Annotated in this window: 50 protein-coding genes (1 of these 50 running past the window's edge); 25 read left to right on the top strand and 25 right to left on the bottom strand. The window is 54.7% G+C overall.

The features are described 5' to 3' along the window. From E1H13_RS13515 to E1H13_RS13480, 8 genes are all read left to right on the top strand, one after another. Window positions 1-457, top strand: partial view of a hypothetical protein gene (locus tag E1H13_RS13515; RefSeq protein ID WP_169613941.1) — the end only. It extends 1,166 nt beyond the left edge of the window; only the last 457 of its 1,623 coding nucleotides appear in the window; the start codon falls outside the window, past its left edge; it ends in the stop codon at window positions 455-457. 155 nt (window positions 458-612) lie between these two features. Further along, on the top strand, window positions 613-1,293 hold the full coding sequence (locus E1H13_RS13510) for a TrkA family potassium uptake protein (RefSeq protein WP_169613940.1): 681 nt from the start codon (window positions 613-615) through the stop codon (window positions 1,291-1,293). A gap of 235 nt (window positions 1,294-1,528) precedes the next feature. Then, window positions 1,529-4,894 carry a ribonucleoside-triphosphate reductase, adenosylcobalamin-dependent gene (gene nrdJ / locus E1H13_RS13505; protein WP_169613939.1) on the top strand — a complete coding sequence of 1,122 codons (3,366 nt, stop codon included), beginning with the start codon at window positions 1,529-1,531 and terminating at the stop codon, window positions 4,892-4,894. A gap of 481 nt (window positions 4,895-5,375) precedes the next feature. After that, entirely contained in the window at window positions 5,376-6,149 is a 774-nt protein-coding gene (gene rfbF / locus E1H13_RS13500) for a glucose-1-phosphate cytidylyltransferase (RefSeq protein ID WP_169613938.1), read from the top strand. A 79-nt stretch (window positions 6,150-6,228) separates the two neighbouring features. Further along, entirely contained in the window at window positions 6,229-6,789 is a 561-nt protein-coding gene (locus E1H13_RS13495; protein ID WP_169613937.1) for a dTDP-4-dehydrorhamnose 3,5-epimerase family protein, read from the top strand. Further along, a complete protein-coding gene (locus tag E1H13_RS13490; protein ID WP_169613936.1) occupies window positions 6,786-8,096 on the top strand; it encodes an NAD(P)-dependent oxidoreductase in 1,311 nt (436 codons plus the stop codon). The genes E1H13_RS13495 and E1H13_RS13490 overlap by 4 nt, the downstream gene beginning before the upstream one ends. Window positions 8,097-8,378: 282 nt before the next feature. Further along, window positions 8,379-9,518: an NAD-dependent epimerase/dehydratase family protein gene (locus tag E1H13_RS13485; protein ID WP_169613935.1), complete on the top strand. Its 1,140-nt coding sequence runs from the start codon at window positions 8,379-8,381 to the stop codon at window positions 9,516-9,518. Then, on the top strand, window positions 9,519-10,856 hold the full coding sequence (locus E1H13_RS13480) for a UDP-glucose/GDP-mannose dehydrogenase family protein (protein ID WP_169613934.1): 1,338 nt from the start codon (window positions 9,519-9,521) through the stop codon (window positions 10,854-10,856). A gap of 44 nt (window positions 10,857-10,900) precedes the next feature. Here the strand turns inward: E1H13_RS13480 and E1H13_RS13475 are convergent, their stop codons facing one another. Together E1H13_RS13475 and E1H13_RS13470 are read right to left on the bottom strand one after the other, a co-directional pair. After that, window positions 10,901-11,680, bottom strand: coding sequence for a photosystem II S4 domain protein (locus E1H13_RS13475; RefSeq protein ID WP_169613933.1), 780 nt, complete (start codon window positions 11,678-11,680; stop codon window positions 10,901-10,903). 143 nt (window positions 11,681-11,823) lie between these two features. Next, window positions 11,824-12,405, bottom strand: a complete 582-nt coding sequence (locus E1H13_RS13470) for a helix-turn-helix transcriptional regulator (RefSeq protein ID WP_169613932.1) — start codon at window positions 12,403-12,405, stop codon at window positions 11,824-11,826. A gap of 285 nt (window positions 12,406-12,690) precedes the next feature. Here E1H13_RS13470 and E1H13_RS13465 point away from each other — a divergent pair, with 285 nt between their 5' ends. The 4 genes from E1H13_RS13465 to E1H13_RS13450 all read left to right on the top strand — a co-directional run bounded on the left by E1H13_RS13465 (window position 12,691) and on the right by E1H13_RS13450 (window position 17,689). Further along, entirely contained in the window at window positions 12,691-13,596 is a 906-nt protein-coding gene (locus E1H13_RS13465) for a tetratricopeptide repeat protein (protein WP_169613931.1), read from the top strand. Window positions 13,597-13,605: 9 nt separating this feature from the next. Continuing rightward, window positions 13,606-14,121, top strand: coding sequence for a RidA family protein (locus E1H13_RS13460; protein ID WP_169613930.1), 516 nt, complete (start codon window positions 13,606-13,608; stop codon window positions 14,119-14,121). A gap of 80 nt (window positions 14,122-14,201) precedes the next feature. Continuing rightward, window positions 14,202-15,995 carry a DNA repair protein RecN gene (gene recN / locus E1H13_RS13455; RefSeq protein WP_169613929.1) on the top strand — a complete coding sequence of 598 codons (1,794 nt, stop codon included), beginning with the start codon at window positions 14,202-14,204 and terminating at the stop codon, window positions 15,993-15,995. 104 nt (window positions 15,996-16,099) lie between these two features. Next, window positions 16,100-17,689, top strand: coding sequence for a sodium:proton antiporter (locus tag E1H13_RS13450; RefSeq protein WP_169613928.1), 1,590 nt, complete (start codon window positions 16,100-16,102; stop codon window positions 17,687-17,689). Window positions 17,690-17,805: 116 nt separating this feature from the next. On the opposite strand, the gene E1H13_RS13445 is transcribed toward E1H13_RS13450, so the two are convergent. From E1H13_RS13445 to E1H13_RS13430, 4 genes are all read right to left on the bottom strand, one after another. Beyond that, the gene (locus E1H13_RS13445) at window positions 17,806-18,669 is read right to left on the bottom strand and encodes a hypothetical protein (RefSeq protein ID WP_169613927.1); all 864 of its coding nucleotides are present in this window, start codon (window positions 18,667-18,669) and stop codon (window positions 17,806-17,808) included. A gap of 118 nt (window positions 18,670-18,787) precedes the next feature. Further along, on the bottom strand, window positions 18,788-21,310 hold the full coding sequence (locus E1H13_RS13440) for a sigma 54-interacting transcriptional regulator (RefSeq protein ID WP_169613926.1): 2,523 nt from the start codon (window positions 21,308-21,310) through the stop codon (window positions 18,788-18,790). Between the two features lie 133 nt (window positions 21,311-21,443). Continuing rightward, window positions 21,444-22,787: a TldD/PmbA family protein gene (locus E1H13_RS13435; RefSeq protein ID WP_169613925.1), complete on the bottom strand. Its 1,344-nt coding sequence runs from the start codon at window positions 22,785-22,787 to the stop codon at window positions 21,444-21,446. A 168-nt stretch (window positions 22,788-22,955) separates the two neighbouring features. Next, window positions 22,956-24,440, bottom strand: coding sequence for a TldD/PmbA family protein (locus tag E1H13_RS13430; RefSeq protein WP_169613924.1), 1,485 nt, complete (start codon window positions 24,438-24,440; stop codon window positions 22,956-22,958). 230 nt (window positions 24,441-24,670) lie between these two features. Here E1H13_RS13430 and E1H13_RS13425 point away from each other — a divergent pair, with 230 nt between their 5' ends. The 4 genes from E1H13_RS13425 to E1H13_RS13410 all read left to right on the top strand — a co-directional run bounded on the left by E1H13_RS13425 (window position 24,671) and on the right by E1H13_RS13410 (window position 29,589). After that, window positions 24,671-25,552 carry an alpha/beta hydrolase gene (locus E1H13_RS13425; protein ID WP_240966618.1) on the top strand — a complete coding sequence of 294 codons (882 nt, stop codon included), beginning with the start codon at window positions 24,671-24,673 and terminating at the stop codon, window positions 25,550-25,552. 336 nt (window positions 25,553-25,888) lie between these two features. Further along, window positions 25,889-26,509, top strand: coding sequence for an exopolysaccharide biosynthesis protein (locus tag E1H13_RS13420; RefSeq protein ID WP_169613923.1), 621 nt, complete (start codon window positions 25,889-25,891; stop codon window positions 26,507-26,509). Between the two features lie 422 nt (window positions 26,510-26,931). Next, the gene (locus tag E1H13_RS13415) at window positions 26,932-27,918 is read left to right on the top strand and encodes an L-lactate dehydrogenase (protein ID WP_169613922.1); all 987 of its coding nucleotides are present in this window, start codon (window positions 26,932-26,934) and stop codon (window positions 27,916-27,918) included. Window positions 27,919-27,930: 12 nt separating this feature from the next. After that, on the top strand, window positions 27,931-29,589 hold the full coding sequence (locus tag E1H13_RS13410) for an L-lactate permease (RefSeq protein WP_169613921.1): 1,659 nt from the start codon (window positions 27,931-27,933) through the stop codon (window positions 29,587-29,589). A 7-nt stretch (window positions 29,590-29,596) separates the two neighbouring features. Here the strand turns inward: E1H13_RS13410 and E1H13_RS27280 are convergent, their stop codons facing one another. From E1H13_RS27280 to E1H13_RS13390, 4 genes are all read right to left on the bottom strand, one after another. Next, window positions 29,597-29,875 carry a helix-turn-helix domain-containing protein gene (locus tag E1H13_RS27280; RefSeq protein ID WP_240966622.1) on the bottom strand — a complete coding sequence of 93 codons (279 nt, stop codon included), beginning with the start codon at window positions 29,873-29,875 and terminating at the stop codon, window positions 29,597-29,599. 208 nt (window positions 29,876-30,083) lie between these two features. Next, window positions 30,084-30,551, bottom strand: coding sequence for a hypothetical protein (locus tag E1H13_RS27275; protein ID WP_240966617.1), 468 nt, complete (start codon window positions 30,549-30,551; stop codon window positions 30,084-30,086). A 40-nt stretch (window positions 30,552-30,591) separates the two neighbouring features. Beyond that, entirely contained in the window at window positions 30,592-31,338 is a 747-nt protein-coding gene (locus tag E1H13_RS13395; RefSeq protein WP_169613949.1) for an alpha/beta hydrolase, read from the bottom strand. Between the two features lie 109 nt (window positions 31,339-31,447). After that, the gene (locus tag E1H13_RS13390; RefSeq protein ID WP_169613919.1) at window positions 31,448-32,473 is read right to left on the bottom strand and encodes a chlorophyll a/b binding light-harvesting protein; all 1,026 of its coding nucleotides are present in this window, start codon (window positions 32,471-32,473) and stop codon (window positions 31,448-31,450) included. 799 nt (window positions 32,474-33,272) lie between these two features. Between E1H13_RS13390 and E1H13_RS13385 the strand changes: the two genes are divergently transcribed. Together E1H13_RS13385 and E1H13_RS13380 are read left to right on the top strand one after the other, a co-directional pair. After that, window positions 33,273-33,743, top strand: a complete 471-nt coding sequence (locus E1H13_RS13385) for a Dps family protein (protein ID WP_169613948.1) — start codon at window positions 33,273-33,275, stop codon at window positions 33,741-33,743. A gap of 16 nt (window positions 33,744-33,759) precedes the next feature. Continuing rightward, window positions 33,760-34,383, top strand: a complete 624-nt coding sequence (locus E1H13_RS13380; RefSeq protein ID WP_169613918.1) for a DUF1003 domain-containing protein — start codon at window positions 33,760-33,762, stop codon at window positions 34,381-34,383. A 318-nt stretch (window positions 34,384-34,701) separates the two neighbouring features. Here the strand turns inward: E1H13_RS13380 and E1H13_RS13375 are convergent, their stop codons facing one another. From E1H13_RS13375 to E1H13_RS13360, 4 genes are all read right to left on the bottom strand, one after another. Beyond that, window positions 34,702-35,541 (bottom strand): nitrate ABC transporter ATP-binding protein, encoded by an 840-nt coding sequence (locus E1H13_RS13375; protein WP_169613917.1) that lies wholly within the window; start codon window positions 35,539-35,541, stop codon window positions 34,702-34,704. 238 nt (window positions 35,542-35,779) lie between these two features. Further along, the gene (locus E1H13_RS13370) at window positions 35,780-37,780 is read right to left on the bottom strand and encodes a nitrate ABC transporter ATP-binding protein (RefSeq protein WP_169613916.1); all 2,001 of its coding nucleotides are present in this window, start codon (window positions 37,778-37,780) and stop codon (window positions 35,780-35,782) included. 193 nt (window positions 37,781-37,973) lie between these two features. Further along, window positions 37,974-38,819 carry a nitrate ABC transporter permease gene (ntrB, locus tag E1H13_RS13365; protein ID WP_169613915.1) on the bottom strand — a complete coding sequence of 282 codons (846 nt, stop codon included), beginning with the start codon at window positions 38,817-38,819 and terminating at the stop codon, window positions 37,974-37,976. A gap of 79 nt (window positions 38,820-38,898) precedes the next feature. Then, window positions 38,899-40,212, bottom strand: a complete 1,314-nt coding sequence (locus E1H13_RS13360) for a CmpA/NrtA family ABC transporter substrate-binding protein (protein ID WP_347404158.1) — start codon at window positions 40,210-40,212, stop codon at window positions 38,899-38,901. Window positions 40,213-40,955: 743 nt separating this feature from the next. Between E1H13_RS13360 and E1H13_RS13355 the strand changes: the two genes are divergently transcribed. Then, window positions 40,956-41,879 (top strand): pentapeptide repeat-containing protein, encoded by a 924-nt coding sequence (locus E1H13_RS13355; protein ID WP_169613913.1) that lies wholly within the window; start codon window positions 40,956-40,958, stop codon window positions 41,877-41,879. Window positions 41,880-41,886: 7 nt separating this feature from the next. Here the strand turns inward: E1H13_RS13355 and E1H13_RS13350 are convergent, their stop codons facing one another. From E1H13_RS13350 to E1H13_RS13315, 8 genes are all read right to left on the bottom strand, one after another. Continuing rightward, the gene (locus tag E1H13_RS13350) at window positions 41,887-42,786 is read right to left on the bottom strand and encodes a ChaN family lipoprotein (RefSeq protein ID WP_169613912.1); all 900 of its coding nucleotides are present in this window, start codon (window positions 42,784-42,786) and stop codon (window positions 41,887-41,889) included. Between the two features lie 2 nt (window positions 42,787-42,788). Continuing rightward, window positions 42,789-43,019 carry a hypothetical protein gene (locus tag E1H13_RS13345; protein WP_169613911.1) on the bottom strand — a complete coding sequence of 77 codons (231 nt, stop codon included), beginning with the start codon at window positions 43,017-43,019 and terminating at the stop codon, window positions 42,789-42,791. 153 nt (window positions 43,020-43,172) lie between these two features. Further along, window positions 43,173-43,646 carry a thioredoxin domain-containing protein gene (locus E1H13_RS13340; RefSeq protein WP_206070463.1) on the bottom strand — a complete coding sequence of 158 codons (474 nt, stop codon included), beginning with the start codon at window positions 43,644-43,646 and terminating at the stop codon, window positions 43,173-43,175. A 33-nt stretch (window positions 43,647-43,679) separates the two neighbouring features. Next, window positions 43,680-44,444 carry a hypothetical protein gene (locus tag E1H13_RS13335; protein WP_240966615.1) on the bottom strand — a complete coding sequence of 255 codons (765 nt, stop codon included), beginning with the start codon at window positions 44,442-44,444 and terminating at the stop codon, window positions 43,680-43,682. A 177-nt stretch (window positions 44,445-44,621) separates the two neighbouring features. Beyond that, complete coding sequence (locus E1H13_RS13330; RefSeq protein ID WP_169613910.1) at window positions 44,622-45,278, bottom strand: DUF3365 domain-containing protein; 657 nt, start codon at window positions 45,276-45,278, stop codon at window positions 44,622-44,624. A 55-nt stretch (window positions 45,279-45,333) separates the two neighbouring features. Beyond that, entirely contained in the window at window positions 45,334-46,134 is an 801-nt protein-coding gene (locus E1H13_RS13325; protein WP_169613909.1) for a hypothetical protein, read from the bottom strand. Next, window positions 46,131-46,778, bottom strand: a complete 648-nt coding sequence (locus E1H13_RS13320; protein WP_169613908.1) for a cytochrome c3 family protein — start codon at window positions 46,776-46,778, stop codon at window positions 46,131-46,133. The genes E1H13_RS13325 and E1H13_RS13320 overlap by 4 nt, the downstream gene beginning before the upstream one ends. A 3-nt stretch (window positions 46,779-46,781) precedes the next feature. After that, window positions 46,782-47,261: a globin family protein gene (locus E1H13_RS13315; protein WP_169613907.1), complete on the bottom strand. Its 480-nt coding sequence runs from the start codon at window positions 47,259-47,261 to the stop codon at window positions 46,782-46,784. A 587-nt stretch (window positions 47,262-47,848) separates the two neighbouring features. Here E1H13_RS13315 and E1H13_RS13310 point away from each other — a divergent pair. From E1H13_RS13310 to E1H13_RS13300, 3 genes are all read left to right on the top strand, one after another. Beyond that, window positions 47,849-49,630, top strand: coding sequence for a cytochrome c biogenesis protein ResB (locus E1H13_RS13310; RefSeq protein WP_169613906.1), 1,782 nt, complete (start codon window positions 47,849-47,851; stop codon window positions 49,628-49,630). Between the two features lie 95 nt (window positions 49,631-49,725). Beyond that, the gene (ccsA, locus tag E1H13_RS13305) at window positions 49,726-51,411 is read left to right on the top strand and encodes a cytochrome c biogenesis protein CcsA (RefSeq protein WP_169613905.1); all 1,686 of its coding nucleotides are present in this window, start codon (window positions 49,726-49,728) and stop codon (window positions 51,409-51,411) included. 182 nt (window positions 51,412-51,593) lie between these two features. Further along, window positions 51,594-52,046: a Rieske (2Fe-2S) protein gene (locus E1H13_RS13300; RefSeq protein WP_169613904.1), complete on the top strand. Its 453-nt coding sequence runs from the start codon at window positions 51,594-51,596 to the stop codon at window positions 52,044-52,046. Between the two features lie 152 nt (window positions 52,047-52,198). Here E1H13_RS13300 and E1H13_RS27975 read toward each other — a convergent pair whose 3' ends face one another. Continuing rightward, window positions 52,199-53,452, bottom strand: a complete 1,254-nt coding sequence (locus tag E1H13_RS27975) for a dCTP deaminase (protein WP_169613903.1) — start codon at window positions 53,450-53,452, stop codon at window positions 52,199-52,201. A 155-nt stretch (window positions 53,453-53,607) separates the two neighbouring features. Then, window positions 53,608-54,165, bottom strand: a complete 558-nt coding sequence (locus E1H13_RS13290) for a P-loop NTPase family protein (RefSeq protein ID WP_169613902.1) — start codon at window positions 54,163-54,165, stop codon at window positions 53,608-53,610. 205 nt (window positions 54,166-54,370) lie between these two features. Here E1H13_RS13290 and rph point away from each other — a divergent pair, with 205 nt between their 5' ends. Beyond that, window positions 54,371-55,120 (top strand): ribonuclease PH, encoded by a 750-nt coding sequence (gene rph / locus E1H13_RS13285; protein WP_169613901.1) that lies wholly within the window; start codon window positions 54,371-54,373, stop codon window positions 55,118-55,120. Here the strand turns inward: rph and E1H13_RS13280 are convergent. Continuing rightward, window positions 55,101-55,529 (bottom strand): heavy metal-responsive transcriptional regulator, encoded by a 429-nt coding sequence (locus tag E1H13_RS13280; RefSeq protein WP_240966614.1) that lies wholly within the window; start codon window positions 55,527-55,529, stop codon window positions 55,101-55,103. The genes rph and E1H13_RS13280 overlap by 20 nt on opposite strands. Window positions 55,530-55,711: 182 nt before the next feature. On the opposite strand from E1H13_RS13280, the gene E1H13_RS13275 reads away from it, so the two are divergent. Both E1H13_RS13275 and E1H13_RS13270 read left to right on the top strand, forming a co-directional pair. After that, the gene (locus tag E1H13_RS13275) at window positions 55,712-57,157 is read left to right on the top strand and encodes a multicopper oxidase family protein (RefSeq protein ID WP_169613900.1); all 1,446 of its coding nucleotides are present in this window, start codon (window positions 55,712-55,714) and stop codon (window positions 57,155-57,157) included. A 203-nt stretch (window positions 57,158-57,360) separates the two neighbouring features. Next, window positions 57,361-57,603, top strand: a complete 243-nt coding sequence (locus tag E1H13_RS13270; RefSeq protein WP_169613899.1) for a phycobilisome rod-core linker polypeptide — start codon at window positions 57,361-57,363, stop codon at window positions 57,601-57,603. Window positions 57,604-57,671: the final 68 nt, after the last annotated feature.

Genomic DNA, 57,671 nt, shown 5'->3' with positions numbered 1-57,671 from the left:
TCCCGATGCCCTGGTGTGGGAAGACTTTCCAGCTGGGGAGGCCCTTTTCTACTACGCTCGGGGTCTAGGGGCGGCTCGCTCTGGTGATCTAGCCCAGGCCGAGGTGGAAGGGGAGCAGCTGCAAGCCCTGGCTGATACCCTACAGGCGGCGGGGGATGACTACTGGGCCTACATGACCGAAGCCCTAAGCCAGGCGGTGGAGGCCTGGACCCTGTACGAACGGGGTGACACCGACCAGGCTCTGGCTCTAATGAGCGCTGCTGCTGACCTGGAAGACTCGATGGACAAACACCCCACCACTCCTGGGGAAGTGCTGCCCGTACGTGAGCTGTACGGAGAACTGCTGCTGCAAGAAAATCGACTGGCCGAAGCTGAAGCCGCCTTTGAGGCCTCCCTGGAGCGAACACCCAATCGTCGTAATGCGCTGCAACAGTTAGACCAAGTTGCGATCAATTAGCACTTAGTTTGGGGATCTCTCTAAAGCGGGATAAGCCGATTTCCGAAAAATGAAGATCCCCAAGGTAAGTCAGCGAATGTACTTGGTTGTTCTGCCTTTCTGCTAGCTTGAGTGTCTAGGGTTTTGATGCCTAGCGTTCCCAAGCAGAGGTAACCATGTACGTGTTAATTGGTGGAGCTGGCATGATGGGGCTGGATCTGGCCAAGGCCCTATTGGCCATGGGCCATACCATCGCTATCGTGGATACTAACCCCCTAGCCTGTCAGTATGCGCGCGAGAAAATCGGGGTGATGGCCTTTGAGGGCAGCGCCGTGAATACGACGGTACTGCTGGAGGCGGGCATTCGCAAAGCCCAGGCTGTGATTGCCACCTTACGGGAAGATGCCTTGAATTTAGCGATGGTCACCCTATCAAAACACTATGGCGTGCCCCAGATTGTGGTGCGCATGAGCGATCGCGACTTTACCGAGCCCTACACCTTAGCTGGAGCCACCCACACCATCAGCACCACTGAACTGGCGATCAATCGGGTGATCAATGCGATCGAATATCCCCAGGTGGATGCCATGATGCACTTTGAGCAGGGGCAAATCGAGGTATTGAAGCTGTCCCTGCCCCAACAGTGCTACATTGTCGGACGGAGCCTGGCGGAGGTGGCCCAAGATCCCCGATTCCCTGACGGCACCTTGATTATTGGCTATCAAGCCCACCCCCACGAAGACCTGACTATTCCCAACGGCAGCACAGTATTAGAAAGTGGGTCAACCATTTTGGCTGTAACTAAACCCCAGCTGGTACACCAGCTAATCGACTTCATGGGATTGTATAAGTCATAAGCCCAAAGGGTCGTCCTATGCTAGCCAGCCAGGGTCGAGAACTGCATGAGGGCTTCCAGATCTAGCGCTAGATCTAGCACAATTTTATTTTTCAACGCTACATCTAAGAATAATCCGCTATGATGATCGACCATTGGGCTATGCTACAAGCCTGGGATCTGGCATCAGGTTCTGCCCCTGGGCTGCGGCAAGACACCGACCGGTAAATCCTGTATTTTTCTCAAAGGCTGATTCCATGGTTCAAGAACTTCCCCGTACTCGGCAGCAGGGGCCTTTCCCCGAAACAGCGCCAGCGGCATTCCCAGTGTTTTATCGCACCTACAGCCGCCGGGGTGAGGTGGTCGACGGGGAGCGGGAGACTTGGGATCAGGTGTGCGATCGCACCCTGGCTGGGCTTAAGGAACTCGGTAACCTGACCGATGACGAGGTCGCCCTGCTCAACCGGATGCAGCGCCAGGTGAAAGCTCTACCATCGGGGCGCTGGCTGTGGGTGGGGGGCACCGGCTGGAGCAAACAGCCCGAGAATTTTTCCGGTGCCTACAACTGCACCAGCACCAATGTCGTCGACTGGCGCGCCTTTGGCCTGATGATGGACCTGGCGATGATGGGCTGTGGCACCGGGGCTGTCCTAGAACCCAAGTACATCAACCAAATTCCAGTCATCCGTAACCGCCTGGTGGTGACCATGGCCGGGGACATTGGCGAAACCCCAGCCGGTGAGCGACAAGAGATCACTGAAGTCACCATCGATGGCAATCAGGTGGTTATCCGGGTGGGAGATAGTCGCCAGGGCTGGGTGCAGTCTTACCAAACCCTGCTGGAACTCTCCAGCGATGAACGGTTTACCGACGATGTGCAGGTGACTATCGACCTGCGGGATGTGCGCCCCGCCGGGGAAAAGCTGAAAGGGTTCGGTGGCGTTGCTAACCCGGTGCGGCTGTCGCTGCTCTACGATCGCTGCGCCACTATCCTCAACAAAGCCCTGGGCCGTCAGCTCACCTCCGTCGAGTGCTGCCTGCTGATCGACGAAGCCGCCGCCTGTGTGGTAGCCGGAAATATCCGCCGCTGTCTGCCCGAAGATGCCCTGGTCCATACCGAGGCAGGCTTAGTCCCTATTGCGAAAGTGAGGGTCGGGGACCGAGTGTTAACCAGCAAAGGACTCTATCCCGTCACGAATTTCTTTGTGCAAGGAGAACAGCAGCTTTGCCGCATTTGTACCCAAGACGGCGAATTTGAATGTACGGCAGATCACAAGGTTGCTGTGCTGACAGATGTCTTCGGCCAATATCGAATGGTTAAGGCGAAGGATCTCCAGTCTGGCGATCGCCTGGTGTTTGTGCCCCAAGCCATACCTGGCACCCCCACCGAGCTACCCGAATTTAGTGGGGAAATAAAAGGTAAGACCAAGCCAATTCAAGCTCCGGCGTTGACTACCCAAGTGGCCTATTTTCTAGGCTATCTCCTGGGTGATGGCTCTGTAGCCTCCGACGGTTGGCGAGTACGGTTTAGGGTACATGAAGATAGTCCAGCGGTTTTAGAACGTTTGATTGAGGTTGGCCAAGAATTTGGCCTCGATACCCACACACTAAGAACACCTGAGCAGTGCAAGACCAAAGCATACGAGCTGCAATTTAATTCCTCGGCCCTGAATCAATATTTGCAACAGTTTAAGCGAGCATCACAGCCTTTGACTGTTCCAGACTGCATTCTGATGGGGACGGTTGAAATTCGTAAGGCATTCTTAGCTGGACTAGCTGATGCTGATGGATGTCATTCACAAGGTGTCTTAGTTGCCTCGGTGCACAAGCGATTTCTTCAACAGGTACAGGCTCTTTATGCTTCCCTTGGCATCACAGTGCGGATGTGTGGCAGCGTTAGAAAACGCAATAACAAGTGGGAAGGCGAACTGGTTACCGTTGGCCAGGCAGCTTTTGAGTCGGTAGTTTCTGCCTTTGAAACTTACTCTATTCAATTTTCCAGTCACCGAGGGAAAGTTCGTAAAAAATTTCATGATCATGGTTTTCCAAAAGAAATGGTCAGGCCAGTGGTAAGTTCAGCCCTTTACCACTGGGGTGAAGTGCATAAGCAAATGAACCAGAAAACTCTCAGAAAATATATTCCTGAGGTCACTGACTTGGTTCCAATAATGGTCAAAGGGGTTGATCTTAATGTTCGTACTGCGCCTACTTACGACATTGAAGTAGCTACAGTCCATGAATTCATGTGCGAGGGAATTCTTGTCTCGAATAGTGCCGGAATGCGCCAATTCGACAGCAACGATGAGTTAGCGGCCGGTGCCAAAGACAACCTTTGGCAGCAGGATGCCGAGGGCAATTGGCGCATTGACCCCGAGCGGGACGTGCTGCGGATGGCCAACCATACCCGGGTGTTCCACGAAAAGCCCAGCCGTCAGGACTGCATTGATTCTGTACGCAAGCAGTTCTACTCTGGTGAGGGCGCAATCCAGTGGGCGGGTGAGGCTAAACGTCGGGCTGGAGGTGACGATCGCTACGGTCTAAATCCATGCGGTGAGATAATTGGATCCAATTTTCACTGTAATTTGGCGGAGGTTCATCTCAATCAGCTCGATCCAGACAACCTAGACGAGCAAGCGGCGGCCTTTACTGCCGGAGCCCTATCGGTGGCGGTGTTGCTCAACCACCAGTTCATCGAGCCTCGCTACCAGCGATCGCGCCTGGAGGATCCCATCGTCGGGGTTTCCTTTACGGGCCTGTTCGACTTCTTTGTCAATGCCTTTGGCGTCGATTGGCTGTGCTGGTGGGAAGAAGGTCGCCCCGACACCATGGCTGGGCTGGAGTTCAAGCAAAAAGAGCGGGAATACCTGACCCGCTGGAAAGAGATTGTCCATCAAACCGTATGGGACTACTGCGATCGCCATGGTCTCCAGCGGCCCAACCGCTGCACCACCGTGCAGCCCGCTGGGACCAAGTCATTGCTAACGGGGGCTAGCCCCGGCTGGCACCCCCCCAAGGCCCAGCGGTTTATCCGACGGATTACCTTCCGCAAAAATGACCCCGTAGCCATGGCCTGCATTGACTATGGCTATTCGGTGGTGCCCTCCCAGTCCGACAAAGACGAGAGCGGCAACCTGCTGAACGATCCCTTTGATCCTCGCTGCACCGAGTGGCTGGTGGAAATTCCGGTGGAAGTCCCCTGGGCCAACCTGCCAGGGGCCGATGAAATCGCCATCGAAAAATTCTCGGCAGCGGCCCAGTTCGACTTCTATATGCAAGTGCAGCAGCACTACACCACCCACAACACCTCGGCCACCATCGAGTTTCGCGAGCCCGAGCTTGAGGCCCTGGGCGATCGCATCTTCCAGGCAATCCACCACGACGAAGGCTACATTTCTGCCGCCCTCCTCGCCCGGTTTGACGATTTGCAAACCTTCCCCCGCTTACCCTTCGAGCCCATTGATAAGGCCGCATACGAAGCCCAGCGTCGTCAGGTGGAAGCCCGGCGTGGCACCGACAACTTCCATGCCGCCCTCTCTCGCTATGACGCTGGAGACTTGATCGAAGCAGGTCCTGCCGGTTGTGACTCTGATAAATGCATGATGCCCGAGCAAAAGCCCGAATAAGGTAACAACTCCTTTAAGGCCCCTCTCTGTTCCTCCTCCAGATATCCTCTGGAGGAGGAGCATTTATTCATAGGGATACAACACCCAAGTGCATCGTAGGGGCCATGCCCCCCGTATTTTTAAGCTATTTATGGTAGTAAATCTTACAATGACTATCCTACAGAGAATGCATTCCGCCTCCAACAGCGATAGCCACAATTTTTACAAAACTTTCATGAAGCCAGTACCAGCATTTACTTGCTGTTTATAGCGATACGGCTTTTCTAGGCTAGCCTTACTACTATTAGTTGCGCAATTTGCGCAATGCTACTGTGATGCTGCTTCAGGCTCCTCCACCTGGCGTAAACTCTTGCTAGAAGTTTTAGGGGAATGCCTGATTTCAAGTAATTACTTGAAGGTGTTACTTTTAAGGTCTTAGAAGATGCTGTAAAGCATTTTGGTGACTACGAAATACTCAAAATCTACCTGAATTGAGGTTTATATGAAAGCCGTTATTTTTGCGGGTGGTCTTGGCACTCGACTTAGTGAAGAAACTAGTATCAAGCCCAAGCCTATGGTGGAGGTGGGAAATCGGCCAATTTTATGGCACATTATGAAAATTTACTCCTCCCACGGAATTAATGACTTTGTTATTTGTTGCGGTTATAAGGGATATGTAATTAAGGAGTATTTCGCCAATTACTTCTTACATATGTCAGATGTCACCTTCGACCTACGCTACAACCAGATGAATGTTCACCTGGGTAATGCCGAGCCCTGGAAAATCACCCTGATTGACACCGGGGAAACCACCATGACGGGTGGTCGCCTGAAGCGGGTGCGTGAGCACATCGGTAATGAAACCTTTTGCCTCACTTACGGCGATGGGGTCAGCGACGTTAATGTAACTGAACTGATCGAGTTTCATAAACAGCAAGGCACCCTAGCTACCCTGACTGCCGTGCAACCCCCTGGCCGATTTGGGGCGATCGCTCTGCATGAAGGTCAGACCAAGATCGAATCCTTCCAAGAAAAGCCAGAGGGAGATGGAGCCTGGATTAACGGTGGCTACTTTGTGGTGGAACCGGACGTGATTGACTTCATCCCTGGGGACGACACCGTTTGGGAGCAAGAGCCCTTAACCAAGTTAGCCCAAATGGATCAGCTCTCAGCCTTCAGGCATGCTGGGTTCTGGCAACCCATGGATACCTTGCGGGATAGAAACAAGCTGGAAGACTTGTGGGCTTCGGGTAAAGCACCCTGGAAAGTTTGGTGAAAAAACCATAAACCTATAGCCTTTATCTCATTTTTGAGCTGATTTTAATGTTCCATAGGTCAGTGCCTGGAGAACCTGCATGATTTTTGAGGAAATTTGCCTAAGTGGAGCATTCGTGGTCTCCCTCGACAAACGAGGTGATGATCGCGGCTTCTTTGCCCGGGCCTTTTGCACTAAAGAATTTGAACAGCATGGCTTAAAGCCGGTTGGCGTTCAATGCAACCTCGCTACTAACTATCTCAAAGGAACCCTGCGGGGGCTCCATTATCAGGTGCCCCCTGCCTCTGAAGCCAAGTTTTTTCGCTGTATCCGAGGGGCTAATTACCACGTGATTGTGGATATGCGGCCAGACTCCCCTACCTACCTCAGGCATTTTGGCATTGAGCTATCCGCTGATAACCGGCTGGGCCTCTATGTCCCGGAAATGTTTGCCCATGGCTATCAAGCCCTGGTTGATGGGTCAGAAGCCTTTTACATGGTCAGCGAGTACTACACCCCCGGCTGCGAGCAGGGGTTACGGTATGACGATCCTGTCTTGGGCATTCAATGGCCATTGCCTGTGACTGTAATTTCTGAGAAAGATACCGCCTGGCCGCTATTGCCTGGCTTGCCCACTACCCAAACCGAGGTTTCCCTATGATCATTGTTGATACAGCTTTGAAGGCGCGCCATGAGGCGGGCAATCCTGTGCGGGTTGGTCTATTTGGCGCTGGCTTTATGGGCCGTGGTGTCGTCAATCAAATCTTCAACTACACCCCAGGCATGGTCCTGGTGGCGATCGCCAACCGTACCGTCGAAGCTGCCGCCGACGCCTATACAAAAGTAGGCGTAGACACCGTCAAAACCGTGTCTACCCTGGGCGACCTGGAAGATGCGATTACCCAGGGGCAATATGCGGTCACGGATGATCCGATGTTGCTGTGCCAGTCAGAAAACATCGACGTCTTGATTGAGGCTACCGGCCATGTGGAGTACGGAGCACGGGTCACCCTGGCGGCGATCGAGCACAAAAAGCCCATGGTGCTGATGAATGCCGAACTCGATGGCACCGTCGGCCCGATTCTCAAAGTCTATGCCGATAAAGCTGGGGTTGTGCTAACTGGCTGCGATGGTGATCAACCCGGTGTCCAGCTAAATCTCTATCGCTTCGTCAAGAGTATTGGCTTGAATCCGGTACTTTGCGGCAATATCAAAGGGCTACAAGACCGCTACCGCAACCCCACCACCCAAGAGAGCTTTGCCAAGCAGTGGGGCCAAACCGCCCACATGGTCACCAGTTTTGCCGATGGCACTAAAATTTCCTTTGAACAGGCGATCGTGGCTAACGCTACTGGCATGAAAGTAGCCCAGCGGGGGATGTTGGGCTATCACTACAAGGGCCATGTTGATGACATGCTCGATCGCTACGATGTGGAACAACTAAAGGCACTAGGCGGCATCGTTGACTATGTGGTTGGTCCTAAACCCAGCCCAGGGGTATTTGTTTACGCCACCTGCAACGAGCCCACCCAAGCCCACTACCTCAACTACGGCAAGCTTGGGGAAGGTCCGCTGTATAGCTTCTACGTGCCCTACCACCTGACTGTATTTGAGGTGCCCCTGTCCGCCGCCCGGGTGGCCTTATTTAACGATGTGATTATCGCCCCCCTGGGCGGTCCAGTGGTAGACGTGGTGACCACCGCCAAAATCGATCTCCAGGCCGGCCAAACCCTGGATGGGCTAGGCGGGTACCACACCTATGGCCAATGCGACAACGCCGACATTGTCAGCCAGCAAAACCTCTTACCCATGGGCTTAGCAGAAGGGTGCCGACTGAAGCGTCCGGTCGCCAAAGACCAAGTGCTCACCTACGACGATGTAGAGGTGCCAACTGATAGCATCGCCCATCGGCTGCGGGTTGAACAAAACGCCTACTTTGCCAGCCCTAAAGTAGCCGCAACGGTTTAATCCTAGTCCATCTAAGCAGTCCACCTAAACAGTAGCCATGGTATAGACCCTAAGCTCACGTGACTGCATGAGTTTATCTTGTCCAGTTCATGGACAAGCCATGAACTAAAATCCGCTAGTCCTGGAAATCGCCATCCTATCTACATTGTTATTGCCGGAATAATGACCGGAGCATCTGCCCATGTTCATGACGCTAAATGGGTGGGTAAGAGCACCGAACAACGGTACTCGTTAGCCCAGAGTTTAGTCCCTCAAATCTCTAATTGGTATAAGGAAAACGTAATGGTTCAAGCACCTAGTTTAACGTCACTAAAAACGGCTGATGATGTCGTCCAAGCTGATTTAACCTATATTTGTGATCACCTCTTTGAGGAATTTGCCACCCTATCTGGCAAAAATCTGTTGATTACCGGTGGCGCCGGTTTCCTGGGTTACTACCTTGTCCAGTCAGTCCTCCACTGGAATCAGGTTAACCCCACCGCTAAGCCGATTCACCTGACGATTTATGATAACTATATTCGGGGTGTGCCCGATTGGCTGACCAGTCTGTCTGATAATCCCAATCTTGTGCTAGTTAAGCACGATATCACTAACCCTATACCCGACGATATCGCTGATTTTCAATTTATTATTCATGCTGCATCCATTGCCTCACCTACGTTTTATCGGAAATATCCGATTGAAACGATGGACGCCAATGTCAATGGACTGCGGTTTTTGTTGGAATATTGCCTGCAGCAAAAAGCTAAGGGTAAGCCGATAGAAGGGTTTCTGTTTTACTCTACCAGCGAGATTTACGGCGACCCCACCCCGGAAAACATTCCCACCCCAGAAACCTATCGAGGCAATGTCTCCTGCACCGGCCCGCGGGCTTGTTACGATGAGTCGAAACGCTATGGCGAAACCCTCTGTGTTAACTTTGCCCTTCAGCATGATCTGCCGATCAAGACCGCTCGACCATTCAACAACTATGGTCCAGGCTTAAAGATTACTGATCGCCGGGTGCTACCCGACTTTGCCCGCGATATCTTCAGCGATCGCGACATTGTCATGCTGTCCGATGGGTCTCCCACCCGCACCTTTTGTTATATTGCTGATGCCATCGTCGGTTACTACAAAATCCTGGTCAAAGGTCACACTGGGGAAGCCTACAACATTGGGGTAGAAACGCCTGAAATTTCCATGGCTAATTTGGCCGAGCGAGTTGTCGATATCGCCCGTGACTTGTTTGACTACAGCGGTAAAGTCGTGCGTCAAACCAGCAGCGATCAAGACTATTTGATCGACAACCCCAACCGCCGCTGCCCGATCATCGACAAGGCGCGTCAACACCTGGGCTATAACCCCAGCATTACAGTTGATGAAGGGCTAAAACGATCCATGGTCTGGTATTCCGGCAACCGCCAAGCGGAGGACGCATAAATGAAGGTATCTGTAGTAGGAACAGGCTACGTCGGGTTGGTGTCGGGTACCTGCCTGGCCGAGAAAGGCCATGATGTGGTCTGTGTTGACATTGACCAGGCGAAGGTCGATCAGATTAACCAGGGTATACCGCCGATTTATGAGGCGGGACTGGAAGACATGCTTAAAGCCAATGTGGGCCGCCGCCTGCAGGCCACCACTGACTTGCGCACCGCTGTCCTGGACTCTGAGATGTCTTTGATTGCGGTGGGTACCCCCTTTCGCGGCGATGAAATCGACCTGACCTTTATTAAGACCGTCGCCCGCCAGATTGGCGAAGTGTTGAGGGACAAAGATGGTTACCACGTGGTGGTGGTTAAGAGTACCGTCGTTCCCGGCACCACCGATGACGTGGTGTTGTCGATTCTAGAGGAGGCGTCTGGCAAAAAGGCCGGGGCTGACTTTGGGGTGGGCATGAACCCCGAATTTCTCAAAGAAGGAGAAGCCATCCCTGACTTTATGTATCCGGACCGGATTGTGCTGGGGGGCATTGACGATCGCAGCCTCGGGGCGCTGCGGGAACTATATCAGGTGTTTGACGGGGTGGACCAGTTGGAAACCAACTGCAAAACCGCTGAGATGATCAAGTACACCGCTAACTCCCTGCTGGCGACCATGATTTCCTTTGCCAATGAAATTGGCAACCTCTGTGCCGCTATCGGCGATGTCGATGTCACAGAGGTGACCCGAGGGGTTCATCTGGACAAGCGCCTGACACCGATTCTAGCCAACGGCGATCGCATCTTCCCCAGCTTCACCACCTACATCGAGGCCGGCTGCGGCTTCGGTGGCAGTTGTTTCCCCAAAGATGTGAAGGCACTGAATGCATATGGGGAGAAGAAAGGATTGCCGATGCAACTGCTCAATGCTGTGATCGACGTGAACGCGGTGCAGTATAAGCAGGTGATGGCACGGCTGCACAAGCACTATCCCAACCTGGATGCAGTGCGGGTGGCGGTGCTGGGCCTAGCCTTCAAACCCGGTACCGATGACATGCGCGAGTCGCCAGCGATTCCCATTGTCCAGGAACTACTGGCCGGATCGGCCAAGGTCAAGGCCTTTGACCCGGTGGCCATGCACGAAGCCCAAAAGATCTTTGAAAACCAGCCTATTCAGTACTGCGATACCCTGGCTGAAACCGTCCAGGATGTGGATGTGATTCTATTGCTCACCCGCTGGAATGACTTCAAAGTGCTGCCGGGGCTGCTGCAAGGAGCCGCTAACCCGCCGCTGGTAGTAGATGGTCGTCGTATGCTAGACAAGGCTACGATCGCCCGCTACGAAGGGATTGGCCTGTAGGTTTTGGGCAGGGTAGCCTGGTAGCTCTGGTCTGACAGGCGATCCTATAGGTACCGGGTGAGGTTAACCCGGTACCGTTCTTTTTTAGTGATGGCTACGTCGCCAATTTCCAACCGTCCCTTGCCGCGAATAGCCACCAGATCGCCAGCGGCTAGGGTGTGGCTGGGCTGGGTGACGGCCTGCCAATTGACCCGCACGTCACCGGCACCGATCAGATCGGCCATTTTGCTGCGGGACATGCCAAACCCAGCAGAGGCCACTGCATCCAGCCTTAAGGAGGCTTCCACAGTGGTCATTTCTTTCTTTTTGGGGGGGCGCACCCTGAGCTGGTCCCAGTCCAGAGGTTGGGTCTTAACCGGCACCGATCGCACCTGGGTCAGGGCCTGGGTAAAGAACTCCACCAGCTCTGGCACCACAATCGCCTGGGCTCCCCGTTCCCCCAGCACAATGATGTCACCCACCTTTTCGCGGACAATGCCGGTGCCCAGAATCGCCCCCAGAAAATCGCGATGGGTGGCAGGGTCAAACATAAAGTTGCCCGCCAGGTTGATCAGGGCCAGGGAAATCTGACTCTGGTCCAGGGGGAGATCGGTGCGGGCGATCGCCAACCGCTGCCGTTCTGCCTGGGGATAGCCTCCCCACGACAGGACATGAACATCCGTCAGGCGCTGAAAGATGGTCTCGGCTTCCACCCGTTCCGGTGGGGACAGAAAATCGGTGACCACCGTCTCCCAGGTGCGAATAGCTTGTTCGGCCTGGTCAAGCACCCGGGCTAGGCAGTCGCGATTGTCCACCGATTTCAGCAACTCTTCCTTAGGCAACATAGGCAGGGTTTCAAGAATAACAGTAGGGGCAAGGAGTAGCCTGTTAAGCACTAGCTTAAGCGATCGCGGCCTGCCCCAAGGGCAGGATTTGGGTATCGGAGACCGGGGTTTGGGTCCCTGGCAGCCGATACCCACTCCGCTGCCTAGTTAGCCATCAACTCGATTACCTCGCGGCGCTTAGCGTTAATGTTCTTGATATGGCGCTTGACCGTATTCACAGTGATGTAAAGGGCCTTGGCAATTTCGTCGTAGCTGCGGCTGGCGCGCCGCAGTAACCAAACATCCTTTTCCCGAGGGGTAAGGTTATACTGCACCGCTTCTAGCAGGGCCGACGTATAGAGCGAACGGGTTTGGTTTTCCAAGGAAATCAGCAAGTAGGTCTCTGAGGCAGAGGGTAAATCTAACCACTGCACCCGAGCCCGAATTTGATCGCCCCCCTGGGCAGTAAACTGCTGAGTTAGCACCAGGGAATGATCGGGAAACAAATCGCGACTCTCCAGCAGGTGTTTGCCCATCGCCCACAGACAGGGGGGCACCCCATGGCTATTAGGGCTAAGGTTAAGGCAGAGGGCACGGCCCTCCTGATTGCTGTGAATGCAGGATCCGTCTTCTGCAAGAATTAAGATCCCATCGGCGAATCCCTCTAATACAGCTTTGAGAAAAACATTATCAGAATGGGACAAGGTAGATTGCAGGGGCATTGAAAACATAACGGATGAACTCATAGTGACCATAGGACTACCTGGTTTTAAGCAGGAACGAGTTAGTGAGACGTCATCCGGGAACAACCACAGGTTTTGTGATAGGGAATACCTCAACTGCGAAGATGGGATCTCCGCACCTGAGGGACAGTTCTTTAATTGGCTAGCAACTAGATGGTCCGTTGACCACTGCCCTGGCCTAACACTAACAATCTCTTCATGTACATGAGGCCATGGTCTGGATAAACTTGAAAAAATTGTGTTCTTTTTTTATGGTTAAGGCCCTTTCATAGCGCTAAGCTGTGCCCTATGACAAACGCTCCTTTGATTAACACCAGCATTTCTTTGGCCCTGGGGCTGATCACCGGCCTGTCAGTGGCCTGTGTCCATGTCCCCGTTGCCCTGTCCGTTGATACCCCACCCGCTGAGGCCCAACCCGAGGCCGCAGAAGCAGCCCTAAATCAGGGGCTAGGGTTGATACAGCAGGGGCAAGTAGACGCGGCGATCGCCCAGTTTCAGCAGGCCGCCACTTTGGCTCCCAATTTGGCCGCCGCCCACTACAACCTGGGGTTGGCCCTACGCCAGAAAGGAGAACTACAGGAAGCCGCCTCGGCCTTTTGGCAGGCGATTCGAGCTGATCCCGACTTTGCCATGGCCTACGCCAACCTGGGAGGGGCCTTGATCGAAGGGAATAATCTCGATCAGGCCGAAGCGTACTTAAAGCGAGCTCTACAGATCCAACCCGATCTGGGTAACGCTTACTACAACCTAGGCCTGGTTTACCAGGGGCAAGAACGATTTGCCGACGCCCTAGCGGCGCTAGAGCGAGCCGGAGAGTATAGCCCTAGCGCCCCTGAATCCCATTTTCAACGGGGCATTATTTATCTGCAGCAAGGGCAAAACACAGAGGCGGAAGCGGCCTTAACCCAGGCACTAGAGATTCAGCCCCGCTACGCCGAGGCCCACTACAACTTGGGCATTGCCCGGTTTAACCAAGGCCAAACAGAATTAGCGCTGGATTCTTTTCGGATGGCAACCCAGCTCAATGGTAGTTACGCTGATGCTTACTATAGTGCTGGGCTAGCGTTTATTCAGCTAGAGCGATACGAGGAGGCCCGCCCTGTACTAGAGTACGCTAGAAGCCTCTACGCCACCATGGGTAACCGTGCCTGGGCCTCTAAGGCGCAAACCCACCTAAGAAACTTACCAGAGTAATCCATCATCATGGTTCGTCAGCGTGCATTTTCGGGCACCCCTTGGGAAGACAAAGTCGGCTACTGTCGAGCCTTGCGGGTTGGCCAGCAGGTGTTTGTCTCTGGTACAGTTCCCAGCGATGGCCAGGGGGGCACCTTTGCCCCAGGGGATGCCTACGCCCAGGCCCAGCGGTGCTTTGAGATTATTCAAGAGGCCCTAGAGGAGCTTGGCGCTGATTTAGACGATGTGGTCAGGACCCGAATTTATCTCACTGACTTAGGCTACTGGGATGATGTCGCCCAGGTGCATCAAGAACTGTTTGCCGATCATCCGCCAGTCAATACCACTGTCGAGATCCCCCGGTTGATGAATCCTGACATGCTAGTGGAAATTGAAGTAGAAGCCCTCTGTGAGAATGACAGCGTCTCGCCCCCCCAACCCCAAAGGTCAATCTTAGGGCGGCCCATCCAACCCACAACCTACCCACCCATGGGTACTTACCCACCCACCACCGCCCGAGATTTAGACGAGGGGTGTTTGGATTAGAGTGTTGTACCTAGTACTTCTTCTGCAGCGTATCTACAGCGGTTCCCATTAAAATACGTGGGTACTAAAACACTGCTCCTATGCTAACGGCCCTGCACATTGAGAACTTTGCTTTGATCGACCAGATCGATCTGCGGTTAGAGGCGGGGCTGAATGTGCTGACCGGAGAAACCGGAGCAGGCAAGTCGATTATCCTTGATGCCCTGGATGCGGTGCTGGGGGGTAAAGCTAGCCAGCGGTTGGTGCGATCGGGCAGCACCAAGGCACTGGTCGAGGCCGTGTTTGAGCTACCGCCAGACCTGTACCCCTGGTTGGCGACCCAGAACTTGCCCACCGTAGAAGGCCCTCTCACCCTGCGGCGGGAGTTGACCTTGAGTAAAACCTCTGTGCGCAGTCGTTCGTTTCTGAATGGCAACCCAGTTACAAAACTTCAACTGGAAGGCCTGCGACAGCGACTGGTGGAAATTACCGCCCAGGGGCAGACCGTTCAGTTGGGCTCTCCGGATTTGCAGCGGGAGTGGTTGGATGGCTTTGGGGGTGAGTCAGTATTGCAGCAGCGACAGCAGGTGGCTGTGGCCTATGGGGCAGCGACCCAGGCCAAACAAAAGCTGACGGCTCGGCGCCAGGCCGACCAAGAACGGCGCGACCAGCTTGACCTGCTACAGCTGCATCAGCGGGAGCTAGACCAGGCCAGCCTGGATGATCCCCAGGAGCTGGATCATCTGTTGCAAGAGCAGCAACGCCTGAACCACAGTGTGGAACTCCAGCAAAACAGCTACCAGGCGTATCAGATTTTGTACGAAACGGAGACTGGGGCGGGGGCCTGTGCTGACCTGTTGGGCCAGGCCGAGGGCATTTTGGTCGATATGGAACGTTATGACCAGGAGATTACCCCGATTTTGGCCTTGGTCAGTGAAGCCCTGACCCAGGTGGAAGAGGCGGGCCGAGCGATTAATGCCTATGGCGCTAGTGTTGAGGCCGACCCTGAGCGGTTAGAGCAGGTGGAAGAGCGGATTCGTACCCTGAAGGGTTTGGTGCGCAAGTATGGCCGCCCTCTGCCGGAGCTGATGGCCTACCGAGATCAGGTGCAGCAGTCCCTAGCGGAACTATCGGGGGAGGGGGAGTCGATCGCTGACCTAGAGGCCCAGTTGGCCCGCTGTCAGGCGGCCCTGGATGCCGCCTGTGCCACCCTGTCGCAGCTGCGGCGGGACGTGGCCCAGGACCTGGAAATTCGCTTGATTCACGAGCTCAAACCCCTGGCGATGGACCGGGTGCAATTTAAGGTGGATTTACGCCCGGTGGGGCCGACGGCCACTGGGGCCGATGCCATCCAGTTTATGTTTAGCCCCAACCCGGGTGAACCCCTACAGCCCCTAGCGGAGACCGCCTCCGGTGGAGAAATGAGCCGGTTCTTGCTGGCCCTGAAGGCCTGCTTTTCCCAGGTGGACCCGGTGGGTACCTTGGTGTTCGACGAAATTGATGTGGGGGTATCGGGGCGGGTGGCCCAGGCGATCGCCGAAAAGCTTTACCACCTGGGTCGTCAACATCAGGTGCTGTGCGTCACCCACCAACCGATGGTGGCGGCCATGGCTGATGCCCACTTCCGGGTGGGTAAGCAGGTGGTAGATAGTGGAGCGGTAGAGCCGTCGCGATCGCAACGAAGACAACAAGCCCAGGCTAGAAGTAAGCCGGCGGCTCCTGCTGATGCCGATCCCTCCGAGGCGATTCGCACCGTGGTCCGGGTGGCTCCCCTCTCCCTAGTAGAGCGGCGAGAAGAGTTGGCCCAGTTGGCGGGGGGAGAAACCCACCAGGAATCGTTATCGTTTGCAGAGGCGCTTTTATCCCAGGCGAACACGATTCGCAAAACCTTTTGAGGTGCCTTGGTTGGGCAAAATTGTTATCGCTTAAAGTTTGCACTCCAGCTGAGGATCGGTCATGATTCTCAACGGTGTTCTTATCAATCAGGATTAGCACCTTTATGGAACTACTGACCGTTGTTGAACCCGTCCTTGAAGATCCAAATATTGAGGCGAACCTGCGCCAGTTTTGCCTGGTGCTGTCGGTGTCGCTGGGGGTAGCCACCCTGTCCCGGGTGTTTAGTGTGCTACGCAATATTCCCTATACCCTGCTGCTGTTGCTAGTGGGGTTGGGCCTGGCGGTGCTGGATGTGCGATTGATTAACCTCTCTCCCCAGTTGATTCTGTTCATCTTTTTGCCGCCGCTGCTGTTTGAAGCCGCCTGGAACCTGCCCTGGAAGCGGCTGAAACAGTATGCCGTGCCGATTGTGCTCTACGCAATTGTCGGGGTGGTTATCTGTGTGGGCAGTCTGGTATTTGGTCTGCAAGCTTTTGCGGGAGCCTCCTTGGCCACGGCTCTGTTGGTGGGGGCTAGCCTATCAGCCACTGACCCCGTGTCGGTGGTGGCCCTATTTCGTGAGCTGGGGGTGGACAAAAAACTCACCACCATCATGGAAGGGGAAAGCCTGTTTAACGACGGGGTGGCTGTAGTGGCGTTTAACCTGCTGTTGGGTATTGCCCTGGGGCTTGAACAGTTTGACCTATCTGTGACCGTGGCTCGGTTTTTGGTGTTTGTGGGGGTGGGTATTAGCATTGGTGGGCTGATTGGCTTTGGCCTGTCGTTTTTGACCCAGCGATTTGACATTCCCCTAGTCGAGCAGTCGCTCACTCTGGTGTCGGCCTATGGTACCTACTTGGTGGCTGAAGAATTGGGGGGATCTGGGGTAATTGCTGTGGTCACCACTGGCCTGATTTTAGGTAACTTTGGCTCTCGTATTGGTATGAGCCCCCGCACCCGGCTGGTGGTATCGGAATTTTGGGAGTTTGTCTCGTTTTTTATCAACTCCATCGTGTTTTTGCTGATTGGCGACCAGGTGCAATTTCAGGGGTTATTGGATGAGTTAGACAAAATTTTGATCGCCATTGTGATTATGTTGGTTGCCCGGGCGGTGAGTGTCTTTGGCCTGGGGGCCTTTAGCAATGCGGTCACGGGTCCCAATATGGAGCTACCGCTAAAAGGACAGATTATTCTCTGGTGGGGTGGCCTGCGGGGATCGGTCTCCGTCGCCCTGGCCCTAAGTGTGCCAACAGTCTTGGCCGATCGTCAGGAAATTATTTCCATCGTGTTTGGGGTGATGCTGTTTACCTTGCTGGTCCAGGGGTTAACCACCAAGCCCCTGCTAGAGTATTTGGGTCTGCTGGGGGATCAGCCCTTGCGGCTAGAATACAGCCAGATGATCGCCCACCGAGTGGCCCTGAATCGAGTCATGCAGCGGCTGGAGGACATTAAGGCCAATCAAGAATTTGACCCTGAGTTTATCAGTTACCAAATGGCGCTAGTGGATGGCCAACTGAATGAGGTTAACGACAGGGTGACCAAACTGGAGCAGCAGCATACCGTCATCCGCGAATATGCCTCGGAGCAGCTGCGGGAAGAATTGCTGGCCATCGAAGTGGATACCTACGCCGAGTTTATTCGGGCCGGGCAGCTAAAGAATGAGCTAGCCCCCCTGCTGGTTAAGGTGTTGCCGGAGGGTGAGGCTCGGGGGTAGGGGTGAAGAAATTTTGGATTTTGGATTTTGGATTCGTAGCGTGGGTTAGGCGGTCGGGGTTAGGGCGATCGCTAGGTCACTTAACTGCCGCCGTAACCCACGGCTGAGGGATGAATCTACGACGTCGAATCCATTAGCCAGTTCTGGGGGATCACTTGTTCTTGCAGGGCCTCATTTTCTAGCTTTAGGACGATCGCTTGCTGCCTCAGGCGATCGCGCTCGGCGGCGATTTCTTGACAGCGATATTTGAGACTGGTCTGCTGGCGAAACTGGTAGCTTAGCTCGTCGGTGAGTTCGTCGATTTTTTGTTTTTGGGCTTCCACGATGGCCCGCAGGGCAATGGGGTCATCGGCGATCGCCGTTAGGGCCGGTTCTGGTTGATGCCCATCAGGGGTGGGGCTGTGGAAACTAGTCTCTAGAGGGGGCCCCTGGTTGACTTGAGCGTGCAGGCGAGCAAAGGTCACCTGATATTTGGTCAGGGTACTGTCTAGCTGTTGGATGTGCTGCTGGGCGGCCTGTAACTGGCTGCTGAGGCTGACCGTCAGCGCCCGGACAATCATCACCTCTGAATTCAAGTCCTGCTCTTGATCAGGAGTGAAACTGATGGAAAGGGTTTGGTAGTGATTTTTCAACCGCACCAGGTAGTCTTGTACTTCCGCCTGGCTTTGGTAAATTCTGACCCGCAGCCGTTCTAGCTCTAACTGTTGATCGGTGACCAGGGCTCTGACCTCAACCAGGAGTTGGCTGACCATCTGTTGCTGCCACTGGTCCTTGCCCTGCAATTGTCGCTGTAGGTTAATAATGATCTTTTGCTGCACGTTGGCATATTCTTCCGTCTGGGCCAAGTGAGCTTGCAGCATTTGGTGATTAGCCACCTGCTGCTGCATCTCTTCCAGCGTCTCCATAGCCTGGTCCAGGGCATGCTGTAGTAAACAGACCCGTTGAACAAGCTTAAAGTCCAGCGAACTATCCTGGAGCATGGGACAACCAGTGAAGATTAATTCAGGCGGTGGTGGTAATCTAACAGACTCAGACGCCAAGACAATGTTGGCTGAGGTCCCAAATGTAGGTGCTTGGTGAAAACTTTACATACTGGTTCTAAAGCCCGACCACAATCCACCATAGGCTGGCCCCCAGCAACACGGTACAACTGTGATTAGCCAGCCGATAGACCAGGGGTTGGCGGGCAATTTTCTGGGTCAGCCAAATTGATAACCCGATGCCCATAAGCAGGGTCACCCCCTGTAGAAAGGCTACCACTGCGGGGTGGGCCACCCAAACCGGCAGATTTGCCCCTGATGCCCCAAAGGTGGCCAAAGAGACTGGCAAAACCCGTCCTCCCTCCAATAGACCTAGGCGGAGATAGTGGGCTAGGTTGGCCGCCCACACCAGAGGTAGATAGCCATAGGCCAGTTTGACAAAGGAGTGGGGTTGGGACCGCGATCGCCCTTGCTGCCAGAGCCAGCCCACTGCTTCCACCGTTAGGGGCAGCAGGGCCGGTAGGGCCAAGATACCGAAGGACACCAGGCTGTGGTGGAGGGCCGTATCTAGAGGGAGCTGCAGGTGCAGGCGCTGCTGCAGCTCGGGCAAGCGACGCAGGTACACGGCTCCCAACAGCAGAAACATTAAGGCGATTTCATAGGAGCGGGGCTGGTGGGTGGTCCACAGTTCAATACCGGGGGGGCGTAGGTTAAACTCTACCGAACGATGGGGGCAGGCTTTGAGGCAGGTCATACAGAGCACACAGTCGCGGTTATCTTCCAACTGGGCCGGATGGGAGTAGAGGGGACAGCCATTGGTTTCCTGGCCTTCTCCTTTTTGGGGACCGCCCTTATAGCATTGATAGGTGGTACATTCGGCGGAGCAGGTACCCTGCTGGGCTCGCAACTCGGTGATCGAGAGCTTGGCAAACATGCCATTCATGCCGCCGATGGGGCACAGGTAACGACACCAAAATCGCCGCTCAAACAGGGCCGAGAAAATCATCGCCCCGGCGGTAATCAGGAGTAGCAGACAGGCGGATAGGTAGGCGGTATTTTCTAAATCCCACACCTCTTCCCACACCAGAATCAGCACAAATAGACCAAATAAGAACCAGCCTCCCCAGCGTTCTGCCGCTCGTCGGGGCCAGGGTTTAAGCTGTCCGGGAAACCATCGCTGGCGTAGTTTTTGAGTCACCTCCCCGTAGATCATAAACGGGCAAACAGCACACCACAGCCGCCCCACAAAGGGGAATCCCACCAAGATCAGGGGCCACCACCAGGCCCAAAACACCGTCAAGGCCACATTCTGGTGGCGGGTCTGGGGCCCCACCCACAGCACGCCCACCACCAGCGCAAACAGAGTCAGGGTGATTCCATAATTGAGCCGATCGGGCCACCAGGGGCTACGCAGAAACCGCCGCAGACCAGGGTAGCGATTCAGCAGGTTCAACCGAAACTGCTTTTTCTTACTTTGGGATGGCCAGATAATTTCCTCGGTGATCAGGCCGCCGCCAGCCATTTGGGCGGTAGCGCGCTCCACCAGGTTTTCCAGTTCTCGCAGGTTGTTGGGAAAGTCATAGGATTGTAACCGGCGAATCGCCTCTGGGGTCACCTGGATGCGGTCGATGCCCCGACGCCGACAAATCAGCGACAGGTAGTAATTGACCCAGTCTTCTAAATCAGCCTTGCGGACCCGCAAGGGGGGTACCTTGATGGTGTCGCTGACTAGATTATCAAGGGCTGGTACGGCCTGTTCTGAAATTAAAATAATCCGGGCCTGGGCCTTTACGGGTGGGACGGTGGTGCCATTGCGTCCTACCGGCTGGTACTCCCGGTCTCTTAGCAATCGAACGATTGGGTCTATCAGGTCTTCATCCAGTTCGCCAGGGTTGTTTAGCACCAGGGTTCCCTGCCCCAGGGCTTCGATCAGACCGGGTTTGCCTCCGGCTCGACCAAATAGGTCAGCTCCGCTAGCCTGGAGCTTGGAACAGTCGAGTTTGATGATCGGTTGGCGGCGCTGCTCCGAGCCGTAATGGATCAAGGCGGCCAGGTTATCTTTTTCCAGCCCTGGTTCTCCAAAAATCCGAACCGGACGACGATGGTGGCCCGCTTCCCGCAGCTGCGATCGCAGTCGATCCCCATAGCGACTGCGGCCAATCACCCCCCGCTTGGCCCGGGTGACCAGGTAAGGGCGCAGCACAGTCTGACGCTCTTGTTCATAGTTGACCTGAAACGACAGCCGTTTGACGGTTTCCACCAGCTGGCGGGTAAAGGTCTGCAAAATATCTGGATGGGTGTCTAAGATCTGCTGGACGCGATCGCGGCCAATGAACCAGACTGTACTATCGCAGAGGGCATGGATAGTTTGTTCCACCGGCTGACTCAGCAGCAGGGCTTCTAAGTTAATCACCGTACCCGGCAAGAAACTCACTCCCCCCATACCGGTTTCCACAGTTTCCAGCTTGCCCTCCCAGAGGATATACAACCCGGCTGGCTCCTGCCCGGCTTCTACTATCATCTCCTGGGGCGCAATGGAGCAGGTCTCCATGCTGTCAGCGATCGCGCTCAAGCTCTCAGGGCTCAAGACACTCAGGGGGGTGCGCTCCTGTAAAAACGTGACGCGTTCCGATACAGTCATGGCAGTTCCCTATTGCAAGCCGATGTAGCCCTATGATGACTGTAAATGACCTGTGGGTGCCGTTGGCATTACTCAGCTTAATCATTGCCGCTGCTGTTGCCTTCAGCCGGGCCAAATAATCCGGCCCATCATTCTAGCCATCCCCTGTGATTGACAGGTTCTCGACCCAAATACGAGGGCAGAGGCCACCGGGGGTAATCTCTACCTCCGGTTCCACATGGGCGATCGCCTTGAGTAGATCCCGAAAATCACCAGCCACCGTCGCCGACTCAATGCTGACCCGCTCACCTTGGTTCACCAGCCAACCATCAAAGGGGAGGGAGAACGATCCTTGCAGGGCATTCACCCCGGCATGCAGCGCCTGGAGTTCATCAATAAAGATCACCTGATCGGCGGTGTCAAGGCTAAAGTCAGCGTTAGCCGCCTCCCCTGGCAGCACATGGTAAAAGCTGGGACCAACGGAAACCTTAGCCCCAATGCTGGCGTGACCCGTGGGGGACGCTCCCATCCGCTTGGCAGTACCGGCACTGTGTAGAAACTGAGTCAGTATCCCCTGTTCAATCAAGGCTACCCGCCGGGTAGGAGTCCCTTCTCCGTCAAAGGTTTCGGCACTGACATTTTCCGGGTGTAGGGCATCGTCATAGACCGACAGCAGTGGCGACGCCACCGTGCTACCTAGGGAATCTGGGGTCGACAGGCTACGCTTATCTAAAATGCTCTGGGCGTTGTACAGGTTGGAGAAAGCCCCCAATAGACTAAGAAACGCCTCCCCAGAAAACACCACCCGGTACTTGCCAGATTTAACTTTGGCGTAGTTCAGATGGCTGATGGTTTTCTCAGTCGCTTCCTGCAAGCAGCCTTGCAAATCCAGCCGCGACAGCCCCCGATCGACCCGGATCGCTCCAGCTGATCGGGGTTTGCGGCCCTCTTCTTCGGTTTTGGTGTATAGGTATAGCGACGCATAGGAGCGGGCCTCATGGCGCAGAGCCCCAGCGCTATTGATGTAGAACCGATTAATATCCCGTTGGGCCAGACCATTGTAAGGCACACTGGCGATCGCCGGGTGGGCATCTAACAGCTGCTTTTCCAAATTGACCAGCGTGCTGACCAAATCGCCCACGGGCACAGGGGGCACTTGCTCTACGGGCACCTCAGCCGTCGGGGCTGTGGCTTCGGGGCTAAAGTCGGGAATATGCTCAGCCACCCCAAAGGCACTGGCCTCCTGGGCGGTTTCTAGGGCCAGAGTCATACCAGTGGGGTCCACATCACTGGTGGAGGTTACCCCGACCTTACCGTCACCGTTCCATACCCGCACGATCACACTGGAACGGTTAGAGGCCTTGACCTGCTTGGGATCACCCTTGTCAACCTGAACACTGGTTTCATCCACGGAAGACCCGTAAACGTCGTATTTGGCAATTCCGAGCTTTTTGGCACTGGTTTCGGCGTAGGTGGCGATGTCTTGGATAGTAGGCATGGGGGATGGGTGGGGGAGGTGGGGAGGTGAAGGGGTGGGGAGGTGGGGGAGGTGGGGAGGTGAAGGTGTCAGGTGAGCGGTGAACAGTAAAAGGTAAACTGTGCTAACCGTAGACGGCAAACTGTAAACCTGATACCCGATATCTAACACCTGCTACCTGATACCCATCTACCGACCACCGACGGTGATCGAGTCCACCTTCAGGTGGGGCTGGCCGACGGTGACGTAAACACTGCCGCTAATGGAGCCACAGAACCCAGCGGCTAGGCCTAGATCATTGGAGCACATGGAAATTTTGTCCATGATCTCGGTGGCTTCGCCGATTAGGGTGGCTCCTTTCAGGGGCTTGGTGAGCTTGCCGTTTTCAATTAAGTAGGCTTCGTCCACGGCAAAATTAAACTGCCCAGTGGCCCCGACGCTGCCGCCGCCCATTTTCTTGCAGTAGATCCCTTTATCAATGGAGCCAAAGAGCTCGTCCAGGGAATAGTCTCCGGGGGCGATGTAGGTATTGCGCATGCGGGAGGCGGCGGCATAGGTATAGCCCTGACGGCGACCGCTGCCGGTGCGGGGGTGGCCGGTGCGCATGGACCCAGCTCGGTCAGAAAGGAAGTTCTTGAGCACTCCATTTTCAATCAGCAGGGTGCGCTGGGCAGGCATGCCCTCGTCATCCATGTCAATGGTGCCAAAGGCGTCGGGCGACAGCCCTTCGTCCCAGGCGGTTAGGTTCTCATGGGCGATTTTCTCGCCTTTTTTGTTGATAAAGGGGGTGGTACCCCGTTCAATTTGGGTGGTTTCCAGCAGGTGGCCGCAAGCTTCGTGGAAGATCACCCCTCCGAACTTATTGGCCATCACCACGGGATAGCTACCCGATTCCACATAATCGGCGTAGAGCATTTTGCCCGCTGACTCAGCCACAGTCTCAGCAATGCTCTGGTAGTCCCAACTGCGCAGGAATCCGGGGTTGCTGGTATCCCCCGATCGCTGACCAATGGAGGAGCGATGCTCGCCATCGGCACAGAGCAGGTTATACCCAACGGACTGGGTAAGACGAATATCGCGGGCAAAGGTGCCATCGCTGGCCGCCACCAACACCTCTTGCCAATCCCGGAAATAGGCAGCCCGACGAGACTGCACATGGTCTGCGGTTTGGGCCAAAGCATTGTTGGCGGCCAGCAGCACATCCCCCATTTCTTGCATAGGACTGCACTGGGCTAGCCAGTTGTCTTTACCCCGGACACTGGCATAGTCCCGCATTAACTCTAGGTTGATCTCTGCGATGTTGGTGGCGGGGCCGGGCAACGTTAGCCCCATGATCGACAGGGCTTTGTCTAGGGCGACCTTGAGGCCCGCAAACGAGAGATCATTAGTGCTGACGTAGCAGTCAGCTTTGCCTAAAAACACCCGTACCCCGGCTCCGGTGATAATCCGGGGAGAAAGGCTGCTAATGATATCGTCTTCTGCCTGACAGCTAATGAAGTTGCTGCGCTCCAGGAAAAATTCGATGAAGTCAGCGCCAGCGGCCCGTCCTAGCCCTAGCAATGTCGCTAGGGTCGCTTCCCAGCTCTGGTCGAAGCGATCGCGGGGAGCAGAGTAGTCCCTAACCAGTAAATCATTGGTCTTAAGCAGGGGAGCGGGGGAGGTGGCAACCGTCATACCAATCAATCCTTACGGGGTGAAAGTTGTGGCGAATTCATCTGAGTATTCAGTGTAACAAACCTTCACGGGTCTACCCAGGGTGGTTATTCCCCTCCTGGAAAAACCGTCACAACCGCCGGTAACCCTATGAACGTGATCCCCGATAATATAAAGATAAGTTTCGTACCCCGTCCAGCTCACCGTTGAGGGCTGGCCTTTATCTATTTATATTGAATTGATCCGTGTCTATGCCCATGCTTAAACTTTTGATTGGCTGTCTGGGCATATCTGGGCTGATTTATTTAGCCCTGTGTGGGTGGCTTTGGCAAAGACAGCGATGGCTCATGTATTTGCCGACCCTGGCGATAGAGGCTACCCCAGATGCTGTTGGCTTGTTCTATGAAGAGGTATGGATTTCAGTCACCTCTGATCAGCCAGGGGATCAACCAGGAACGCTTCATGGCTGGTGGATTCCCAGCGAACAGCCCCAGTCCCTGACGTTTTTATACCTGCACGGCAATGCCGGTAACATCTCGACGAGTTTTAATCTGGATCGAATCCGGCATCTGCATGCCCTGGGGGCCGCCGTTTTGATGGTGGATTATCGCGGCTATGGGCTAAGCTCAAGCCCGTTTCCCAATGAAGCCCGGTTTTACGAAGATGCCCAAGCCGCCTATCAGTTCCTGCACCAGCAAAAAGGGGTAGACCCCAGGCATTTGGTGCTTTATGGTCACTCCCTAGGCGGTGCGATCGCCATTCAACTCGCCAGCCATAGGCCCCAGTTGGCCGGGTTAGTGGTGGAAAGCTCTTTTACTTCCATGGAGGCGATGGCTACCCGGTCTGGGTATAACCGATTGTTTCCTGTGCGTTGGCTACTGACTCAATCCTTCCCCTCTATCACTCGGGTGCAGCAGTTGCAGGTGCCAGTGTTCTATCTGCATGGCTTGGCGGATTTGTCGGTACCTGCTGAAATGAGCCAATACCTCTATGAGGCCACCGCCTCTTCCAGAGATTTATGGCTGGTGCCCAATGCTGACCACAACGACATTGCGATCTTAGCGGGAGACGAGTTTGAACAGCGCCTGAGCCAATTTTTAAGCGACCATGTCCTAGTCAACCAAGCAGGCTGAGCGGGTTCCAACTAAAGACTGAGCTGGAGTCTCACCGCGACCGGCCCCACGGACCCAGTTCGCGTCCTGGAAGCAGAACCCCACGGCCAAGGCCATGCCGTCAAGCTTGCAAAGTTGCGGTAAACTCTTGCCGATAGATGGGGTTGCACCAGGCTTAGTCCTGTAAGCTGAGACTATTACTTCTATAATCAAGTCCAGCTCGGGATCTAGAGTTTTCCCACAGGCAGAGCTCCAGGTCTAGACTTGGCTTTAGTTTATTTCCCAAGGCGTAGATCCTACGCGCCAACTTGGGGATTATTTTTTACTCTCTATTTATTTGGGTCTATAGGCACCTCTATGGCGCGACTGTCTACAGAGCTAAACCGCTATTTTTTTCAAGAGGTGACGGCTCCTAAAGTCACCCTAAAAGAAATTCTGGTGCTGGCCGGGGAGCGCACCTTTGGGGTGCTGTTTGTACTGCTGGCCCTACCCTCGGCCCTGCCGGTACCGGCCCCTGGCTATTCCATCCCCTTTGGCATTGTCATGTTTTGGTTGGCGGTGCAACTCATTGTTGGCCGCACCCGTCCCTGGGTACCCGAGGGCTGGAAAGCCAAGCAGTTTGACCTGCTGACCGTCCAGAAATTTGTCAAGGCAGGCACCCCCTGGCTACGGCGGTTGGAGACCGTGGCTCGTCCCCGCATGACCTATGTCTGTACTAGCTTGCCCGGGCGAGTGGTGATTGGGGTGGCGATCGCCCTGATGGCCATCTGCATGATGCTACCCATTCCCCTGACCAACACCCTGCCAGCCATTGGTATTTTTGTCACGGGCTTTGGGCTGCTCGATGACGATGGCGCTATTAGTTTAGGGGGGCTGGTGTTATGTGTCTGTGGCGGCATTTTGACCCTGCTGATTCTGGTGTTTGGCTATGAGGCCGTTAAAGCCGGGCTGAGCCTGCTGCAGGGAGGAGGGATGTAGGGAGGGGAGAGGGAAGAGGGAAGAACGAAGAGGGAAAAATTCAAAGTTCAAAGTTCAAAATGGGAGCGATCAGAATTTTGTGTGATACCAAATCCGAGTCACACAACCCCAATTCCCGAAAGGTCTATCGTAGGGTGCATAGCGCCAAGGGCGCGGCTCTGCCTACGCGGCTAAAGAGCCATCCGGGAACGCCCTAGTACACCAAGGCAGAAATCAACCTACTGTTCAGGACGCTTAAAATCCTTGCGCAGCAACAACTTTTCACCTTGAACTTTGCATTTTGAATTCCGCGTAGCGGTACTAGTCGCTTTGGTTAGCCGCAATGCACCGCTGGGGTATTGGGGATAGCTTGGTATACAGTAGCAACGACACCGTCTTGTCCCTAAGGGAAGATAAGGTCTGTCGTTATCCCTGGTGAGCTGATGTTTGACGCCCTATTCACCCCCAACCCGATTACTGAGTTGCATGTGGACCCGCTGCGCCCCCTCAAGGGAGTGATTATTGGGGCGGGGCAGGTGGGTTTGGCCTGTGCCTACGCCATGTTAATTCAGAATGTGCTGGACGAAATGGTGCTAGTGGACATCAACCAGGAACGGCTGATTGGGGAAGTGATGGATCTAGAACAGGGGATGTCTTTTGTGCAGCCCACTACGATTAAGGCGGGCACTCTGGCTGATGCCGCTGGGGCCGACATTGTGATTCTGACGGCTGGGGCCGCCCAAAAGCCGGGGGAAACCCGGCTGGATCTGGTGCAAAAAAATGTGGAAATTTTGAAGTCGCTGATTCCTGACATTGTGAGCCATTGCCCGGAAGCCATTTTGCTGATTGTATCGAACCCAGTAGATGTGCTCACCTATGCCGCATGGAAGCTATCGGGACTGCCTAAGGCCCGGGTGTTGGGGTCGGGTACGGTACTGGACAGTGGCCGGTTTCGGTTTTTGCTGGGCCGCCACTTGGGCATCGACCCCCGTAGTTTGCACGCCTACATCATTGGGGAACATGGGGATAGCGAGGTGCCCTTTTGGAGCGAGGCCAATGTGGCAGGGACGCCCCTCTACTATGACGGCATGCCCGCCAACGAACGGGGCATTTTAGATGATATTTTTCAGCAGACGAAGCATGCCGCCTACGAAATCATTAGCCGCAAGGGCTATACCAACTATGCTGTTGGGCTAGCGGTGGCCCAGATTGTGCAGGCCATCATTCGCGACCAAAATCGGGTCTTTAGTGTCAGCTGTATCTTAGATGAAATTTGTGGGGTCCAGGATGTCAGCCTGAGTATTCCAGCGGTGGTGGGCAGAACTGGGGTGAATCGACTGTTGAAGCTCTCCCTCAACGATCTGGAACGGGATCAGCTCAAAACGTCGGCCCAAACTCTGCGTGATGTGATTAATCAGATTCGGTTTTAGAAGTCCTGCCCCATGTCTTTGCTACTTGCTTTTTTCATCGCCCTGCTGCCGATTGTGACCGTATTTTTGCTGCTGGTGGTAGGTCGACGCCCCGCTAGCCAGGCGATGCCGGGTGCGTTGGCGGTGACGATCGCGATCGCGGTCTTGATCTGGCAGGTGCCGCTGCCCCACATCGCCGCTTCCCTGGTGCAAGGGGTGGTGATTGCCGCCGAGATTTTGTTCATTGTGTTTGGGGCGATTTTGCTGCTGAATGTGCTGCAGGGGTCAGGGGCGATCGCGGTGATTCGCCAGAGCCTCTTGGGCCTATCCCCCGATCGCCGGGTGCAGATGATTATCATTGCCTGGCTGTTTGGCAGCTTTATTGAAGGGGCCTCTGGGTTTGGTACCCCTGCGGTCATTTGTGTGCCCCTGCTGGTGGCGGTGGGTTTTCCGGCCCTGGCGGCAGTGATTGCAGCACTGATTATCCAAAGCACTCCCTCCACCTATGGGGCCGTGGGTACGCCGTTGCTGTTTGGCATGGACACGGGCCTGGCCGGTGCCCCCAACGTCGAGGCGGCCCTGGCGGCCCAAGGGCTGGATAACTTGACCTATATTGCCCGAGTGGGGGGACAAGCGGGTTTGATCCACGCCGCCATTGGCAGCCTGATTCCGCTGATTTTAGTGGTCACCATTACCCGCCTGTTTGGCCAGGGAGAATCCCAGCAGGACGGCTGGGCCCTATGGCCCTTTTGTCTGGTGGCTGGGTTAGCGTTTACGGTCCCCTATAGCCTGACCGCAGTGTTACTAGGACCAGAGTTTCCAGCCATGATTGGCGGTTTGGTGGGGTTGGGCATCATCGTTGTGGTAGTGCGCCGGGGGTGGCTACAGCCTCAGCAACCCTGGGATTTTCCTGCCCCTGACACCTGGCCTGACATCTGGTCTGGCAGTGTAACCCCGCATCTAGCCCCTCCCCTCAAACCGATGACGGTGTTGACCGCCTGGTTGCCCTATGTGCTGTTGGGTTTGTTGCTAGTGCTGTCGCGGCTAGAGGCATTGCCCCTGAGGGGGTGGCTACAGTCGTTAAGGCCAGGATGGCCGACTATTTTTGGTACCACGATTACGGTCACTTCTACCCCCCTTTACCTGCCTGCCACCATGTTTTTGGTGGTGGTGGTCATTACCTATTTTTTACACCGGATGAAACCCCAGGACATCCAAATGGCCCTGGGACGCGCCGTTCCCATATTGCGAAAAACCGCCCTGGCCCTGGGGGCGGCGGTACTGATGGCCCGGGTGTTTATTAACTCGGATGTGAATGGGGCCGGGCTGGCCAGTATGCCCCTGACCCTGGCGGCGGGCATGTCGGCGATCGCCGGGCAAACCTGGCCGCTATTTGCGGCGATCGTGGGGATGGTAGGCTCCTTTGTGGCGGGCAGTGTCACCGTCAGCAATATGATGTTTTCTCTGTTTCAGTTTGGGGTGGCCGAGGCCATTGGTAAGGTGCCCGAAACGATTCTGGCGCTGCAAACGGTAGGGGCCTCGGCGGGCAATGTGTTTTGCGTATCCAACATCGTAGCGGCGGCGGCTACGGTGGGGTTACTGGGGCGCGAGGGCATCATCATCCGTCAACTGCTGCCGGTAGTGGTGTATTACCTGGTGATGGCAGGCTTGTTGGGTCTCTTGGTGGCTTAGATGTCCCTTAAGTCCCTACTGATATACGCTCCTCGGTTACCGCTGGCAGCAGCAGTGCCCGATGGGTACGGGGGCTAGCGCCATAGGCCATCTGCTTTCTAAGCCGCACAATTTTTCCTTGCTGTTCTAGTCGCGACAATAGCCGAGTAACGGTGACTCGGCTACTGCCAAGGGTTTCGGCAAGTTGGTGGTGGGTGAGGATGGCGTCTAAAAGTAACCCTTGAGGGGTGGATTGACCAAACCGCTGGGCCAGCCAATGCAGCAGTGCCAGCAACCGGTCTGTCATTTGGGGATTATGCAAAATGTGGAACAGTTCTTGGCTACGCCACAGATGGGTCAGGAGGAGCTCTTGCCAATAGCGGCTTTGGCTGCCCAGGGGCACTTCGGCCACCGCCACCGACGTCAGACATTCCACCTGGTAGGGGGTCGTGGGGCTAAGGGGGAGACCGACAATATCTCCCTGGCCCCAGATTCCTAGGATAGTCAAGTAGCCACTATCGCTCCAGGTGAAGGTGCGGACAATGCCCTGTTCGATCAGCCAAACGCGATCGCGGCTGAGGGGTAGATGGGTCTTGGGGGTAAACGTTTGCAGAATAGACAGTTGGGGGCGATACATGGTGAGTAGCAGAGGGATGGAATAACGTCGCGAAGGTAATCGATAACCTGGGCACCAGAGGCTTGCCCTGGACAGGGGGGGCAGACGGGGACCACCCTGGTTCAACCTGTTCGTAGTCTTGGCAGGTGATGGCCACCTCTGAACCAGCGTCTATGGGATGTACCGGACATTTTAGGTAGGGGCTACCGGTGTAAAACCGACAGCGGTAGCAGGGAATTTGATGCAGCCGCCTCAGCCGTCTGATACCGTCATCTAGGGCGAACAGAATCGCCAGGGTAAAGGCCAGCACTGTGACCCAAATGGCTGCAGGCATCAACACCGCAAGAACTGTCTCAGAAGCAGACATAGGCAGTAAAACTTGACACTAAATACTCAACACGTCGGACTTAGCAGGCCTGTTCTAAGCTCAAGGGGCAGATCAACGCCGGTGTGGTCGTGGCCCAAAAGCTAAGAATTTGGTTGGCCACCACCTGCGGATGAACTGAATGGAAAAAATGGCGACCGTCAGGACATTGCCAAATGCGATCGCCGGGTTTTAGCCAGGGACGCCAGCCTTGAATTTGCTCTGGGTCAGTGACCCCATCGTCAGCACTGCCACACACCAACAGCGGCACCGGTACCGAACCGGGGAAAAGACTGACTCGCTTGACCAGGGAATGGGGGGAGAGGGATTGGGATAATTCCTGCTCTAGTAACCGCACCCAGCCGTGCACCAGCGGTCGAGCCTGGTGGCCAAACAGGGTGTACACCATCTGCGACAACACCTGGTAACGGCTACAGGGCATGGTCTCTAGCTGAGCATAATAATGGGACTGCCAGTCCACCATGGGGTTAACCCCCACCGATAGCAAGGTCAGCGACTTCACCCGGTGGCTATGTTGGCGAGCATATAGGAGGCCTAGCAGTCCTCCAGTACCGTGGCCCAAAAGATGCAGGGGGCGATCGCAGCCCTTGATGTAGTCATGGAGTAGGGTCATGGCCACCTCCAAGCTGCTGGGTTCATCCGGCGTTTGGCAATAGGCCCAGTGGGTTACAGAGGTATGTCCAGCCAGAGATTGTAGCAGCCTACGATCAAGTCTCTGGAAACTAGGACTAACGTTGATCCACACGGCGTCTGGAGAGTTGGAAGGCATCATGGCCAAGACATTCCTTGTGTCTAGTAAGTTAAAAATTAGGAAAGGGGGGCAGGATGTTGGAGCCCTTTATTGCCCCCCAAAAGAGAGGAGAGACCAACGTTGAAAGTTAGGATTCGACGGCGCTTAGGGCCTTCTCTACCCGGCGAAAGTCAAATCCAATCGCTCGCAGGGCATGCCACAGGTGTCCCTGTAAAAATAGAAACGCCAGAATAAAGTGCGCATTAGCCAGCCAACAACGGGAGGTGTGGGCATTGAGGGGCAGCACCACGGTGTCAGCAAAATAGGGCATCACCCCCAGCTTCACCTCCAAGGGAGGACCGTAGAACTCTGGCGGATAGGCTAAGGTATTGACCGCACAGAAGTAGGCCGCCACAAATCCAGCCAGGGCAATGCCTCCCAAGGAGTAGGACAAAATCGCTTCCCCGGAAAACAGCAGCAGGTTTTTAGCCCATTTCAGAGGCGGTACCAAAATATGCCAGATACCTCCTGCAATCAGCAGTACCCCCACAAAGACATGACCACCGACCAAATCTTCCAGGCTGCTGACGCTAGCAAAGTGGGTTTGATAGCCATAAATTACCAGGGGATCGAGGGTCGGCTGTACCGTCCGCACCGTTTGAGTCGTAGCATCGTACAGACCACCCCAGAGGGTCGCTTTCGCTACCAGCAGCAAGGCCCCAGCCCCTAAAAACAGCAGGTGATGGCCTAGAATCAAGCCCAGCTTAGCGGGGTCATCCCACTCAAAGTGGAATTTACGAGCTTGCCCTTGGGCTTGCTTCAGGTCCGCTGGCGCCTTAAAGGTATGAAACAGAGCACCAGCTCCTAGGACTGCAGACGAAATCAGATGCACTGCCCCCACCACAAAGTAGGGGTAGGTATCAACAATCTGACCCCCATCCCCGACGCCTAGACCCAGGGTGGCTAGGTGGGGCAGCAAAATCAGCCCCTGTTCCCCCATGGGGATGCTTGGGTCAAACCAAGACAGCTCGAATAAGGTAAAAGCCCCGGCCCACAGGGTAATTAGCGCCGCTTGGCCCACATGGGCTGAAATAAACAACCCAGATAGGTTGGCGAATCGGGCATTGCCCGCCCACCAGTTGTAGGTAACATCAGTATTTCCATAGGTTTGCATAGTATTCGATCCTCCAAGGACAGTAGCCTCAATGCGGATTGAGAGCTTATTGAGCTTTATTCTCAACAAGTTGATTCCACCACAAATCGGAATAGTTCTCAATAGTAATTGGTTAACTTTTGTTGCGAAAAATTGGTTTGGCTCAGTCACAGGCAGCTCATTCGCTTGCTGCTTGGTGCTTGCGCGGTTTATATAAAGCTTGACGTTTTTCCAGAGTTGAGTGACTCTATGGCTTGGCCAAGCTGATCATGGCAGGTTCTGCAAACGAGAGCTTGCGGTTTATGGCTGCGGTTCATGGCCAGCCAAAGAATACTTGTTTGATAAAATTTAATCTCATTACTGAGCTAGCTAAGGAGATTTCTGGAAACGAAGATCCCTGCCCTATCCGGCGACTGCAACCACCGTAGGGTGGGCATTGCCCACCATTAGAGAGAAAGTTTTCCAGAAGTCGCCTAAGGGCAGTGAACGCTGCGGCCCTCAGTCAGCAGCCCCTAACCAGGGGGGCAGGCCTGGGATGAATCAGCACGGTCGACGGCTATGGGTTTGTCTGCCCTGGGGCAGATTGCGGTGAGACTTAGGTTTTTGTTAGCTTGGCTGAATCTATGATTGTGTGAAGAAGGCTTGGCTTGCCCCTGGCCTAAATGCCAGGCCAAATGCAGGCAGGGTCACCACTTCTCTAAGGGCAGCAGGCAGCATTGATCAAGCTGTACTAGCGATTAATTCCGGTGCCTGTTGTCATTCATTTATTGTGACGAGGATATAAACCATGGCCAAGAAAACTGCCGCTGAAACCGCTGTCATGCCCATCGACATTGGCATCGACGAAAAAGATCGGCAGGCGATCGCCGATGGACTATCAAAGTTGTTGGCTGACACCTACACTCTGTACCTCAAAACCCACAACTTCCATTGGAATGTGACCGGCCCCATGTTCCAAACCCTGCACCTAATGTTTGAAGAGCAATACAACGAGTTGGCCCTGGCGGTCGATCAAATTGCCGAGCGCATTCGGGCCCTAGGCTTTCCGGCACCGGGCACCTATAAAGCCTTTGGCAAACTATCGTCTATCCAAGAAGATGATGGCGTGCCAGTTGCTGAGGACATGATTCGCCAATTGGTGGAAGGGCAAGAGGCAGTGGTGCGCACAGCGCGATCGGTATTTCCAGCGGTAGACAAGGCCCATGACGAGCCCACCGCTGATCTGCTAACCCAGCGTATGCAGGTGCATGAGAAAACGGCCTGGATGCTGCGTAGTTTACTCGCTAAGTAGGGTGGGATAGCTTTCCATGACCGACTCGACCAGAGTAACTAGCCGGTTTGGCTGGCGTGGGCGGCGCCGGATTATCACCGCTCCTTTACCGGATCCTGTGGCTGAAAACATTGAGGCGATTATTGAAATTCACCGCCAGGAAGCCCAAGACACTCCGCTACAAGAACGGTTGTTGGCTTCTGTGGCGGCGTTTTTTAGCCGTCCGGCCTTTCTCTATGGGCTGGTTGTTAGTCTAGGGCTCTGGCTGGGGGGCCACTTCATCAACTCTTTGGGGGTGCTACCCTTTACCCTGCCGGTATTTAGCTGGGAAGAGCAGGGGCTTGATGCGGCGGCCCTGTTGATTTCAACCGGGGTACTGATTCGCCAAACCCGCCAGGAAAGCTTTGCCGAGCAGCGCACCCAGCTGATGTTGCAGTTGAACCTGCTGTCTGAGAAAAAAATCGCCAAAATCATTGCCCTGCTGGAGGAACTGCGAGAGGACATTCCCAACATGGCACAGCGCCACGACCCAGAAGCCGAGGTGATGCAGCAGGCGGCTGACCCCCTGACGGTGCTAGAAGCCCTAAAAGAGACCTTGAAACAAGAAATTGCTGCGGAAGAGCCGTTAATCAATTCCACTGATGCAAAGCTGGGAGATTGAGTGGCGAGGATCTACTACATGACTTGCCTCAAAATCAGTCCAATAAAGCATTAAAGCGGTCGACTAAGGCTTGACGCCGTCGAAAGCAAACTGCTTTGTAAGCCTCTACAATCTGTTGAGCCACCATACCTTGTACTTGGGTAATCGCCGGGTCAATCTATGGTTTAACGAAAATCAGCCTTGCCTGGTTCAACTCACCCAACTGGTAATGCCTGCGGCCACAACCTATCGGCTACAAGTTTTGGTAGCGGCCCAAAATCTGTCAGCTACCTCATTTTTTTTGGAGGTGCCTTGTCTCCAAACGGCTGATGAGGCCCATTACTCGGTGTCGTCATGGGCATAGCGGTTGTAGAGGAAGTCGAGGGCTTCGTTGCGCAGTTCGTAGAACTTCGGATCTTCCATCAGGCGGCTGCGATCGCGGGGCCGGTCAAAGGGCACCATCATAATCTCGCCAACTTTGGCAGCGGGGCCATTGGTCATCATCACAATCCGATCGGCGAGGAACAGGGCTTCATCGATATCGTGGGTGATCATCAGCACCGTGATTTTGTGATCTCGCCAGATGGTGAGCAGTTCTTCTTGCAGTTCTTCCCGGGTGATAGGGTCGAGGGCACCAAAGGGTTCGTCTAAAATCAGCACCTTAGGACGCAGGGCCAGGGCTCGGGCAATGCAGACCCGCTGTTTCATGCCCCCAGACAGGGCACCGGGCTTTTTGTTGGCCACATCAGCTAAACCCACCATGGCCAGGTGTTCCATGACGATGCGCTTTTTCACCTTTTCTGGCTTGTTAGGGAATACGGACTTCACCCCCAGGTAAATATTGTCGTAGGCCGTCAGCCAGGGCAGCAGGGAATAGTTTTGAAACACCACCATGCGATCGGGGCCGGGCTCTTGGATGGGCTGAGTTTCTAGACGTACTTGGCCTTGGGTAGGCTGGCGAAACCCGGCCACCATATCTAGCAACGTTGACTTGCCACAGCCCGAGTGACCAATGACACAGACAAATTCTCCTTCGTTAACCACTAGGTCAATGCCATCGAGCACCACAAAGTCGCCCTTGGGGGTGGGGTAAACCTTGGACAGGTTATCAATTACCAGAAAGGGTTCTTGGGTGAGCAGTTGGGAATGAGCGTTGGTAGGAGAGTTAAGCACTTGCATAGTCTGGGTAGGTGTGTGGGTGGATGGGTGGATGGGTGGATGGGTGGATGGGTGGATGGGTGGATGGGTGGATGGGTGGATGGGTGGATGGGTGGATGGGTGCCCTTCGACTCCGCTCAGGGCACGAGGTCAGGATACTCAGGGCACGAGGTCAGGATACTCAGGGCACGAGGTCAGGATACTCAGGGCACGAGTTAAGGATACTCAGGGCACGAGGTCAGGATACTCAGGGCACGAGTTAAGAAACTGAAACAGACTCCATCGGCACTTCTTCAATCCGCAGGTCGCGCTTGATGGCAAACTTCTCTAGATATTTCAGCGGTTCGTCAGGATCAAACTGGATGCCATCAAAGAGCTGGGTGGGACGGCGATCGCGGCCAATATCCAGCAGCCCCAGTTCTCGAGCAGCCTGGCCAAAGATATCGGCCCGCTTCACCCGCTCCGCCACTTCCAGCCAGTTTCGGGGGAAGGGGGTAATGCCCCAGCGGGCCATCTGAGTCATTAGCCAGACGGCCTCCGACACATCGGGGTAGTTGGCCTTGCCGGTAAAGAACTGAATGTAGTTCAGCACCTGGCTGGGCTCGCTGCCGTCGCCCCGGTCATAGGGATCTAGGAAACCCTGGCGAATGTAGGGTTCTGACGCGCCCACATACTCGGGTCGAGCCAGCAACTCAGCAATCTCTTCCCGATTGCGGCGATCGTCACAGTATTCGCAGGCTTCGAGCAGGGCTTTAACCAGAGCCACATGGGTTTTGGGGTACTGGTTGGCCCAGGTTTCGGTCACCCCTAGCACTTTTTCAAGGTGGCCAGGCCAAATGTCATTGTCGATGGCCATCACCACCCCTATGCCTTCCTGCACCGCCCGCACATTCCAGGGCTCGCCAACACAGTAGCCGTCGATGGTGCCCGCCTTCAAGTTTGAGGCCATCTGGGCTGGGGGAATTACCGTCACACTGACATCGCGATCGGGGTCGATGCCACCGCTGGCCAGCCAGTAGCGCAGCAGCAGGTTATGCATGGAGGTGGGGTGTACCGCCGCCAGGGTGTGGACTTGGTCGGGACGGCGATCCAGGGCAGCTTTGAAGTCTGCCAGGGAGCGGACCCCCTGGTCGTAGAGGTGCTTGCTAAAGGTAATGGCGTTGCCGTTGCGGCTGAGGGTAAGGGCGCTGACCATGGGTCGGGGGCGCTGGTTGCCGTAGCCCAGGGTAATGCCCAGGGGCATGCCTGCCACCATCATGGCGGCATCCAGGCGACCGGTGGTGACCCCATCGGCGATCGCATTCCAGCTGGGTTCTCGATTCAGGGTGACATTAGCCAGACCGTGGGCCTCAAAAAAGCCCATTTCTTTGGCCACCACCAGCGGGGCACAGTCGACCAGCGGAATAAAGCCCAGTTCTAGATTCACCTTTTCCAGGCCGTTGGCCGCCATCGCCACCACGGGTTTGGCCTTGTGCTGCTTAGCCCGCTTCTGCTGGTTTAAGAAGTAGACAATCTCGTTGCGCAGGCTGTAGTAGTTGGGGTGCTTCACCACCTCCATCCGCTCCCGGGGTCGCGGAAAGGGCACATCCACAATCTGGCCCACATGGGCTTCGGGGCCGTTGGTCATCAGCACTACCCGGTCAGACAGCAGCAGGGCCTCATCCACATCGTGGGTGACCATGATGCAGGTGACCTCATTTTCCTGGCAGATTTTCATGAGCTGCTCTTGTAGCCCGCCCCGGGTAAGGGCGTCGAGGGCACCAAAAGGCTCATCCAGCAGCAGCAGCTTCGGCCGAATCGCCAAAGCTCGGGCAATGGCTACCCGCTGCTTCATACCCCCAGAGATTTCCCCAGGCCGCTTGTGGGCCGCTTTTTGTAGGCCAACCAGCTCAATATGGTGATCGATCATCCGGTTGCGCACCGGTTTGGGATGCTTTTGCATCACCTGGTTCACCGCCAGGGCAATATTTTCTCGCACCGTCAGCCAGGGCAGCAGGGAGTAATTTTGAAACACCACCATGCGATCGGGACCGGGCTCGGTCACTTGCCGCCCTTCTAGCACAATGCCCCCAACGGTGGGTTTATCGAGCCCCGAGAGAATGTTCAACAGGGTAGACTTGCCACAGCCCGAGTGGCCCACTAGGGAAACAAACTCCCCCTTATGAACTTGCAGATCAATGTTCTTCAGGGCAATATACTGACCCCCTTCGGGCAGTTTAAAGACGCGATCGACGTGGTCAACTTCAACAAAAACAGCCATGGTGCGACAGGAATAGAGTGCAGACGAACAGCAGGATTTCGGAGGTCCCTTTTAGGGAATGTTGAATGAATGCATGTTGACGATGAGAGGGTAGGGTGGGCATCGCCCACCACAAACTTTTGGCAGAATCACAGATTAATTTTGGGAAACCGGGAATGAAATGGCGGGCACTGCCCACTGAACGAAGCGTTGATTACTGCTTCTGCTCTTCCGGCAAGACCAAGCCTCCAATAAACACAATCAGTCGATCTAGCAACAGCCCCACAATACCCACGTAGACAATGGCGATAATAATGTCGCTCATGCGAGAGCTATTCCAGGCATCCCAGATAAAGAACCCAATACCGACACCGCCAATCAACATTTCTGCAGCCACGATCGCCAGCCAAGACAGACCAATGCCAATCCGTAAACCCGTAAAAATATAGGGGACAGTGGATGGAAACAGAATCTTGAAGAAGTACTCGCGCCTTGAGAGCCGCAATACTCGGGCTACGTTGTTATAGTCCTGGGGAATTTGCAGCACTCCCTCTGTAGTATTGATGATGATCGGCCAGATTGCCGTAATAAAAATTACGAAAATAGCCGCTGGGTTAGCCTGTTGAAACGCGGCCAAAGAAATGGGTAACCAGGCCAGGGGGGGGATGGTACGCAAAATTTGAAATAGCGGGTCCAGGGCCTTGTACATCAGGCTGCTGGTGCCGATCAAGATGCCTAAGCCAATACCAACGATCGCGGCTAAGGAAAAGCCCAAAGCTACCCGTTGCAAACTGGTGAACACCTGCCAGAACAAGCCTTTATCATTACCACCGTAGTCAAAAAATGGGTTGATAATCAGTTCCCAGGTTTCAGTCACGGTGCGCACTGGGCTAGGCAAATTGGCATCGGGGCTCATCGTAAAAATTTGCCAGATCACCAGGAAAATCAGGAATGCGATCGCAGCTGGGATCAACTCTTTAATTTGGTGCAGAACATGACCAAGTAACCGCTGGGGGGTAAAGCGCGATCGCGTGGGCCGAACATCAAGGGGTGCAGTCATGGATGGTTTGATCTCCAGAGATTACGGCAGGAAAGAGGGTTTACCTCCACGGCTTTAGCCACGGAGGCAGAGAAAACGCTTAAATCCGCTTAATGTCAAGGCTGTCTAGATAGCCTTGGGGATCTTCGGGGTCGAAGATAGTCCCGTCGAAGAAGGTCTCTACACCTCGGGAGGTGCTTTCAGGAATCATGTCAGCTTGACCGATTGCCTCGGCGGCTTCACGCCACAGATCTTCCCGATTGACAGCTTCCACCATGGCGTTGATATCGGTATCAGCCGGTAGGTAACCCCAGCGAATATTTTCGGTTAAGAACCACAGGTCGTGACTCTTGAAAGGATAGGAAGCGTAATCATCCCAGTATTTCTGCATCAAATCTGGCAGTTCCTCTACTCTGCCATTGCCAAAGTCAAACTTGCCCACCGAGCGGTCAATGATGTCTTCAAAAGGCACATTAAACCAGGCTCGCCGAGAGAGAATCTGGCACATTTCCTCTTTATTTTCAGGCTGGCTACACCACATTTGCCCCTCTAAAGTACCCATCAACAGCGCCTTAGCCGCCTTAGGATTCTGATCAACCCAATCAGCCCGCATACCTAGGGCCTTCTCTGGGTGATCTCGCCAAATTTCTCCGGTGGTCAAGGCATTGTAGCCAACATCTTGGTTCACTGTTTGTAGAGGCCAGGGTTCACCCACACAGAAGGCATCCATATTGCCGACACGCACATTAGCCACCATCTGGGGCGGCGGAACAACGATGGTCGACACATCTTGATCGGGGTCAATGCCGCCCGCTGCCAACCAGTAGCGAATCCAGAGATCGTGGGTGCCACCGGGAAAAGTCATGGCGGCCCGCAGATCAGCCCCAGCCGCTTTACGCTGAGCAAATGCGTCACTAAGAGGTGTGCTATCCACACCGACGTTTAGATCGGCATAATCATTGGATAAGCAAATCCCCTGGCCGTTGACGTTCAAACGAGCCAAGATATACATCGGTACCTTGCGACCATCGGTGACGATGCCCTCAGAAATCAAGTAGGGCATGGGGGTTAAGATGTGCGCCCCATCAATGCCGCCACCCCCAGATCCCAGCACCAGGTTGTCCCGAGTGGTGCCCCAGGATGCCTGCTTCTCTACAGAGACATCGGTCATGCCGTACTTAGCATAGAAGCCCTTCTCGTAGGCGATGATCAGAGGGGCTGAGTCCGTCAGGGCAATAAATCCGAGCTTGGCGGTGGGGGTTTCTGGGGCGTCGGCAGGATCAATCTCTACGTCAACCTGAGAGGTTGACCCAGGATCATTTTGACCGCAAGCATGAAGCAACAACGTGCCAGCAGCAGCCGTACCAGTTGTCATTAAAAACCTACGGCGATTCAATCGAGTCATGTTTGCAATCTCTCCAAGATTATTTGCGATTCATCAGCGAACAGAGAACATCAGGCTAAGAGGGTGTTTGAGAAGCCAAAGAGTGTCTCAGATTACACCTGGGTCGTAGACTAATGGCCTCAAGATTCAGCGTTTTTGCTGACTCTTAGCGGCAAGCCATACCTGGGACAACCCTTTTCAAACACCCTCTAAACCTAACCCAAGGGGCAAACTCCTAAGATCTTCGAAAGTACTCCTAAGTGTGTTCTATCTAAAACAGCATCCGCAGTATGAATACTGAACTCGGCTAAATAGACGAACCCAACCAGCCGTCTGAATGAAAGATTAACTGGAACTCTAAGTCAAGTTCAACATCTAGATTTGGGTTAAGAACTTAGCACAGCCAAGCATGACTTACCCTTTGGGGTTGATAAATTAGTCCAGCCGTGTAAAGCATCTATTTGAGTTATTTCAAGATTGTCAAACCTTTGAAGCCATTAAAAGTGATGATCAACATTTGAACACTCATTAAGTCATCTCAGATACTAAATACTGGGTCGTAATTTCGGATAATACTGCAGAACATAGTGATTATTTCTCAGGCTGTTTCTGCAACATTTGATTATTAAGTTATTCAAATGTCACCTGACATTTTGTATTTTTAGTTACCGTTTACCCTAAATAACGCCTCTTGTGCATAGCAGTCATGTATTCTCTGCATAACGCCCAGGGCTTAATCGGTAGAACATTAGGACTATCCATCAGGACTATCCATGACGCAACTTTCTTCTCAAGCGGTGCTGACACGGCTGAGCACAGGGCAAACCCTGCAAAAAGCTGAGCTCAGCCAAATCGACTTAACCGGTGCGATCCTGGATGGCGGAGATTTTTCAGACGCCTATTTGCGTCAGGCCCGGCTAGCCCAGGCATCGTGCCATGGGACAAACTTTGCTGGGGCCACCCTGATTCTGGCGGATTTGACCGAGGTCAATCTAGAACAGGGGGAATTGGCAGGGGCGGTACTGACCCGGGCAACGTTGGATCACAGCAACTTGAGCCAGGCTCGGGGCGCTGGGGCTAAGTTTTATGGCGCGACGATGACAGCGGTGAAAGCCCCTAAAGCCAACTTCGATCGTGCCGATTTGCAATATGTTGAGGCGCCCCAGGCAGAATTACAGGGGGCGAGCTTGGTGGGCGCGATCGCCACCCAAGCGAACTTTAGTCAGGCCAGTTTTCGGGAGGCGCGGCTGGCCCAATCCCGCTGGTGTCAGGCCACTCTGGTGGGGGTCGCCCTATATCAGGCTGATTTGGAAAGGGCTGATTTCAATGACGCCATTTTGACTGGGGCTAATTTGTCAGGGGCGAACGGTCTTAGTGCTATTTTTCAGCAGGCGGATTTGACTGGTGCCTTACTGCAAAAGACCCAGCTTAGCTATAGCGACTTTTGGAATGCCGTGCTTGTGGATGCCGATTTGCGAGGGGCTAACCTGACCCTGGCTAATTTAGAGCTGGCTAATTTAGCCGGAGCCAACTGTGTCGGGGCTAATCTCAGTCAGGCCAGCCTAGAAAATGCCCAGTTGAACGGGGCCGATTTCACTGGAGCCCAGGTCAAGGGTGCTTTGTTTACTGGATCCACAGGCTTGACTGCGGACCAAAAAGACGAACTCCGCCGCCAGGGGGCGCTGAATGTCGGCTGATGTTCCTCTAGTCCTGGCTGTACCAAAACTGGTCGGCAATGGCCGCTTCCTCGGTGGCTGCCTCCGGGGGGTTTAGCAACACAATGTGCTGGTTTAGGGACGATTCCAGGCGACGGCTAACTCGGTCAGGAATACCGTACCCATAGACAACGTGGCCCTGTCCCGCCAGCACCACCACTTGATAGTCAGGATTCTCCTGACGAAATGTGGCGATGGTCTCTGCCATGGTTTCATCCCACAGCACCTGGGCGGCAAAAAAATTGTCAAAGTCCATGCCGCCATGGGCACCATGGGCTCCAAAAGCACTAAATACAAAGGCTTGATAGGCTTCGTTGGTAATGTCGATCTGATCGAGGGGTGGAATGTAGCGAAAATCATCCCCCTCTAGACTATCTAGCCCCTGGCGAGCCACTTGGCGTACCACTTCGCTGGGGGCATTCAAGGCTAACACCGGTAACCCCTGTTCCTGGGCCAAGCGCAAAATCGGCGCATAAAATTCCCAGGGGAAGCCCCAGCGCTGTTCGTATTCAGTTTGGGCTACCAAGTCTGCTTCGGTGATCTCTCCAGCCAGATAGCGATCAATCACTGGTTGGAAAGGGCGTTGGAACATCTCTAGGGCGATTGCCACCTGGGCATTCTCGGCTTGCAACCGTTGGATAATCTCTAGCTGCGCCCTGTGGTCTGCCGCACTGTCGTGCCGTTCCCCTAGATACACCACATCAGCTTCGAGCAGCGGTTGGAAGGACTGATTTAGGTTGGCTGACTCGGCTTCGGATGCCTGTTCAGTCCCTGGGGTGGGAATGACTCCCCTGGGAGACTCTGTATAAGCGCAGGCGACCACCACCAGCAACCCACTCAGGGCCAAGGTGCTCCAGCGAACAGGTTTTGAACAGGATCGATTACCCACCCCTACGCCTCAGGTTCTTGTACTACACAGTGGCAGGCTAAGGCCACCACGCTGGCCAATATAGCCGCTGTTGGAGCTGTACAGCCAGTTATCAGCAATCCGGTATAACTCAGCAGACAAACGTTGAATACCAGCCCTATAGACGAGGTTAGCCAGTCCCCATAATCGACTAAATCGGTACATAAATGCTCGATAAACTCCAATAGTCTCAAGAATTGATTCAGTAATGCCATGGTTCAGGACCTCAATGGCGGTAGGTGATAAAGCTGGGTTTCGGGGATCGGTATCCCCTCCTGGAAGGGGCAGGGGTGGGTTATCCGGGTATCGGGTACTTCCTAACACCTAACACCTAACACCTAACACCTGACACCTGACACCTTGCCGCACTAAGCCTTCAACAGTGTGATCAAGCTGTCACTTAAGACAGACTTTGGCACCTTGCCAATAAAGCTATCAACGACAGAGCGATCGGGGCGCAGCAAGGTGAGCTGGGGTACGCCACTCACCTGGAACTGCTCGATCTGCTGGTTCCAGCGGGGGTCGTCAATATTGAGCATGACAAAGTTGACCTGCTCCCCATAGCGGTGGTGCAAGGTCTGTAGGGTGGGTGCAAGGGCCTGACAGGTGGTGCACCAGTCGGCATAGAACTCAATCAGGGTGGGCTTTTGGCTGCCCAGGGCCTGATCATAGGGCATGGCTGCTTGGGCGCTGGCTTGCAGGGCCATCAGGCCAGAGAGGGGAGAAAACCTGGGGCCTGCCTGGGGTCGAGTCAGCAGCAGGGTGGCGATCGCAAATAGACCCACCAAACCCACGGCTAGCCAGCCTTGTCCCCAGTGACTTTTCAAACCCGTCATAGCCATTGTTTTTACATCCTTAACGTCAATCCACAGGCCCTATCCCAGACCCAGGGGACCCCGGTGGTAGTACACCAGAAAAATATGAAAAACTAGCATAATCAGAAATGCCCCGACAAAAAAGAGATGGCTAGCCAGCCAAAACGCTCGCAGATTGCGAATCAGCGGCCCTTTAGTTAGGGGTCGGCGGTGGCCGGGCAGTCGCCCAAAAAACTGCCGGGAGGATTCTAAAATGCCGGTTTCGGCTCCGACCCCCACCAGGGCGGTCAGGGTGGTGCCAAAAAAGACCCAGAGAAAGAGGGCATTAAAGTTAAACCCGTTGGCACCTACGGTGTGTATCAGCACCATACCCACCAGGGCGACGCCTAGGAAAATATGCACACTGCGCCATAGCTGCATCGAGCCCGGCAGTTTAATCCGGCCAATCCAACTACGACTGCGTTTGCGAACAGTGAGCAACATCTCAACGGCCACTAATCCCACGGCTAAGAAACCCGTAATTTGTTTGTAGGCCCCTCCCCGCAGCACACCATGCAGGTCTACGGCCCGCGATCGCATGATCTCGAGGTACTGATCGCTAAACACAAAGGGAAGCAGTAGCAACGCCGTCATTAGAGTCAAGCCAATCAGCATTCTAAATGTCGGTCGTATGCCCTTAGGCCGTCGCGGCTGCCGCCGCTGGGGAGCGATTTTTTGACTATCAGGAATCGATAACTCAGGTGATATCGGCTCCCCGATGTCTGGGGAGGGGTTACCCGTTACCTGGGAGTCGGGATGTTGCGGCTCTTGCTGGTTAAACGTCATCAGCCCTGGGGGATTAACAGTACATCAGATCACTTAATAACGGACTAGTACTCTGCGGCATAAGTCGGCCAACCATTCCTGACACCTAACACCTGACACCCTCAGCAACGGTGGTCATATTTTTGCCAGTCAGTACTAGCAGGGGCACAGGCAGCTGCGCCCCAGATCATCGGGGATCTAGGCCCCGGTCATGGGGATATTAATCACCACTCCCCCCATTACTTCACCCATTTCAAACTGCTTGTCGGGGTAACGTTCCAGGTGCACCGGGTGCTGGTTATGGCAGCTAACGCAGGCTTCTGCCACGGCCACATCAGGGTAGACAGCCGAGAAAAACTGCTGGTTACCCACCTCCTGGTAGTCCTTGTAGGGCTCTCCGGTTTCAATCACCTCCGCCATGGCCGTTTCCTCAAAGCCACTCTTGGGGGCCTGGCTGTCGTTGATATACCAGGGAGAAATTAAGTTGTAGGTGAAATAGCCAGCCTCATTGGCAATTTCAGAGCCCAGGCGAAACATTTGCGCCGGTAACGGAATCCCATCGGTTTGCTGCCAGCCTTCCGTTGCTTCTACTGGAACGACACCATCTTCTTTGGTTTGCCCTTCCAGTACCTGGGCCCGGTTAACCACATGGCGGGTATAAGCGGTGCGGTCTGCTTCTAAGACAGTGTGAATATAGTCGGTAACCAATTCAGGGGAAATTCCACCCCCAGCTTGGGCGGTGGTGCCGCCGCCACCGCCACAGGCTGCCGCCACTACGGCTACGGCTAAGACTATCGAAATAAAGGCCAAGGTGCGGGTGCGAAGGGCTCCCATCCATCGTTCTACAGTTGTCATTGGTATCTCTCCTTATAAATTGTGTACGTTCAAGACCTGATTTGACGGACCTGAACTAGCTGCCCTGGCCAGTGCGACGCTGCTCTAGGGCTCGCATCATTTCCAGGGTCTGTAGCTTTTGGGTGGGGGGATGATCAAAATTAGCCTCCACCAGGTCATCGTCAAAAATGCTGTTGTAGCTAAACTCAACCCCATGGCAGTTCATGCACACCTCTGCCACCATGCGATCGCGGGGCAGTAGGGTATAGGTATTGTTGTGATTGACTAGGGTAGTGGCGCTATCTCCCTGTCCTACCTGGTGCCTGGGTAAATGGCAGGTGGCACAGCTCACGGCCTCAGGGCCAGGGCGAGGCGAACTGCTAGCGGCAGCAAACAGTTCGCTATGGCTAGAGTTACCGTAGTTGAGGGAGTGGGTGTCGCTGTGGCAGCCTAGGCACGAATCCACCGCCGCCTGCACCGTATTAACGGAATGGGCGTCATGGCAAGTGTTGCAAGTCATTTGCAGTCCTTGGGCCTCGGCCTGCATGGGCAGCCGCCCTAAAGCTGGCGTCAGGGGAGACTGCCCCTCCCGTAAACGAATGCCGTGCTTACCCAGATGAAACGTCTCCACCGCCTGCTGATGGCAGGATTGACAGCTTTCCTCCTTAGGACTGAGCACAAAAGCCTGGGTTTCAGAGGCCTGGTGACAGCTAGAGCAATTGATGTCATTCAAGGCATGGGCACTACCCTGCCAAAGCTGAGTAGCGTCCTGCACAACGGCCTGATCGACCCCATTAGCCCAGGCCGGAAGAGCCCAGGACAACCCTGAAAGCAAGCAAAAGAGCAAAGAGAGTAGACCGGCCATGAAACCTGTCATTGTCTCCCCTCCAAAAACTCTTGGGTCAAGTCGGGGGCTGGGGCCACGGCACGCTGAAGCACCACAGTACGCTCCGGCAGTTGCTGCACCGGCAGCATCGGCGGTTCCCCCATATTGCGGCGCAAAAAGCCAGTGGAAATTGAGCGCTGGTCATGGTAGTTATGGCACCCCCCTGTCCAGCAGCCATCCGGGGCAAACCCGTTATGGCTGGCCAGATCTCCCTCAATCAGGCCCTGGTGGCAGTTCATACACAAATCGGGTTGCAGGTGAACGCCGCGGCCAAACATGTGGACATGTTCGCTGTGGCAAGTGGTACAGGTCATTACATCGAGATTGGCCAACTCTGCAGCCCAACGAGGATCTCTGAATTTGGAGGGACCGTGGGCATCTTCGGCTAATTCAGCCTGGTGGCAGCTCATGCAGGCGTCATTGTTGACCGGCTGAAAAGCCTGGTGACAAGAACTGCAAGAGGTCTCAAACAGGTGGTGGCCAACGGAAGTTTCCCCCGGCAGAAAAATCTGCCTCTGGTTTAATGCAAAGGCCGCTCCAAACCAGGCCACTAGCACCAGACAAAACACCACCATGGCGACACGGAAGCTAATCAGGTTTTTCCAGCTGAACCAGCGGGAGCTGTTCGGCACCATGGGTTATCCCTCTGGGGTACTCTCCAACTCCACATCAGTTGGGGAATAATCGGCACCTTCTAACATGACCTCGGTAATGACGCCATAGGCATCGACCCAGGCCTGCTTTACTTCTGGAGTCCAGCCGCCGCCTAAGTATTGTTCAAAGGTCTTGAGCAGACTGTTACCCACCAGGGGATAGTGCGCGGGTAAGGCCCCATATTCCACATGGCGGGCGCCTAGACCTTTCAGCGCCTCGCTCAGGGCTTCGGGCTGTTTAAGGTTTTCGACTACAAATACTAGCGAAGCCAGCAGTTTTTTACTTTGGGCGGTGATATCTGTACTCGCGAATAGGGGTTTAGCCGCTGGATAGTCGGTGAACAGGTTGTCGTAAAAGCTGCTGGCAAACTCATTGGCCTGGGGTTTAACCTGGGAAAAGCTTTCCTCTAGCAGCGTCACCTGCAATGTCGGAGGCTGCGGGGAACTCTCAACATGGGTAGTCATAGGATCTACCAATCTCCTAAGTAAAGTACGAAGCTAGGTGCCAAAAACTTAGATTGCAAGATTTCAGAGTATCAACGTCAGAAAAACGCCACAATCCACTATCAAACTAAGCAGGGAAACCTGTCCAAGTTTGGCAGACAGAAAGAAGACACTTGTCGTTTCTCTAGACTGGAGGCTGTTATTTTTCCAAGGAAACTCTCAAGAAAACTCTAAGCCAGCCCAGCAAATCATTGAATATTAGATTTGCCTGGGAAAAGCAAATATTGCAACGCAACTATAGCGCCACACAGGTATTCGCGATCGCGGCTACCTAGAAAATCAACTTGCTACTGAGACTATGGGGTAAATCCCAGTTTTTTTGTAAATAAGGCTACAGAGAGGCGATTAAATATCCGTAAATCGCATGAATTCCATGGCTATTATGCATAGTCAAGCCCATTGCCTCGATGATGTGAATAGCGCATTAAGGTGGTGCAAGCTTTGCATTTTTCCAGTTTTTTTTGATTATTTTGCAGCTATTTATACAAAAGAAAATGGGTAAAGCCGGAAAGGTGTGGATTAACTTCGACAACTGTTTGTGAATAATTATGGTCGTTCAGTTAATCCGTTTTTTAGGGTCAGTGCGCCTGGCTGTGCCGTTATTAATCGCGATCGCTGCTATTTTAATCGGGGCGACTTTTTATGAATCTAGTGTAGGGTCGAGGACTGTACAACAACTGGTTTATAAGAGTCCCTGGTTCGGCGCATTGATGTTTTTGCTGGCGGTAAATCTAGGGCTATCTACCCTCAGCCGCTATCCTTGGCGGGGGACCAGAAAAATCGGCTTTGCCCTGACCCACTGGGGATTAATTGTGATTATTGCCGGTTCAGCAGCGGTGATTCATCTCAGCACCGAAGGGATGTTATTGGTACGCACCGACAGCGGTCCCAGTAATCAAATTCGGGTAGAGGGCGATCTATTAGAAGTGGTTGCTCCGGGCCAAAGCCCTCAGCAGACCGATGTCTGGGTTCGCCCCGATGGTTCGGTTACCCCGGCTCAGTTGGCTGGCCTACAGTTGTTGGGTTATAGCGACCAGGCGATCAAGACCGTTCGCTTCGAGGAAGCGGACGGGGTAGACAATCCAGCGGTGAAATTGCGGCTAACCAGCGATCGCATGGACCAAACCCTAGAGCGATGGCTAGCCCTGGCCCCTGCCATGTATCGCCAGGTTGATATTGGCCCGGCCCAGCTTGAAATTGTCCAGGCCCAGAGCCTAGAAGAACTTGATCAGCTGCTCAGCCCACCGGCCCCGACACCGGCCTGGGGCACATTGCAGATTGATGGCAACGATCCCATCGATGTGCAGCAGCAGATGGGAAAAACCCTGGCCTTGGCCAACAACCTTGAACTCACCCTTACCCAATTCTGGCCAGACTTCCGCCTGGACGCCAATAACCAGCCGATCTCCGCCTCTAATCAGGTACGCAATCCGGCGGTGCAGATCAACCTCACCCAGGGAGATGTACAGGAACGTTGGTTTGTGTTTGGCCGAGATGACTTTGAGCCCGTGCGCTCTGGCGATACCCTTTCCCTATCAGTGACCTATGCCCCCCCTAGCTCTACCGCCGCTGACTATTTTCGGGTGGTGGTCTCTCCCTCCCATAAACTCTTTTATGCCGCCCGCTCGTCCCAGGGGTTCACTCAGGGTCCGCTACAGCCTGGTATCGCCGTTGCCCCTGGCTGGGCCGACTTCGAAATTTCTCTAGTTGAGACTCTGGAGCAGGCCCAGGTGCAGCGGCAGGTGGTGCCTGTTACCCCAGTCAACGGTGCAGTGACCGCAGGCCAGGGAAATCCAGCCTTGCATGTGGCTACCCCCGACGGCCAAGACCAGTGGCTGCCCTGGGGGGAACCCACCGCCCTAAGGACAAAGGACGGTCCCTACCTGGCGGCGTTTAGCCCCAAACTTCTACAGCTGCCCTTTTGGGTAAAGCTCGATGACTTCATCGTCGAACGCAACGAGGGCAGCGAATCGGTAGCCATGTGGACTAGTCAAATCACCCTAATCGACCCCCAGGCAGAAAAGGCCATCCAGCGCTCTGTCTGGATGAATCATCCCACTTGGTTCAAAGGCTGGAAACTGGCCCAAGCCTCCTGGAATCCTGGAGACCTGAAGCAGTCTACCCTGCAGCTCAAACGAGAACCCTGGTGGGTCACCGCGCTCACCTGGATCGGCTCTTTGCTGGTGGTTAGCGGCATCGCTGTCATGTTCTATGGTCCCGCCGTAACTAAACGGTTCCGCCACCCCAAGGTCTCCACCCCTCAGCCCGAATCTGTAGTATCCAGCCAAGCCCCTACTCCAGACCTGGCCCCAGCTGCTGTCACCAAATAACGGCCTCGTTACCCGCCAGGGCAGACACACCAGTCTGCCCCTACCCGATTCCCCACTCCATCACTCCCCCATCTCCCCCATCTCCCCCACCAACCATGAACCTAACCAAATTTCTGATCGGACTCTGCCTCGGCTGCCTGGTGTTGATCATACCCCTGAGCCAGTTTCAACCCGATGGTTTAGACCCTCTGCGCACTTTAGCCGTGCAGCTAGATGGTCGCAAGAAACCCCTGGACACGGTGGCCAAGGAAACCGTGGCCCAAATTCACGGTGCTACCACCTATCAGCCCCCAGAGGGAGAGACCCAGGACTACCTCAGTACCTACCTACAACTGTGGTTTAACACCCGCAACTGGAACGAGGAGCCGTTTATTCTAGTCAGCTATCGGCCCCTGAAGGAGGCGGTGGGTCTGGACTTAGACCGCAAGCAGTTTACCTTTCAGGAACTGATGGGGAACGGTGCCTTGGGGGCACTGGTGCAGCAGGCCCACCAGCAGCAGATCAACGACGATGATCTCAGCCGCAATCAGCGGGAGGCTCTGACCGTAGAAGACCGGGTGAATCTGCTGTATCAAACCGTGGGAGATCAGCAACTGCCGATCGTACCCCACCCCACAGATAGCAAGGGTACCTGGGTAGGGCTGGCAACGGCTCAGCAATACTATGATCCAGACGCCGTGGCACCGCTGCTGGCTCAGTTTGCCATGATGCAGCAAAGCCTACTCAGCCATGGGAATCACCTGCCGCTGGTGGGGCAGCTGGCGATCGACCTCAAGGCTGGACTGCAACAGCTGAGCCCGACGATCTATCCCAATCAAGCAAAGCTGGCCGAGGAAGTGCACTTTAACCACTTTCATCCCTTTGGCAAGGCTTGGCAGCTCTATGCGTTGGCGTTGGGGGCGATGCTGCTAAGCCTGCGCTGGCCAGTCTACTGGAGTGCCCTAGGCCTGTTTACCGCTGGTATTGCGGTGCAAAGTTACGGCTTTTTCCTGCGCATGCAGATTGCCGGACGGCCGCCGGTAACCAACATGTACGAGTCAGTCGTGTGGGTGGGCTTTGGCATTGCTGCGATCGCGTTGATGTTTGAGCTCATCTCTCGCCGTCGTTACTACCTGCTGGTGGCGGCCCCCCTGGCCGTGGTGTGTCTGGTGTTGGCCGATAGCCTGCCCGCCGTGCTCGATCCCAGCATTTCACCCCTGGTACCGGTACTGCGGGATAATTTTTGGCTGAGTATCCATGTGCCTACCATCGCCCTTAGCTACGCCAGCTTTGCCTTAGCCCTGGGCCTAGGCCACCTTACCCTGGGCAACTACCTGTTTACCCCCCAGGCCAAAGGACGAATTAAAACCCTCTCCCAGCTGAACTATCAGGTGTTGCAAGTGGGGGTGCTGCTGCTGACCGCTGGCATCATCCTGGGGGGGATTTGGGCGCACTTCTCCTGGGGCCGATTCTGGGGCTGGGATCCGAAGGAAACCTGGGCTCTGATTGCCCTGCTGTGCTACCTGGCCCCCCTGCACGGCCGCCTGGTGGGCTGGATTGGTGACTTCGGCCTCACCGTTGCCAGCGTTGTTTCGTTCAATGGGGTGTTGATGGCCTGGTACGGGGTCAATTTTGTCCTGGGCACCGGGCTACACAGCTACGGCTTTGGCACTGGCGGTTCTGAACTGGCGATCGCCAGTGTCGTTGGCCTAGATCTACTGTTTGTACTGGTCACTGCCGCCCGCCACAAGGGCTGGCTGCGCTGGCCCCAGACCGTAACCCAATATTCTCCAGAAAATTAGGTTACTTACTTCCTCTGGGCGGACACCTCGATCTGTTCCTTCCCTATCTAACTCAAAACTCCCCATCTCCCAATTCCTCGGGATAGGGCGGATACCCAGATCCGCCCCTACGCCGTCCCTCCTACCCTGCGGGAAGGCGCTCCGCGTTTACCACCCATCGCCCCTCTACCCATCCACTCTCTATGAACCGCCGCCACTTCAACCTGCTTAGCCTCGGGCTTCTGGCCAGTACTCTACCGATCGCGATCGCCGCCTGCCAAACCGATGACTCCACCACCACTGCTGCACAGGATATTGCCCCTAACGGTTCCTCCCGAGATGATGGCTTTGCCGCCCTGGGCACAGTTGATCAGCTAGATGCCACTGGGTCCCTCTCTAGCAATTCCTTCCAGGGCCAAACTGTAGCAGTTATTCGTAGTCCCGATAACCCAGACACCCTCATTACCGTTGATGCCCTATGTCCCCACCAAGGTTGCACCGTAGCTTGGGAGGATGATCAGGGATTATTTGCTTGTCCTTGCCATGGATCTCAGTTTGATGCTGATGGTGATGTCACCGCTGGGCCAGCCAGCCAGGCTCTAGGTCAGTTTGAAGCTAAAATCGAGGAAAATGTGGTTTTAGTCAGGGTGTCGTAGACTTTCCACGATTCACATAAGACAGGATAGTACTCAGACGTCTTTAATCCCTATAACGCCGGTACAGATCCCAGGGTTCTTAGACTGGTTAGCCCGGAATTTTGGAATATCCCAGAGCAGAACCCTGGGATCTTGCATACTGTACCGATGCTTTATACCTTAGCCAGGGTGACCTGCTCCCCCTGGTCCTGGTATTTGCCCTGGCGAGTGTCATAGCTGACTTGGCAGGGTTCCCCTTCAAAGAAAATCAACTGGACAACACCCTCGTTGGCATAAATGCGGCAGTCGGCACTGGAGGAGTTAGAGAACTCCAACGTCAAATGCCCTCGCCAACCCGCTTCGGCAGGGGTCAGGTTGGCAATAATGCCGCAGTTATGAACGAAAACCCCAGCTTCTAAGGCAAAGTTTCCAGCTTCAGGCACAGTGAGGCAGTACACATCATGGGTTCCGGCTACATCACGTACGGCCGCTACTTTATGGTTTCTATACCCTGCGGTGCTCTTGGCGTCTTGGCCTCGGAACGCCCGGATCTCTTCTGGAAATCGCCTAAACACAGATCGATCACAATTCAGATACCGAGCGGCACCTCGAATGGACCCAGTTCTATTGGGTTGAGCGGCATAGATACCGTGGCGTAGATTCCATTCATCACTCAGACGATGGGTTGGGTAGAGATGGCCGTTGAGCGGTTGATACACCATTTCATAGCCCCTAGCTAGGTGGCGATAAAGCGGCATCAGAGAGTCCTGGGGTCTTAGCTGATGTGCCTCAACCATACGCCCATCACGGGTTAAAAACTGGTGATCAGGGGTGCAAAAAATGGACTCATCGTTATCCAGCACAATCTCGATGAGTGAATCATGCCCGATATAGCGGGGTTGCTCCAGCAAAGTAACCATCAGCCGCCCATGGGGACCAATACTGTAGCCCCAAAATAGTTCTCCCTGCCGGGATCGCTCGGCCATGTCTGCCAAGGTTGGAGCTGTACCATCTACCAAAGCCACCCGGGTATCTCCCCGAAAACAGCGGGCATAGGTAGACTTGCCAATGCAAATCACACTGATGTTGTTGGGTACTGCAATTTTTTCCAGGGCCACCCCGAGACCATAGGAGTGGGCCGGCAAAATAAAGTAGCTGCCGCTATCATCGGTTTTCAGGGCCGTGGGTTCCAGGTTGTCGGGGCTAAAGCGCTTGGGATCGACCACGGTGCCAGGAATGTGGCGAAAGATACGAAACTCTGCCGGGGATAGACGAATGTCATACCCGTAGGATGAAAGCCCATAGCTAATCACGGCTTGGGCCGGGCCACTGTCTCCTTGCTCCACATGTCTAACTAGGGATGGTTGGAAGGGATGAATCATCCCAGCGGTGGCCATTTTATGAATCCAGGCGTCGTTTTTAATCATAGTTAGTGGGGTAAGGCGGTGTAACGAGGCAGAGGGCAGAGGGCGGAAGGCAAAAGGCAAAAGGCAAAAGGCAGAGGACAGCTAACTATTCCTGACACCTGACACCTGATACCTGACACCCTCAGCAGCGGTAGTCAGATTGCTGCCAGGTAGCCCTAGGGTAAAAACTGACGGCGAAATTCAGTCACTTGGTCAGCGATGCCGAGGATGGCTTCGGGCATTTCTGGGCCAGTTAAAATCACATCCACCTGGGGGGGACGCTGCTGGACTAAGTCAATCACCTCTTGGGTGGGAATTAGTTGGTAATTGACCGCCAGGCTCAACTCATCCAGCACCACCAAGCCGTAGCGTCCTTTACTAACCAACTGTTGGGTGTGCCGCCACAGGTCTTGTACAGCCTGCTGCTCGGTCGCGGTTACGTCTGGACCATGGATACAGCTGGGCATGGCGCAGCGTACCCAGTCGAGGTTTTGACCTAGCTGCATAGGGTGATCAGGCCCCTGATGCATGCCTCCTTTGAGGAATTGCACCACCAGCACGGCCTTACCCTGGTCGGCAATGCGTAGGGCCTGCACCATCACATTGGTGAAAAAGCTACGGTGTACAGCGGTAAACACCTGTACCGTTCCCTCAACGGTTTGTAATAGGGGGTGGCGGGCGATCGCCCCCTGGGGAGCATTGGAGAAACCAGTAACTTTAAGTTGAGAGACCATCAGACCACTGACTAGGGGCAATATTGGGAAAGGCTGGGCTAAATATAGCGTACTTTTTACCCTGTGAATCGCTAAGTAACCCTAGATGTATTTTAAGTTCAAATGTATTGCTAGCGATATTTTTGTTCCTTGCCGCCGCTAATTGACCCGATCCGCGCAACCCAGCCTGCTGTATTCTAGGGACGGCATCGTTAAGGGAGCCTTTATGGTTTGGCAGCGCCCAGATGGTCGACGTCCTGATCAACTCCGACCTGTCAAGTTTGAACGACACTTTACCAAGTATGCCGCCGGGTCAGTGCTGACCCACTGTGGCAACACCAAAGTGCTATGCACCGTTTCGGTAACAGACGGGGTGCCCCGATTTCTGGAAGGATCGGGCCAGGGCTGGCTAACCGCAGAATACCGAATGCTGCCGGGGGCTACGCCGCAGCGCCATTCCCGAGAACTGTTGAAGTTGTCTGGTCGGACCCAGGAGATTCAACGGCTCATTGGTCGCAGCTTGCGCTCTACCCTCGACTTTGCCCGACTGGGGGAGCGCACCCTGACGGTGGATGCGGATGTGCTACAAGCGGATGCAGGCACCCGCACGGCCTCGATTACCGGGGGCTTTGTCGCCCTCCAGGATGCCATCCAGAGCCTGCTCGATCGCGGTGATTTAGCCCAATCTCCTTTAGTCCATCAGGTGGCGGCAGTGTCAATCGGCCTGGTAGACCAGCAGGCGTTGCTGGACTTGAAATACGAAGAAGATGTGGCGGCCGCAGTGGACTTTAACCTGGTGCTGAACGAAAATCTGGCCATTGTAGAAATGCAAGGCACTGCCGAAGAGGGCAGCTTTAGCCGTCAGCAGTTGAACCAAATGCTGGACCTGGGAGAAACAGGGATTCAGCAACTGCTAACGGCCCAACAAGCCGCGATCGCCAACGAGAAAACATCGCTTACCCCTGATGCTCAATGATGGGGCATATGGTAGCCCCTGGCTGGGTCGTGACATCGGCGTCGGTGAGTAGTTGTTGAAGATGGGCCTTCAGCAAGCTCAATTGCTGAATTCGCTGCTCAATGTCTTGAATTTTGCTGTGCAGAGTTTGCTTCACCTCGTCACAGGGTTTTTGCCCTTCGTCATAAATCTGCAAAATGTGGTGAATCTCTTGCAGACTCAGCCCCAGCGCCTTAGCTTGCTTGATAAAGTTTAGCCGCTGCAAGCAACTGGGCGAAAATTGGCGAAACCCTCCTTCGCTACGGCTCTCAGCGCTTAGTAGTCCCAGTTCTTCGTAATACCGAATGGTTTTAATCGGCACTTGGCTCTGGCGGCTAAGGTCACCAATGCGCATTAGCGCTGGCGGATTTAGAACAGTAGTGGTTGCCATCGGTTTACTCCCTAAGCTCGTGCCTTTACCATAGCTCAAATCTCCAGCTCCATGGAGAGATGGATTGATTGGGCCAGCCTATCGCTGGATCGCCAACCGCGATCGCTTTACCTTTCAAAATAACCTGTTTAAAAATCACCCCTTAAAATAAGAGGGTAGTCTTCACCACACATTAGGGGCGGATGGACCGGCGACAATTTTTAGCCTTCTCTACGGCGATCGCTGGGATCGCCCTACTACCCCGTTGTGCCACAAGCCAGCTATCTGCCCCCAAATCAACCCTGTACCGCAGCCAAGCTGGGTTGCTAGAGGTAGATTTGACCGCCCAGCTGACCTCTGTACCTTTGGCTGGTCGTACGGCCCAGCTAATGACCTATAACCAGCAGGTGCCTGGCCCTAGGTTAGAGGTCAACCCTGGCGATCGCGTCCAAATTCGCTTTACCAACCAGCTTGAACAGCCCACTAACCTCCATTTTCACGGCCTCCACGTTGATCCCACCGGGCTAGCCGACAACCCGTTTCGAGCGGTTAACCCTAACGAAACCGTTGACTACGTTTTTGATATTCCTGCCGACCATCCAGCTGGCCTATTTTGGTATCACCCCCACTACCATGGGCTCGTGGCCCAGCAACTCTTTAGCGGATTGGCCGGAGAGTTCATCGTGCGCGGGGCAGATGATCGACTGCCCGCCCTGCAGTCAGCCCAGGAGACCGTACTGGTGCTGCAAGATTTTGATCTCAACCGCCAGGGCCAGGTCCGAGAGCCCATGCCCATGGCCCGCATGTGGGGGCGAGAAGGGGACCTGATCACCGCCAATGGCCAGGCCAACCCCGCTCTCTCCCTGGCCCTGGGCGGGCTGCTGCGGTTGCGGCTATTGAACGCCTCTCCTTCTCGGATCTACCGGCTGCGACTCCAGAACCATCCCTGGTGGCTGATAGCTACCGATGGTGGCACACTCCAGGCCCCCACCGCCCAAGATGAGGTGCTGCTGTCCCCTGGGGAGCGGGTGGATATGCTGATTCCCGGTGATCAGCCCCCAGGAACTTACCCCCTCGTCACCCTGCCCTACGATCGCGGCTTGGCTGACATGATGGCAGGGATGGCAAACCGCCATGGTGGCCACATGGGTAGCTTGGGGCAAACCGAGCCCTTGCCCATCGCCCAGATCAACTATGGGGCGCCCAGGGTAGCAGGGGATTGGCCAGAAACACTGGGAACAGTAGATCCCTTACCGGAACCCACCACCACCCGAGAATTTGTTCTAGACCACGGTCTTGACCCCGAAACCGGCGACCAATTTTTAATCAATGGCCGTGCCTTCGACCATCACCGGGTCGATGTACAGGTCAACGTCGGCACCGTAGAAGACTGGGTGATCATCAACCGGGCGGGGATGGATCATTCCTTCCATTTGCACACCAACCCGTTTCAAGTGGTGGCCCGCAACGGCCAACCGGAACCGCTCAAAGCCTGGAAAGACGTGGTGAATGTGCCTGCCTACGAAACCGCCACCATTCGGATTGCCTTTCGCCAATTTGTGGGCAAAACGGTTTACCACTGTCACATGCTAGACCACGAAGATCAAGGCATGATGGGCATTGTCGAGATGTTAGATATTAAGAAATGAATCAATCGGGGAGCCTGCGATCGCCCCTGGGCAATCTACAACTATCACGGTAGCGGGGCTATACAGCCTTTCCGCAGTCGCGTTTAGCCAGCCCTAGGTAAGGTGGCTATCTCCAGTTTCCCTGTGCCGATTGTTCACCGAGTCGTCGGCTTGGGTCGGGGTAACGTTTGTTGGCTTTGCCTGTAGTAGCAGGACGATTTACCATGACATCTGCTGATGAATTTGCAATTCAAGAGATTACGGTCAGTTACCAATCTGCCCGAGAAGAACGGCAATGCGCCCTGTATCAAATCTATGCCCAAGTTCTAGAGCGGCAACCCTACGCCTTTGAGCGCAAGCAACTGGCCCAAGATGAAGCCGACTTTTTGAAAAAAAAGATTGGGGTCAAACGATTTCTTAGAAATTTGGGGCATTCCGAGGTTTATCTCAACGAATTTGGGGTGTGATTTAAGCCGGGAAACCCTCTAAGTGAAAGGGACTGAGGGTTTGTGCTTTTAGTGACTGACGGGCAAGG

This window comes from Nodosilinea sp. P-1105 (assembly GCF_012911975.1).
GTDB lineage: Bacteria > Cyanobacteriota > Cyanobacteriia > Phormidesmidales > Phormidesmidaceae > Nodosilinea.
The sequence above is the reverse complement of the archived record's forward strand: the minus strand, read 5'-3'. Positions and strand labels throughout refer to the sequence as shown.

Bases quoted from the DNA above. Each gene is read 5' to 3' on its own strand.
- E1H13_RS13435 (WP_169613925.1), bottom strand. From the start codon at position 22,787: ATGCCTACTATCCAAGACATCGCCACCTACGCCGAAACCAGTGCCAAA.
- E1H13_RS13470 (WP_169613932.1), bottom strand. From the start codon at position 12,405: ATGAGTTCATCCGTTATGTTTTCAATGCCCCTGCAATCTACCTTGTCC.
- E1H13_RS13315 (WP_169613907.1), bottom strand. From the start codon at position 47,261: ATGACTACCCATGTTGAGAGTTCCCCGCAGCCTCCGACATTGCAGGTG.
- E1H13_RS13430 (WP_169613924.1), bottom strand. From the start codon at position 24,440: ATGACGGTTGCCACCTCCCCCGCTCCCCTGCTTAAGACCAATGATTTA.
- E1H13_RS27275 (WP_240966617.1), bottom strand. From the start codon at position 30,551: ATGTCTGCTTCTGAGACAGTTCTTGCGGTGTTGATGCCTGCAGCCATT.
- E1H13_RS13325 (WP_169613909.1), bottom strand. From the start codon at position 46,134: ATGACAGGTTTCATGGCCGGTCTACTCTCTTTGCTCTTTTGCTTGCTT.
- E1H13_RS13290 (WP_169613902.1), bottom strand. From the start codon at position 54,165: ATGGTCTCTCAACTTAAAGTTACTGGTTTCTCCAATGCTCCCCAGGGG.
- E1H13_RS13280 (WP_240966614.1), bottom strand. From the start codon at position 55,529: ATGGCAACCACTACTGTTCTAAATCCGCCAGCGCTAATGCGCATTGGT.
- E1H13_RS13370 (WP_169613916.1), bottom strand. From the start codon at position 37,780: ATGGCTGTTTTTGTTGAAGTTGACCACGTCGATCGCGTCTTTAAACTG.
- E1H13_RS13340 (WP_206070463.1), bottom strand. From the start codon at position 43,646: ATGGCTATGACGGGTTTGAAAAGTCACTGGGGACAAGGCTGGCTAGCC.
- E1H13_RS13330 (WP_169613910.1), bottom strand. From the start codon at position 45,278: ATGACAACTGTAGAACGATGGATGGGAGCCCTTCGCACCCGCACCTTG.
- nrdJ (WP_169613939.1), top strand. From the start codon at position 1,529: ATGGTTCAAGAACTTCCCCGTACTCGGCAGCAGGGGCCTTTCCCCGAA.
- E1H13_RS13415 (WP_169613922.1), top strand. From the start codon at position 26,932: ATGTTTGACGCCCTATTCACCCCCAACCCGATTACTGAGTTGCATGTG.
- rph (WP_169613901.1), top strand. From the start codon at position 54,371: ATGGTTTGGCAGCGCCCAGATGGTCGACGTCCTGATCAACTCCGACCT.
- E1H13_RS13445 (WP_169613927.1), bottom strand. From the start codon at position 18,669: ATGCTCCAGGATAGTTCGCTGGACTTTAAGCTTGTTCAACGGGTCTGT.
- E1H13_RS13270 (WP_169613899.1), top strand. From the start codon at position 57,361: ATGACATCTGCTGATGAATTTGCAATTCAAGAGATTACGGTCAGTTAC.
- E1H13_RS27280 (WP_240966622.1), bottom strand. From the start codon at position 29,875: ATGACAGACCGGTTGCTGGCACTGCTGCATTGGCTGGCCCAGCGGTTT.
- E1H13_RS13390 (WP_169613919.1), bottom strand. From the start codon at position 32,473: ATGCAAACCTATGGAAATACTGATGTTACCTACAACTGGTGGGCGGGC.
- E1H13_RS13475 (WP_169613933.1), bottom strand. From the start codon at position 11,680: ATGTTGCCTAAGGAAGAGTTGCTGAAATCGGTGGACAATCGCGACTGC.
- E1H13_RS13440 (WP_169613926.1), bottom strand. From the start codon at position 21,310: ATGACTGTATCGGAACGCGTCACGTTTTTACAGGAGCGCACCCCCCTG.
- E1H13_RS13320 (WP_169613908.1), bottom strand. From the start codon at position 46,778: ATGGTGCCGAACAGCTCCCGCTGGTTCAGCTGGAAAAACCTGATTAGC.
- E1H13_RS13495 (WP_169613937.1), top strand. From the start codon at position 6,229: ATGATTTTTGAGGAAATTTGCCTAAGTGGAGCATTCGTGGTCTCCCTC.
- E1H13_RS13485 (WP_169613935.1), top strand. From the start codon at position 8,379: ATGGTTCAAGCACCTAGTTTAACGTCACTAAAAACGGCTGATGATGTC.
- rfbF (WP_169613938.1), top strand. From the start codon at position 5,376: ATGAAAGCCGTTATTTTTGCGGGTGGTCTTGGCACTCGACTTAGTGAA.
- E1H13_RS13310 (WP_169613906.1), top strand. From the start codon at position 47,849: ATGGTCGTTCAGTTAATCCGTTTTTTAGGGTCAGTGCGCCTGGCTGTG.
- E1H13_RS13395 (WP_169613949.1), bottom strand. From the start codon at position 31,338: ATGCCTTCCAACTCTCCAGACGCCGTGTGGATCAACGTTAGTCCTAGT.
- E1H13_RS13460 (WP_169613930.1), top strand. From the start codon at position 13,606: ATGGTTCGTCAGCGTGCATTTTCGGGCACCCCTTGGGAAGACAAAGTC.
- ntrB (WP_169613915.1), bottom strand. From the start codon at position 38,819: ATGACTGCACCCCTTGATGTTCGGCCCACGCGATCGCGCTTTACCCCC.
- E1H13_RS13355 (WP_169613913.1), top strand. From the start codon at position 40,956: ATGACGCAACTTTCTTCTCAAGCGGTGCTGACACGGCTGAGCACAGGG.
- E1H13_RS13385 (WP_169613948.1), top strand. From the start codon at position 33,273: ATGCCCATCGACATTGGCATCGACGAAAAAGATCGGCAGGCGATCGCC.
- E1H13_RS13345 (WP_169613911.1), bottom strand. From the start codon at position 43,019: ATGGCATTACTGAATCAATTCTTGAGACTATTGGAGTTTATCGAGCAT.
- E1H13_RS13375 (WP_169613917.1), bottom strand. From the start codon at position 35,541: ATGCAAGTGCTTAACTCTCCTACCAACGCTCATTCCCAACTGCTCACC.
- E1H13_RS13410 (WP_169613921.1), top strand. From the start codon at position 27,931: ATGTCTTTGCTACTTGCTTTTTTCATCGCCCTGCTGCCGATTGTGACC.
- E1H13_RS13300 (WP_169613904.1), top strand. From the start codon at position 51,594: ATGAACCGCCGCCACTTCAACCTGCTTAGCCTCGGGCTTCTGGCCAGT.
- E1H13_RS13380 (WP_169613918.1), top strand. From the start codon at position 33,760: ATGACCGACTCGACCAGAGTAACTAGCCGGTTTGGCTGGCGTGGGCGG.
- E1H13_RS13465 (WP_169613931.1), top strand. From the start codon at position 12,691: ATGACAAACGCTCCTTTGATTAACACCAGCATTTCTTTGGCCCTGGGG.
- E1H13_RS13510 (WP_169613940.1), top strand. From the start codon at position 613: ATGTACGTGTTAATTGGTGGAGCTGGCATGATGGGGCTGGATCTGGCC.
- E1H13_RS13480 (WP_169613934.1), top strand. From the start codon at position 9,519: ATGAAGGTATCTGTAGTAGGAACAGGCTACGTCGGGTTGGTGTCGGGT.
- ccsA (WP_169613905.1), top strand. From the start codon at position 49,726: ATGAACCTAACCAAATTTCTGATCGGACTCTGCCTCGGCTGCCTGGTG.
- E1H13_RS13420 (WP_169613923.1), top strand. From the start codon at position 25,889: ATGGCGCGACTGTCTACAGAGCTAAACCGCTATTTTTTTCAAGAGGTG.
- recN (WP_169613929.1), top strand. From the start codon at position 14,202: ATGCTAACGGCCCTGCACATTGAGAACTTTGCTTTGATCGACCAGATC.
- E1H13_RS13275 (WP_169613900.1), top strand. From the start codon at position 55,712: ATGGACCGGCGACAATTTTTAGCCTTCTCTACGGCGATCGCTGGGATC.
- E1H13_RS13490 (WP_169613936.1), top strand. From the start codon at position 6,786: ATGATCATTGTTGATACAGCTTTGAAGGCGCGCCATGAGGCGGGCAAT.
- E1H13_RS13335 (WP_240966615.1), bottom strand. From the start codon at position 44,444: ATGACGTTTAACCAGCAAGAGCCGCAACATCCCGACTCCCAGGTAACG.
- E1H13_RS27975 (WP_169613903.1), bottom strand. From the start codon at position 53,452: ATGATTAAAAACGACGCCTGGATTCATAAAATGGCCACCGCTGGGATG.
- E1H13_RS13450 (WP_169613928.1), top strand. From the start codon at position 16,100: ATGGAACTACTGACCGTTGTTGAACCCGTCCTTGAAGATCCAAATATT.
- E1H13_RS13425 (WP_240966618.1), top strand. From the start codon at position 24,671: ATGCCCATGCTTAAACTTTTGATTGGCTGTCTGGGCATATCTGGGCTG.